General features: G+C 39.2%; 61 protein-coding genes and 2 pseudogenes (2 of these 63 only partly in view). 46 read left to right on the top strand and 17 right to left on the bottom strand.

The features are described from left to right. A protein-coding gene (locus J9537_RS16070; protein WP_218257656.1) for an iron-containing alcohol dehydrogenase crosses the window boundary here: on the bottom strand, window positions 1-762 show its 5' portion. Its footprint begins 417 nt before the window's first position; 762 of the gene's 1,179 nt are visible here — the first part of the coding sequence; its start codon is at window positions 760-762; its stop codon lies off the left edge, out of view. 140 nt (window positions 763-902) lie between these two features. Then, a complete protein-coding gene (locus tag J9537_RS16065; RefSeq protein ID WP_083284991.1) occupies window positions 903-1,322 on the bottom strand; it encodes a hypothetical protein in 420 nt (139 codons plus the stop codon). Between the two features lie 259 nt (window positions 1,323-1,581). On the opposite strand from J9537_RS16065, the gene J9537_RS16060 reads away from it, so the two are divergent. Next, the gene (locus J9537_RS16060) at window positions 1,582-2,457 is read left to right on the top strand and encodes a MurR/RpiR family transcriptional regulator (protein ID WP_070509907.1); all 876 of its coding nucleotides are present in this window, start codon (window positions 1,582-1,584) and stop codon (window positions 2,455-2,457) included. A gap of 54 nt (window positions 2,458-2,511) precedes the next feature. Here the strand turns inward: J9537_RS16060 and J9537_RS16055 are convergent, their stop codons facing one another. Next, window positions 2,512-3,288, bottom strand: coding sequence for a glycyl-radical enzyme activating protein (locus J9537_RS16055; protein WP_070509904.1), 777 nt, complete (start codon window positions 3,286-3,288; stop codon window positions 2,512-2,514). A gap of 158 nt (window positions 3,289-3,446) precedes the next feature. Here J9537_RS16055 and J9537_RS16050 point away from each other — a divergent pair, with 158 nt between their 5' ends. From J9537_RS16050 to J9537_RS16035, 4 genes are all read left to right on the top strand, one after another. Continuing rightward, window positions 3,447-4,190 (top strand): DeoR/GlpR family DNA-binding transcription regulator, encoded by a 744-nt coding sequence (locus J9537_RS16050; RefSeq protein WP_070509901.1) that lies wholly within the window; start codon window positions 3,447-3,449, stop codon window positions 4,188-4,190. Window positions 4,191-4,276: 86 nt separating this feature from the next. Then, window positions 4,277-4,696 carry a GNAT family N-acetyltransferase gene (locus tag J9537_RS16045; protein WP_070509898.1) on the top strand — a complete coding sequence of 140 codons (420 nt, stop codon included), beginning with the start codon at window positions 4,277-4,279 and terminating at the stop codon, window positions 4,694-4,696. A gap of 11 nt (window positions 4,697-4,707) precedes the next feature. After that, complete coding sequence (locus J9537_RS16040) at window positions 4,708-5,175, top strand: VOC family protein (RefSeq protein ID WP_070509895.1); 468 nt, start codon at window positions 4,708-4,710, stop codon at window positions 5,173-5,175. A 160-nt stretch (window positions 5,176-5,335) separates the two neighbouring features. Beyond that, window positions 5,336-7,753, top strand: coding sequence for a glycyl radical protein (locus J9537_RS16035; RefSeq protein WP_070510134.1), 2,418 nt, complete (start codon window positions 5,336-5,338; stop codon window positions 7,751-7,753). Between the two features lie 30 nt (window positions 7,754-7,783). Here J9537_RS16035 and J9537_RS16030 read toward each other — a convergent pair whose 3' ends face one another. The 3 genes from J9537_RS16030 to J9537_RS16020 all read right to left on the bottom strand — a co-directional run bounded on the left by J9537_RS16030 (window position 7,784) and on the right by J9537_RS16020 (window position 10,512). After that, on the bottom strand, window positions 7,784-8,647 hold the full coding sequence (locus J9537_RS16030; protein ID WP_070509892.1) for a hypothetical protein: 864 nt from the start codon (window positions 8,645-8,647) through the stop codon (window positions 7,784-7,786). Window positions 8,648-8,782: 135 nt separating this feature from the next. Further along, on the bottom strand, window positions 8,783-9,754 hold the full coding sequence (locus J9537_RS16025) for a 1-phosphofructokinase family hexose kinase (protein ID WP_070509889.1): 972 nt from the start codon (window positions 9,752-9,754) through the stop codon (window positions 8,783-8,785). After that, entirely contained in the window at window positions 9,751-10,512 is a 762-nt protein-coding gene (locus tag J9537_RS16020; RefSeq protein ID WP_070509886.1) for a DeoR/GlpR family DNA-binding transcription regulator, read from the bottom strand. Before J9537_RS16020 ends, J9537_RS16025 begins: the two co-directional genes overlap by 4 nt. 290 nt (window positions 10,513-10,802) lie before the next feature. On the opposite strand from J9537_RS16020, the gene J9537_RS16015 reads away from it, so the two are divergent. From J9537_RS16015 to J9537_RS15995, 5 genes are read left to right on the top strand one after another with little or no spacing between them, the layout of a single operon-like run. After that, window positions 10,803-11,261, top strand: a complete 459-nt coding sequence (locus J9537_RS16015; protein ID WP_070509884.1) for a PTS sugar transporter subunit IIA — start codon at window positions 10,803-10,805, stop codon at window positions 11,259-11,261. Between the two features lie 40 nt (window positions 11,262-11,301). Then, on the top strand, window positions 11,302-11,601 hold the full coding sequence (locus tag J9537_RS16010; RefSeq protein ID WP_070509881.1) for a PTS sugar transporter subunit IIB: 300 nt from the start codon (window positions 11,302-11,304) through the stop codon (window positions 11,599-11,601). 32 nt (window positions 11,602-11,633) lie between these two features. Further along, entirely contained in the window at window positions 11,634-13,025 is a 1,392-nt protein-coding gene (locus J9537_RS16005; protein ID WP_176746275.1) for a PTS galactitol transporter subunit IIC, read from the top strand. Window positions 13,026-13,053: 28 nt separating this feature from the next. Continuing rightward, complete coding sequence (locus tag J9537_RS16000; RefSeq protein WP_010743363.1) at window positions 13,054-13,320, top strand: hypothetical protein; 267 nt, start codon at window positions 13,054-13,056, stop codon at window positions 13,318-13,320. Between the two features lie 18 nt (window positions 13,321-13,338). Then, the gene (locus J9537_RS15995) at window positions 13,339-14,091 is read left to right on the top strand and encodes a class II aldolase/adducin family protein (protein ID WP_070509875.1); all 753 of its coding nucleotides are present in this window, start codon (window positions 13,339-13,341) and stop codon (window positions 14,089-14,091) included. 82 nt (window positions 14,092-14,173) lie between these two features. Here the strand turns inward: J9537_RS15995 and J9537_RS15990 are convergent, their stop codons facing one another. Both J9537_RS15990 and deoC read right to left on the bottom strand, forming a co-directional pair. Then, complete coding sequence (locus J9537_RS15990; RefSeq protein WP_070509871.1) at window positions 14,174-15,043, bottom strand: SDR family oxidoreductase; 870 nt, start codon at window positions 15,041-15,043, stop codon at window positions 14,174-14,176. 11 nt (window positions 15,044-15,054) lie between these two features. Further along, window positions 15,055-15,756: a deoxyribose-phosphate aldolase gene (gene deoC / locus J9537_RS15985; RefSeq protein ID WP_070509868.1), complete on the bottom strand. Its 702-nt coding sequence runs from the start codon at window positions 15,754-15,756 to the stop codon at window positions 15,055-15,057. Window positions 15,757-15,910: 154 nt separating this feature from the next. On the opposite strand from deoC, the gene J9537_RS15980 reads away from it, so the two are divergent. The 15 genes and pseudogenes from J9537_RS15980 to J9537_RS20885 form a co-directional block, all read left to right on the top strand. Further along, on the top strand, window positions 15,911-16,324 hold the full coding sequence (locus J9537_RS15980; RefSeq protein ID WP_070509864.1) for a PTS sugar transporter subunit IIA: 414 nt from the start codon (window positions 15,911-15,913) through the stop codon (window positions 16,322-16,324). Between the two features lie 53 nt (window positions 16,325-16,377). After that, a complete protein-coding gene (locus J9537_RS15975) occupies window positions 16,378-16,878 on the top strand; it encodes a PTS sugar transporter subunit IIB (protein ID WP_070509861.1) in 501 nt (166 codons plus the stop codon). A 19-nt stretch (window positions 16,879-16,897) separates the two neighbouring features. Further along, entirely contained in the window at window positions 16,898-17,743 is an 846-nt protein-coding gene (locus J9537_RS15970; RefSeq protein ID WP_070509858.1) for a PTS mannose/fructose/sorbose/N-acetylgalactosamine transporter subunit IIC, read from the top strand. 12 nt (window positions 17,744-17,755) lie between these two features. Next, window positions 17,756-18,565, top strand: coding sequence for a PTS system mannose/fructose/sorbose family transporter subunit IID (locus J9537_RS15965; protein ID WP_070509855.1), 810 nt, complete (start codon window positions 17,756-17,758; stop codon window positions 18,563-18,565). A 69-nt stretch (window positions 18,566-18,634) separates the two neighbouring features. Continuing rightward, entirely contained in the window at window positions 18,635-19,534 is a 900-nt protein-coding gene (locus J9537_RS15960) for a class I mannose-6-phosphate isomerase (protein ID WP_070509852.1), read from the top strand. Between the two features lie 44 nt (window positions 19,535-19,578). Further along, window positions 19,579-20,289 carry a GntR family transcriptional regulator gene (locus J9537_RS15955; RefSeq protein WP_070509849.1) on the top strand — a complete coding sequence of 237 codons (711 nt, stop codon included), beginning with the start codon at window positions 19,579-19,581 and terminating at the stop codon, window positions 20,287-20,289. A 228-nt stretch (window positions 20,290-20,517) separates the two neighbouring features. After that, the gene (locus tag J9537_RS15950) at window positions 20,518-21,288 is read left to right on the top strand and encodes a TraX family protein (RefSeq protein ID WP_083284990.1); all 771 of its coding nucleotides are present in this window, start codon (window positions 20,518-20,520) and stop codon (window positions 21,286-21,288) included. Between the two features lie 27 nt (window positions 21,289-21,315). Beyond that, window positions 21,316-22,488, top strand: a complete 1,173-nt coding sequence (locus J9537_RS15945) for a M15 family metallopeptidase (protein WP_083284994.1) — start codon at window positions 21,316-21,318, stop codon at window positions 22,486-22,488. A 107-nt stretch (window positions 22,489-22,595) separates the two neighbouring features. Next, the gene (locus tag J9537_RS15940; RefSeq protein WP_070509843.1) at window positions 22,596-23,348 is read left to right on the top strand and encodes a DeoR/GlpR family DNA-binding transcription regulator; all 753 of its coding nucleotides are present in this window, start codon (window positions 22,596-22,598) and stop codon (window positions 23,346-23,348) included. A gap of 217 nt (window positions 23,349-23,565) precedes the next feature. Continuing rightward, window positions 23,566-24,627 carry a glycosyltransferase family 1 protein gene (locus J9537_RS15935; RefSeq protein ID WP_218257655.1) on the top strand — a complete coding sequence of 354 codons (1,062 nt, stop codon included), beginning with the start codon at window positions 23,566-23,568 and terminating at the stop codon, window positions 24,625-24,627. Between the two features lie 452 nt (window positions 24,628-25,079). Further along, window positions 25,080-25,916: a PRD domain-containing protein gene (locus J9537_RS15930; RefSeq protein WP_070537638.1), complete on the top strand. Its 837-nt coding sequence runs from the start codon at window positions 25,080-25,082 to the stop codon at window positions 25,914-25,916. A gap of 15 nt (window positions 25,917-25,931) precedes the next feature. Beyond that, complete coding sequence (gene lacG, locus J9537_RS15925) at window positions 25,932-27,332, top strand: 6-phospho-beta-galactosidase (protein ID WP_070509241.1); 1,401 nt, start codon at window positions 25,932-25,934, stop codon at window positions 27,330-27,332. Between the two features lie 89 nt (window positions 27,333-27,421). Further along, entirely contained in the window at window positions 27,422-27,739 is a 318-nt protein-coding gene (locus J9537_RS15920) for a PTS sugar transporter subunit IIA (RefSeq protein WP_070509244.1), read from the top strand. A gap of 21 nt (window positions 27,740-27,760) precedes the next feature. Next, a pseudogene (locus tag J9537_RS15915) lies at window positions 27,761-29,021 on the top strand (PTS transporter subunit EIIC); the annotation flags it as partial. 104 nt (window positions 29,022-29,125) lie between these two features. After that, window positions 29,126-29,428, top strand: a pseudogene (locus J9537_RS20885) (lactose/cellobiose PTS transporter subunit IIB); the annotation flags it as partial. 91 nt (window positions 29,429-29,519) lie between these two features. Here J9537_RS20885 and J9537_RS15910 read toward each other — a convergent pair. Further along, window positions 29,520-30,278, bottom strand: a complete 759-nt coding sequence (locus J9537_RS15910; protein ID WP_070509248.1) for a DeoR/GlpR family DNA-binding transcription regulator — start codon at window positions 30,276-30,278, stop codon at window positions 29,520-29,522. A gap of 211 nt (window positions 30,279-30,489) precedes the next feature. Between J9537_RS15910 and J9537_RS15905 the strand changes: the two genes are divergently transcribed. The 7 genes from J9537_RS15905 (at window position 30,490) to lacD (ending at window position 36,879) form a co-directional block, all read left to right on the top strand. Further along, the gene (locus J9537_RS15905; protein ID WP_070509250.1) at window positions 30,490-30,801 is read left to right on the top strand and encodes a PTS lactose/cellobiose transporter subunit IIA; all 312 of its coding nucleotides are present in this window, start codon (window positions 30,490-30,492) and stop codon (window positions 30,799-30,801) included. 14 nt (window positions 30,802-30,815) lie between these two features. After that, entirely contained in the window at window positions 30,816-32,477 is a 1,662-nt protein-coding gene (locus J9537_RS15900; RefSeq protein ID WP_070509252.1) for a lactose-specific PTS transporter subunit EIIC, read from the top strand. A 12-nt stretch (window positions 32,478-32,489) separates the two neighbouring features. After that, a complete protein-coding gene (lacG, locus tag J9537_RS15895; protein ID WP_070509254.1) occupies window positions 32,490-33,893 on the top strand; it encodes a 6-phospho-beta-galactosidase in 1,404 nt (467 codons plus the stop codon). 80 nt (window positions 33,894-33,973) lie between these two features. After that, window positions 33,974-34,402 (top strand): galactose-6-phosphate isomerase subunit LacA, encoded by a 429-nt coding sequence (lacA, locus tag J9537_RS15890; RefSeq protein WP_070509266.1) that lies wholly within the window; start codon window positions 33,974-33,976, stop codon window positions 34,400-34,402. Window positions 34,403-34,425: 23 nt separating this feature from the next. Beyond that, window positions 34,426-34,941: a galactose-6-phosphate isomerase subunit LacB gene (lacB, locus tag J9537_RS15885; RefSeq protein ID WP_070509256.1), complete on the top strand. Its 516-nt coding sequence runs from the start codon at window positions 34,426-34,428 to the stop codon at window positions 34,939-34,941. Window positions 34,942-34,953: 12 nt separating this feature from the next. Next, the gene (gene lacC, locus J9537_RS15880; RefSeq protein WP_070509258.1) at window positions 34,954-35,880 is read left to right on the top strand and encodes a tagatose-6-phosphate kinase; all 927 of its coding nucleotides are present in this window, start codon (window positions 34,954-34,956) and stop codon (window positions 35,878-35,880) included. A 12-nt stretch (window positions 35,881-35,892) separates the two neighbouring features. Continuing rightward, window positions 35,893-36,879 carry a tagatose-bisphosphate aldolase gene (gene lacD, locus J9537_RS15875; protein WP_070509260.1) on the top strand — a complete coding sequence of 329 codons (987 nt, stop codon included), beginning with the start codon at window positions 35,893-35,895 and terminating at the stop codon, window positions 36,877-36,879. Between the two features lie 326 nt (window positions 36,880-37,205). On the opposite strand, the gene J9537_RS15870 is transcribed toward lacD, so the two are convergent. The 4 genes from J9537_RS15870 to J9537_RS15855 form a co-directional block, all read right to left on the bottom strand. Beyond that, window positions 37,206-38,057: a GRP family sugar transporter gene (locus J9537_RS15870; RefSeq protein WP_070509262.1), complete on the bottom strand. Its 852-nt coding sequence runs from the start codon at window positions 38,055-38,057 to the stop codon at window positions 37,206-37,208. 21 nt (window positions 38,058-38,078) lie between these two features. Beyond that, window positions 38,079-38,864, bottom strand: a complete 786-nt coding sequence (locus tag J9537_RS15865; RefSeq protein ID WP_070509264.1) for a glucose-1-dehydrogenase — start codon at window positions 38,862-38,864, stop codon at window positions 38,079-38,081. 426 nt (window positions 38,865-39,290) lie between these two features. Further along, window positions 39,291-40,711 (bottom strand): IS3 family transposase gene (locus J9537_RS15860; RefSeq protein WP_376713219.1). Its coding sequence is split into 2 segments (ribosomal slippage): window positions 39,291-40,234 and window positions 40,234-40,711, totalling 1,422 coding nucleotides; the frame shifts between segments, so codons are not numbered across the junction. A 91-nt stretch (window positions 40,712-40,802) separates the two neighbouring features. Continuing rightward, a complete protein-coding gene (locus J9537_RS15855) occupies window positions 40,803-41,360 on the bottom strand; it encodes a hypothetical protein (protein WP_070509486.1) in 558 nt (185 codons plus the stop codon). 308 nt (window positions 41,361-41,668) lie between these two features. Between J9537_RS15855 and J9537_RS15850 the strand changes: the two genes are divergently transcribed. From J9537_RS15850 to J9537_RS15795, 12 genes are all read left to right on the top strand, one after another. Next, entirely contained in the window at window positions 41,669-42,337 is a 669-nt protein-coding gene (locus tag J9537_RS15850) for a response regulator transcription factor (RefSeq protein WP_070509485.1), read from the top strand. After that, entirely contained in the window at window positions 42,328-43,425 is a 1,098-nt protein-coding gene (locus tag J9537_RS15845) for a sensor histidine kinase (protein ID WP_070509484.1), read from the top strand. The genes J9537_RS15850 and J9537_RS15845 overlap by 10 nt, the downstream gene beginning before the upstream one ends. A gap of 54 nt (window positions 43,426-43,479) precedes the next feature. Beyond that, on the top strand, window positions 43,480-44,754 hold the full coding sequence (locus tag J9537_RS15840) for an ABC transporter permease family protein (RefSeq protein WP_176746300.1): 1,275 nt from the start codon (window positions 43,480-43,482) through the stop codon (window positions 44,752-44,754). Continuing rightward, window positions 44,747-45,421, top strand: a complete 675-nt coding sequence (locus J9537_RS15835) for an ATP-binding cassette domain-containing protein (RefSeq protein WP_070509483.1) — start codon at window positions 44,747-44,749, stop codon at window positions 45,419-45,421. The genes J9537_RS15840 and J9537_RS15835 overlap by 8 nt, the downstream gene beginning before the upstream one ends. 48 nt (window positions 45,422-45,469) lie before the next feature. Further along, entirely contained in the window at window positions 45,470-46,942 is a 1,473-nt protein-coding gene (locus tag J9537_RS15830; protein WP_070509482.1) for an FtsX-like permease family protein, read from the top strand. 12 nt (window positions 46,943-46,954) lie between these two features. Beyond that, window positions 46,955-47,629, top strand: a complete 675-nt coding sequence (locus J9537_RS15825; protein ID WP_070509481.1) for an ABC transporter ATP-binding protein — start codon at window positions 46,955-46,957, stop codon at window positions 47,627-47,629. Beyond that, on the top strand, window positions 47,622-49,064 hold the full coding sequence (locus tag J9537_RS15820; RefSeq protein WP_070509480.1) for a PASTA domain-containing protein: 1,443 nt from the start codon (window positions 47,622-47,624) through the stop codon (window positions 49,062-49,064). Before J9537_RS15825 ends, J9537_RS15820 begins: the two co-directional genes overlap by 8 nt. 215 nt (window positions 49,065-49,279) lie before the next feature. Further along, window positions 49,280-49,660, top strand: coding sequence for a hypothetical protein (locus J9537_RS15815; RefSeq protein WP_070509479.1), 381 nt, complete (start codon window positions 49,280-49,282; stop codon window positions 49,658-49,660). Between the two features lie 655 nt (window positions 49,661-50,315). Then, complete coding sequence (locus tag J9537_RS15810; protein WP_070509478.1) at window positions 50,316-52,598, top strand: hypothetical protein; 2,283 nt, start codon at window positions 50,316-50,318, stop codon at window positions 52,596-52,598. Further along, on the top strand, window positions 52,598-53,116 hold the full coding sequence (locus J9537_RS15805) for a hypothetical protein (RefSeq protein WP_070509477.1): 519 nt from the start codon (window positions 52,598-52,600) through the stop codon (window positions 53,114-53,116). The genes J9537_RS15810 and J9537_RS15805 overlap by 1 nt, the downstream gene beginning before the upstream one ends. A 19-nt stretch (window positions 53,117-53,135) precedes the next feature. Beyond that, window positions 53,136-53,741 carry a hypothetical protein gene (locus J9537_RS15800; RefSeq protein ID WP_070509476.1) on the top strand — a complete coding sequence of 202 codons (606 nt, stop codon included), beginning with the start codon at window positions 53,136-53,138 and terminating at the stop codon, window positions 53,739-53,741. A gap of 33 nt (window positions 53,742-53,774) precedes the next feature. Continuing rightward, complete coding sequence (locus J9537_RS15795) at window positions 53,775-54,041, top strand: LPXTG cell wall anchor domain-containing protein (protein ID WP_070509475.1); 267 nt, start codon at window positions 53,775-53,777, stop codon at window positions 54,039-54,041. A 72-nt stretch (window positions 54,042-54,113) separates the two neighbouring features. Here J9537_RS15795 and J9537_RS15790 read toward each other — a convergent pair whose 3' ends face one another. Both J9537_RS15790 and J9537_RS15785 read right to left on the bottom strand, forming a co-directional pair. After that, on the bottom strand, window positions 54,114-54,731 hold the full coding sequence (locus J9537_RS15790) for a hydrolase (RefSeq protein WP_070509474.1): 618 nt from the start codon (window positions 54,729-54,731) through the stop codon (window positions 54,114-54,116). A 68-nt stretch (window positions 54,732-54,799) separates the two neighbouring features. Beyond that, a complete protein-coding gene (locus tag J9537_RS15785) occupies window positions 54,800-55,669 on the bottom strand; it encodes a LysR family transcriptional regulator (RefSeq protein WP_070509473.1) in 870 nt (289 codons plus the stop codon). A 109-nt stretch (window positions 55,670-55,778) separates the two neighbouring features. Between J9537_RS15785 and J9537_RS15780 the strand changes: the two genes are divergently transcribed. Beyond that, complete coding sequence (locus J9537_RS15780; RefSeq protein ID WP_070509472.1) at window positions 55,779-56,345, top strand: DapH/DapD/GlmU-related protein; 567 nt, start codon at window positions 55,779-55,781, stop codon at window positions 56,343-56,345. A gap of 60 nt (window positions 56,346-56,405) precedes the next feature. Next, window positions 56,406-56,876 (top strand): cyclophilin-like fold protein, encoded by a 471-nt coding sequence (locus tag J9537_RS15775; RefSeq protein ID WP_070509471.1) that lies wholly within the window; start codon window positions 56,406-56,408, stop codon window positions 56,874-56,876. A 68-nt stretch (window positions 56,877-56,944) separates the two neighbouring features. Here the strand turns inward: J9537_RS15775 and J9537_RS15770 are convergent, their stop codons facing one another. Both J9537_RS15770 and J9537_RS15765 read right to left on the bottom strand, forming a co-directional pair. Continuing rightward, window positions 56,945-57,538: a histidine phosphatase family protein gene (locus J9537_RS15770; RefSeq protein WP_070509470.1), complete on the bottom strand. Its 594-nt coding sequence runs from the start codon at window positions 57,536-57,538 to the stop codon at window positions 56,945-56,947. A gap of 84 nt (window positions 57,539-57,622) precedes the next feature. Continuing rightward, a protein-coding gene (locus J9537_RS15765) for a hypothetical protein (protein WP_070509469.1) crosses the window boundary here: on the bottom strand, window positions 57,623-57,671 show its 3' end. It continues 137 nt past the right edge of the window; 49 of the gene's 186 nt are visible here — the last part of the coding sequence; the start codon falls outside the window, past its right edge; its stop codon occupies window positions 57,623-57,625.

Raw genomic sequence — 57,671 nt, 5'->3', positions numbered from 1 at the left:
ATTATGTGAGAGACTGCTTGCCCACATGACTTCACTTCGAGCAGTTAAATTTTGCGGATCTTTCGTTAGAATCAAGGCATTTTTCATAACTACACGCAATAAACTTTCACTGATCCGATCCGTGATCTCCATGTTCTCACCATGATTAAAATAGCGCTCCATCGTATGCATCATAATGTCTACACAACCAGCCGCGGTCTGATAATCTGATAAGGTCAGAGTCAATTTTGGATCCATGATGCTAAAAAGTGGTCGACTCAAATCAGTATCACAGCTACGCTTTAAATTTCCCATTTCGTTCGTTATCACGGACCCGTTGCTCATCTCACTGCCCGCAGCGGCAATTGTTAAGATCGTTCCAATAGGAAGACAGGCTTCGGGTTTAGCGGTGGAGCTGTAAAAGTCCCAAACATCTTGGTCATTTGCCACGCCATAGCCGATTGCTTTTGCTGAATCGATTACGCTACCGCCTCCAACAGCAAGAATGAAATCAACCTTTTCCGCTTTAGCTAAAGCAATCCCTTCATAAACGAGGGATAAGACAGGGTTGGGAACAACACCACCCAATTCTACAAATGGAATGGCATGTTTGATTAGCGAGTGTTTGATTTGATGGATTAATCCTGAACGTAAGGCACTTTGTCCTCCGTAATGGATCAAGACCTTTTTGAAACCATAGTTAGCAATCACTTCACCAACCTGTTGTTCTGTATCTTCGCCAAAAATTACTTTGGTAGGGGCATAAAATTCCGTTTGATTCATCTGAACCACTCCTTTGTTTTCCTTGTACAAATTTAGCTTAGTACTTCGACTACACTCTAAGTCAACAGGAAAACTAAAAATGATTCGAAAAAACCTTATGTTTCCCGTTAATCGGCAAACATAAGGTTTTTACAGGTTCATTAACTTGCTGCTTGTTCTTTTTTCATTTGAGTGGTGGCAAGATAATAATCGGTGTAGGTCCAGCTGTTTCGTGGATGAAATTTTCCTATCTCTTCGGTTTTGAACTGTTCGATCAACTGAAGTTGTTTTAACAGTCTTTTCTCGTCAATTAGGGCATAGGCATAGGGATCAATGAAGGAGACAAAATAGAATCTACTTTTTAATCGATTCAAATAATGCAGTTCATTCATTAAGGGAAGACTTAATAGCAGAATATCACCAGTTAGTTCTTGATTAGCTTTTTCATCAAAAGGAACAACCGTTACTTGGACCGAAAGTTTTTCTTTTTCAGCAAGCTCTTTAAAACGATCTACTAGGGTATCGACAATTCTATTACTCTGAGTTTCTCTGATAATGGTCAGTTTTTTCATTTTTGGCATCGTTCTCTTCCTTTCTACATACAGGAGAATCACTAGAAATAGCACAAAGTTACCATAATACCTCTACTACGCTCGAAGTCAATCAAAAAGAATTGAGGGGTAAAAGAAAAGCGTCGGGCTGCTTCTTGAAATCATCATAGCAACTGATACAATGGTTTTAAATCCCTTTAAAATAAACAGAAACAGCGTTCCAAAAACAATGGAAAAATAATCAATTTTTTTGAACAACCGTTTCATTAACGTTTAGGAGGAACTAAGGATGCTTTTACAAGAAAGGTTAGAGACTCAACCCTTCACTACTAGTGAAAAGCAGGTAGTGGATTATTTACTTGAGCAGCAACGAAATATCCAAAATAAAACAACGGCAGAAATCGCCGCAGCTACCTTTTCATCGAAATCTACGTTAGTCCGTATTGCTAAGAAGTTGAATTATAGCGGCTGGACGGCTTTAAAGGCAGACTTCCTCAATGAACTGGATTATTTAGAGAAGAGTGTTTCTTGCATCGACGCAAATTATCCCTTTACAAAAAGAGATTCACTCATGACGATCGCCAACAAAATTGCTCGTTTGGAAATAGAATCCATTGAAGATACCCTTTCACTGATTACCCATGACGATTTGCGCAGAGTTGTGGATATGATTGCTAGGTCCTCTGAAATCAATATTTTTGCAGCAAGTAATAATTTGCTAGTTGCTCAGGAATTTTCACATCAAATGAGTCGAATCAAAAAGGAAGTGAAAATCCATTCTATTCAAGGAGAAATATTTTTTAATGCGTATTTAGCTAAACAGGATTCCTGTGGACTGATTATCACTTATTCCGGTGAAACTGGCAGTCTTAATCAGGTCGCCAAATTATTAGTTGAACAGAATATTCCAGTGATTACTATTACTAGTATGGGGGAAAATACGACCGCTCGTTACGCGGATGCAATCCTTCGACTGTGTACACGTGAAAAACTATATTCTAAGATTTCTACCTATTCCACGGATGCGGCAATCAATTATTTATTAAATGTCATATATTCCTGTGTATTCGCATTAGACTATGATGCCAATGTGGCATTAAAAATTGCTTCATCGAAAAAAATTGAAAATGATCGCTTTTCTGATTCCGAGATTCTTAGGGAGTAGAACTTCATGATTAGATAAAAAGACCGAACTGCTCAGTAAGAACAGTTCGGTCTTTTAGTGTACTTTACACGTTATTTGATGATTCTCTAAAATGGCTTTGAAATATTCCAAGTCCTCGGTATGCAATTGAGGAATATCTTGCATTTGATACGTGCGGTCCAAGGACGCATATTTTTTTTCGCCAAATTGGTGGAAGGGGAGGAGTTCGACTGTCGAGAGTCCCATTTGATTGAATAAGCTAGCGAATGCTTCAGCATTTTCTGGTCCATCGTTGTAACCAGGAATAACAGGGATTCGCACGACAAGATTCTGTTGCTGCTTCAAAGCCAAGGAAAGATTTTTTAAAATCGGCTTCAATGAAACACCAGTACCGACCTTGTGCTGCTCTTCATCATGATGTTTAATATCGAAATACAGCAAGTTTACCTGTTCAATAAACGGAAGAAATACCTCAGGCTTGGCATAGCCAGTCGTTTCACTAGCAGTGTGGATATTCTTCGCTTTTAACTGGCGCAGCAGTTCCGTAGCAAACGCTGCTTGATACAAGACCTCCCCGCCGGAAAGGGTGACTCCGCCTTCGGATTCTTCATAGAAAGCTTCATCCTTCATAACTTCAGTAATGATCTCATCCATTGTTTTGTATTCGCCCACTGTTGTATGGGTATTTTTTTGCGTATCCCACATTTGCTCAGGTTTGCCATTTTGAGATTCGGGGTTTGAGCACCAGTAACAACGCAAGGGGCATCCTTTGAAGAATACAACCGTACGAATGCCGGGACCATCATGGATACTAAATTTTTGGATATTGAAAATACATGCTTGATCAGTCATCGAAAACCCTCCTCTAAGTCCCCTTGAGTGTAGCACATAAAATTGTCAACGTAAACAATAAATATTACGTACGAAACTAAAAATACTTAAAAAGTTGTTCGTTTACGAAAACTATGATAGTCTGATAAAAAGAATACAGGATAAATGGAGAAGAATAGATGTCTAGAGAAGAAGAGATTCTTGCGATTGTCAGCAAGAAGAAAAAAATCGAGGTCAATCAGCTTTCGGAATTATTAAATGTTTCGAAAGTAACGATTCGAAAGGATTTAGATAAATTAGAAGCTCGTGGGCTGCTTCACCGCCAGCATGGCTATGCACTACTGAATAATATGGACGATATCAACTATCGGCTGGCTCAAAACTATGATCTGAAACGCAAGATTGCACTGGAGGCCAGTAAAATCGTTCATGACGGAGAAGTGATCATGATCGAATCAGGATCAACCTGTGCGTTATTAGCAGAAGAGCTTGCCTTTAATCGAAACGATATTACGATCATTACTAACTCTTGTTTTATTGCTTCCTATGTTCGTAAGGCGGAGTCGGTAAAGGTGATCTTAATTGGCGGCGAGTATCAAAAAGAATCCCAAGTCAATGTGGGGCCATTAGTTAAACAGGTGATCAATGAGTTTTACGTCGATAAATTATTTGTTGGAATTGACGGCTTTGATAAGCGCAGAGGCTTTACCGGAAGTGATATCACTCGCTGCGATACGACCCGTATGTTGGCAACAGCGGCGAACCAAACGATCGTTTTGACTGATTCTAGTAAATTTTCACAAAACGGGGTTGTTTCTGAGTTTGCCTTTAGTGAGATCAGCAAGGTCTATACAGATGGAATGATTGAAGATGAGGCACGGAAATTTTTGCAGAAAGAAAATATTGAGGTATTTACGGTATAGTCATGGAAAATCAGTCAGAGTTTAATCTGGCTGATTTTTTCTTTTAGTAAAATGCTATACTATTAGAAAACTGGTGGTGACGAATTGTGAGAAACATTCGTTATGTACAAGATTCAGATCGCGCATTTTGGTATTCATTGGATCATGCGTTACCCAGAGAACAATTTGATCAAAAGGTTCGTAACAAGATGGGGTGTGTCTTGCTCGTTGAAGGAATATCTGTGGGCTTGCTGCGATACAATCTTTTCTGGGACGAGCATCCATTTTGCACGATGCTGCATGTAAAGAACGAGTATCAAAGAAAGGGCTACGGTAGAGCGTTAATGGATTTTTGGGAGAATGATATGCGAGATTCGGGTTACAAACTACTTTTGACCTCTACTCAAGTGGATGAACAGGCGCAGCATTTTTATCGTAAGCTAGGCTATCAAGAAGCAGGCAGTTTACTGATTACGGTTCCTGAATTTCAGCAGCCGATGGAAATGTTTTTTATTAAAAATATTTAGGAGGAAAACAAATGAACTATCAAGGAACACTGATCGCTGTGGAGAATATTGATAAGGCCAAAGAATTTTATCATTCTCTTTTAGGCTTGGAAGTAATAGTGGATGCGGGTGTACATGTTCAAATGACGGGCGGCTTATCCTTACAGACTGTCGATACTTGGGCGGACTTCATCAATAAGAAGGAAACGGATGTCGTGCTTGAGAACAATGCCATTGAGTTATACTTTGAAACCGACGACATGGACGGTTTTGTTGCTATGTTAGAAGCGCGAGAGGATATCGTCTATCTGCATCCGTTAATAGAGCATGAATGGGGGCAAAGAGCGATCCGCTTCTATGATTTGGATAAGCACATTATTGAGGTGGCCGAGAGTATTGCGATGGTGGTCAAAGGCTTCATTAATTCTGGGCTTACGATTGGAGAAACCGCTGAGCGAACGGGTGTGGACGTTCAATACATCGAAAATATTTTGGACTAACTTAAGAAAAGAGATATTGCACGAATGTGCAATATCTCTTTTTGAATTGAAATCGTTTGAAGTTCTATTGACTGTGCGTCTATTCACATGCTATGATAATTACGAAAGAAGATTAATTTAGTTTCGAATGAAAACGGAGGGTGTAATCATGACTATTCAAATGAAAGAACAAAACGCACCGTATTTTGGAAAATTATCAAGTCGCATGAATCATTTTCGCGAATCGGTATTGACAAAAAAGCCCTATATTGATGCAGAGCGAGCTTTGCTTGCGACAGAAGCGTATAAGGAACATCAAAATCAGCCCAGTACAGTGAAACGCGCATTGATGCTGCAAAATATTTTGGAAAAAATGTCGATTTATATTGAAGAAGACACATTAATCGTCGGAAACCAAGCCTCCTCCAACCGAGATGCGCCGATTTTTCCTGAATATACAATGGAATTTGTATTGAACGAATTGGATCTGTTTGAAAAACGAGATGGCGATGTTTTCTATATTACAGAGAAGACTAAAGAAGATTTACGCTCGATCGCACCGTTTTGGGAAAATAATAATCTGCGTGCGAAGGGCTGGGCGTTACTACCGGATGAAGTGAGTGTCTTCATGGAAACTGGTTTCTTCGGAATGGAGGGCAAGCTGAATTCTGGTGATGCTCATTTAGCGGTGGATTATGGGCAAATGTTGAAGGTAGGTCTAAAGGGGTACAAGGAACGAACGTTGAAGGAAAAAGCAGCCCTTGATCTGACGATTCCGGAAAGTCTCGATAAGTATCAATTTTATAAAGCCGTTCTGATCGTAATCGATGCGGTGAAAACATTTGCGGAGCGCTTCTCAGCTTTGGCTAAGGAAAAAGCCGAGACAGCTGATCCTAAACGTCGCGCTGAATTACTAGAGATCAGCCGAATTTGCGGCAAGGTTCCTTATGAACCAGCGGAGACTTTCCAAGAAGCGATTCAGGCCACTTGGTTTATTCAATTGATTTTACAAATTGAATCAAACGGGCATTCATTATCCTACGGTCGTTTTGATCAATATATGTATCCTTATTTGAAGGCTGACTTAGACAAAGGGACCATCACTGAAGACCAAGCAGTGGAACTATTGACCAATCTTTGGATCAAAACACTAACGGTCAATAAAGTCCGCAGCCAATCCCATACACTCAGCAGTGCAGGTAGTCCCCTCTATCAAAATGTTACTATTGGCGGTCAAACTCGGGACAAAAAAGATGCTGTAAACGAATTGTCTTATTTAGTTTTACGGAGTGTCGCTCAAACAAAATTGCCGCAGCCGAATTTGACGGTTCGCTACCATTCAGGGCTTGATAATCGTTTCATGAATGAATGCATAGAAGTGATGAAGCTGGGCTTTGGAATGCCAGCCTTTAATAATGATGAGATTATTATTCAATCATTCATGAAGGTTGGAGTAACAGAAGAAGATGCTTACGATTATAGCGCGATCGGTTGTGTAGAAACGGCTGTGCCGGGGAAATGGGGTTATCGTTGTACCGGGATGAGCTACATGAACTTCCCGAAAATCTTGATGATTGCTATGAACGATGGGATCGATCCAGTTTCTGGCAAGCGTTTTGTTAAGGGCTATGGGCATTTTAAAGACATGAAATCTTACGAGGATTTACAGGAAGCGTGGGATAAAACAGTACGAGAATTAACGCGAATGAGTGTGATCGTGGAAAATGCCATCGATCTTGGCTTGGAACGAGAGGTGCCGGATATTTTATGTTCAGCATTGACGGAAGATTGTATTGGTCGCGGGAAAACCTTGAAAGAGGGCGGCGCGGTGTATGATTTTATTTCTGGACTGCAAGTCGGCATCGCCAACATGGCGGATTCATTGGCGGCGATCAAGCAACTGGTTTTTGAAGAAGAAAAAGTGGCGCCGGATGAATTATGGGAGGCCTTGATAACTGATTACGGTAGTGAACGCAGTCAGGAAATCCAACAAATGATTCTGAATGATGTACCAAAATACGGGAATGACGATGATTCGGTCGATCAACTGATTACCGAAGCCTACGACAGCTACATTGATGAAATCGCAAAATATCCAAATACTCGTTATGGTCGCGGACCAATCGGCGGGATTCGCTATTCAGGAACGTCTTCGATTTCAGCGAATGTTGGCCAAGGTCGAGCAACGATGGCCACACCAGATGGGCGAAATGCGTGGGTACCGTTGGCAGAAGGATGTTCACCATCGCATAATATGGATAAAAATGGACCAACGGCTGTCTTGAAATCCGTTTCGAAGTTAAGTACAGAGGACATTCTTGGCGGGGTGCTTTTGAATCAGAAGGTCAATCCGCAAACGTTAGCCAAAGAAGAAGACAAACAAAAATTGATTATGTTGTTACGGGCTTTCTTCAATAAACTGCACGGATACCACATTCAATACAATGTGGTGTCAAGAGACACCTTGATCGATGCGCAAAAGCATCCAGAAAAACACCGCGATTTGATCGTGCGGGTGGCTGGCTACTCAGCATTCTTCAATGTATTATCAAAAGCAACACAAGATGACATTATCGAACGGACAGAGCATGTGATTTAACAAAGTAAGACTTGATGAATAGCGAATTCATCAAGTCTTTTCGATTTTATGATATAAATAATCTAGCCACTCTGAATCTCGTCGACGATTATCAAAAGGAACATAACCACTATATTTATAGATGTAGTCGATTTTCCAGCCCCCGTTTCGAGTCTTTTTCTCATAAATCAGCTGCTGTAAATCTTTTACTCGCGAGTCATGAGCGCACTTCCCTTTTTCAACAATATACGCGAGGTCTGTCAGCGAAAGATGGTAGCTTTGCGGAACCATGTTTTCAGTGATATGAGCACTGATCGGTTGGCCATTCGATCGTCGGCGGAACAGATTGTGCTGCAACATATACTCAAGTCCTAAATGAATCATTTCGTTGACCTTTTCATCATTGGGATCAACTAGGTCCTGATAGGTTAATAAGGCCCGCACTGTTTTTCCGATACCAATAAAACAAGGCACCTTTTTCATACAGCCGCCAAACTTACAGATTCCTTTGTGAGGCCAACTAGTTTTCTGGTTACGATCAAAAACCTGATACTGCTTGATCCAGCTAAGAGCACTCTGCGCTTCTTTTGAATGTCCTAATCCAAGGCGGCAATAAGCTTCAAAGAGCAGAGCGTTGTAACAGGGGACGATTTCTTCTGATTTTCCAGTATATGAAAAGCCATCCGGGGTTGCCAAATGTTGATTTACAAATGTGATCAATTCTTGAGTGAATGGCAACTGCTCTGTGTATGGAATTTCTGATAGACCAATCAAGGCAAAAATTTTTCCTAATGGTTTTAGGTCTTTTAGCCTAGTATACTTTTGTATAATGTCTGACTGTTCGAGATGTAGTAGAGGATCTTTGACTAATTCTCCATGATCAGTTGCAATACGTATCATCAGAGCTTTATCCATTTCTTTCACAGCCTTTCGTAGTTATTATCTCAAAGTTTGAATGAAGTAGAACTGTTTAAAAAATTGTGAAAGTGAGACGAATAAATCGTGTAAAACGCACACTGTTCAAGTTATTCCTTGGTAGCGTGTGTTTTTCTATCCTTTGATACTTAGCTCATTAATTTCTGTTAATTTAACTACTTCAGTGAATTTTTCTACTTGTTTTGGATCAATCGTACCGTTTGTCTCAAACAATGAATTGGAAATGCCGCAGGCCATCGCATATTTGATCGCATCCTCCATCGCATAACCACGACTGATCGCAAAGGCCATTCCTCCAACTGTTGAATCTCCACAACCTGTAGTATTCACAATCTCAACTTGCGGAATTTGTACATCATAGATTGTTGAATGATGCTTGACAATGGCGCCGTCGCCTCCTTGGGAAATCATGATTGTTTCAATATTGTCAAATAGCGGTTCCTTTAAAATAGTAATCAGTTCCTCAGCGGAAAGAATCTCCTTTCCTACTAATTCTTCTAACTCATGGGTATTAGGCTTAATAAAGCTAGGACGAACAGCTTGCTGTGTTAAAACATTCTCCAGCTGTTTGCCAGAAATATCCATTAAAATCGGAAATTCTGTACCTACAATTGATCGAATAAAGCTTAATAAGTGTAGATGAAAGTTTGAGTCATCAGAATTAACCGATCCGGAAATACAAATCGTATCAATTGCGTATTTTTTTAAAAGAGTTGCTACATGCTGGAAAAAGAGCTGCTCATTTTCCTTCGATAAGTAGAGTCCTTTTTCTACGAGTTCAGTATGTGTATTGCCGTCGTGCATAATGGTGATGGCGTTTCTTGAGTTGCCTTCTACAGGGAGAAACTCTAGCTGATAGCGTCCTTCTGCAATCAAGGTATCTAGAATCATTTTCCCAACTGGACCACCCAAAATACCTGTCAAAACTACGCCTTCGCCAGATTGTGCGATGACTCTGCCAGCATTGATACCTTTTCCGCCAATGGAAGTGTGAGGATTTTCGACACGATTGACTTGATCGAGTGTCAGTGAAGAAACAAGGTAATTGTAGTCCATTGATGGATTAAGTGTAATCGTTAATATCATTCCTGCTCCTCCTTGATGATCGTCGTAAATGAGCTGTAGTATTCAAATGTCGTGTCTGAAAGCTGATCATCGGTGACTAAATAGTCCACATCTGATAAGGAATAGAAGGTGTACACATCTGAACGGTTAAATTTAGAGCTGTCAGCAACCACGCATTTTTTGCGAGAATGGGCAAAAGCCACTCGTTGAATCGAACCTTCGATAGAATTTGCGGTTGTGACGTTATTATCGAAGACCCCGTTTGTTGCCGCAAAAGCAATATCAATATTCAAATTGTCAAAGCTCTTTTCAGCAATTTCCCCGTAAAATTCTTCAGTGGTACGAGAAAATTCACCACCAGTTAACAGGACGCGATAATCGGTGTTATAGATTAAATAATTAAAAGCCAGCAAACTATTTGTGATGACAAATAAGTTTGCTTTTTTTATTTCTGGCAAAGCATGAAGCATCGTAGTTCCTGCACCGATGTAAATCGTGTCATTATCGGAAATAATACTGTTCATCACTTTTCCAATGAATTTTTTCTCCGACACATTGGTATCAATTTTTTCTTGAGTGGATAATTCCTGTTCGATTTTTTCTAACTTTTGTGCACCGCCATAAATTTTCACTAATAAAGATTTTTCCGCTAATTCGTTGATATCTCTCCGAATCGTCATATCGGAGACCTTCAAATTTGAAGATATTTCTGGAATGGATAGGTAGTCATTTGCATGTAACAAATCCAAAATTTTTTCCTGACGTTCTTTTTTTAACATGAAATCACCTCATATAAGTAAGCTCTTACAATAGACCATCAATCAAGTGGCCATGTCTATACATTAATTAATAGCATTTAAAGGAGAAAAAAGCAAGGATAAAATGTTCATTGTTGTTAAAGTTTGTTAATATTTTCTGGATCAATTTAATGAAGCGATTTTTTTAAAAATAAAAAAGAAAAAGAAAGCGTTGACAAACGGTTTTTGCCGTTGTATATTTACATTGTAAAACAAATGTTAACAAAGATTAACAAATTATTTCAACGCGAGTTGGGGAGGAGCGAACGTACGTGAACTACAAGGACATGTTTGATAAACAGCTGATCAGTCTCGAAGTAGAAGGAGAAAGCGAAGAAAAAGTTTTTGAAACGGTGGCTGCGCATTTAAAAGCACTGGGCTTTGTCAATGATGGGTACTTAAAAGGCATTACCGCAAGAGAAAAACAATTTCCCACTGGATTGATTACGCAGCATCTGAATATTGCTCTGCCGCATTCTGATCCGGAATATATTGAAAAGCCGTTTGTTTATATTGCGCGATTAAAAAATGAGGTAAAGGTCAAGCAAATGGGCGATAGCCAAGAGATGGGAGTTAAGAACTTATTCTTCCTTGGCATTAAAGATCCCAAAGGGCAAGTGGGTTTACTTCAAGCGTTTATGGAATTATTTATGAAAGAAGACTTTGTAAGAACCTTTATGGCAGAACAGGATAAAACAAATATTTATCAATTGTTTACACAAAATATTTAATCAAAAATATATTAACTTATAGAAGTTGGAGGAATTTGAGATGAAAAGAAGATTGATTGTTGCATGTGGAAGTGGCGTGGCGACGAGCCAAACGATTGCTAGTAAGATTGCTGGATTGTTAGAGGATGATGGGATTGATTTTCCGGTTGAGGCGGTTGATTACAAATCCATTCAAAACGAGTTGCCGTCCACAGGAATCTATGTGTATGTTGCGCAACCAGATGATGAGGTGTTAGAAAAAGCAGATGAATTAGGAGTAAAGGTTTTTCCGGGGATTCCTTTTCTGACAGGAATGGGAGCGGATCAAATTTATGAAGATATCAAGGCGTTGGTTGACTAACGAATAAAAAAATAGAGAAAGAAGTGAGAAGTGTGCAAATATTTCAGGACATCATCAATTATATCTTAGGGTTAGGTTCAGCTATTTTTGTTCCATTGATTATTTTGATTTTAGGACTTGTCGTAGGAATGAAGTTCAAAAAGGCATTTATGTCAGCGATTACCTTAGGGATTGCCTTTACCGGGATGTCAATGGTTATTGGGTTTATGTCTAATGCTGTGAGCCCAGCTTCAGAAGCGTTAGCTAAAAATACCGGGATTAACTTGCCGGCTTTAGACTTGGGCTGGACAGGTGCAGCAAGTATCACTTGGTCTTGGTCGTATGCGTTTGTTTTCTTCGCAGTCGTGTTAGGCGTGAATTTTGTCATGTTAATTTTGAACTGGACGAAAACGTTGAACGTTGACATGTGGAACGTTTGGGGAAAAGCATTAACTGCTTATTTAGTCTATTTTATCAGTGGCAGTTTGATAGCTGGTTTTGCGACAGCGATTGCTCAGGTAATTCTGGAATTAAAAATGGGCGACATGTTCCAGCGGCATATTGAAGATTTGACTGGGATTCCGTTGGTAACCGTTACGCATTTAATGAATATTTCCGCAGTGTTGTTATTGCCGATTAATGTCATCATGGATAAAATTCCTTTCTTTAACAAGCGTTCCGACACAAAGGCATTGAAGAAAAAAATCGGCGTCTTCTCCGAAAATTCTGTGATGGGCTTTATTATCGGTTTGGGGCTAGGATTAGCTGCAGCTTATGGTGTCTCTGGATCATTAAATTTAGCGATTCAAATTGCGACAGCGATGGCTTTATTCCCAATGATTTCAAAAATGTTCATGCAATCACTGTCACCATTAGCAGATGCCATGTCTGAAATGATGAAGAAACGCTTTAAAGATCGCGAAGTTTATATCGGATTAGACTGGCCAGTACTGGCAGGTCGTTCTGAAATTTGGGTGACGGCGATTCTATTAGTGCCTGTATTTATTGGCTATGCGATTATTTTACCTGGCAATGCTGTCTTACCGTTAGCGGGTATTATCAACTATTCGATTGCTGTAGGCGGCTTGCTGTTAACGGGTGGTAATCTTGTTAGAATGCTGATTATGGGCGTGATTTCTATGCCGATTTACTTATATGCTGCAACGTATTTAACACCGATTTTAACAGGTCTGGCAGATAAAACTGGGGCTGTTGAAGGGATCAAAAAAGGCCAACAGATTACTTGGTCATCGATTGAAGGACCAGAATTCCGTATTCTATTTGCAGAGGCCTTTAAAGGCAATATTTTAGGAATTGTTGGAGCGGTTATTTTTATCGCGATGTTTGTTTGGTTGTACAAATATATGAACAAAGCTAAAGTTCCGAGTCAAAGATATGAAGAACTGGCAGAGAAAAAAGTTAAGGGCGTAAAAGTCGCTAGCTAAACCAATCATGGAAGGGCAGGGAAAGTGGATGGAAAAGAAAAGAGAGAACAAAGAAAAAACGAAATGGTTCGCTGTGTTGTTTCTTGCAATACTCAGCTTTATCCTAGCCTTCTTGACACAGCAAATTCTTTTTAATCTTATTGCAATCGGTTTGGCTATCATCGTTTATAAGTATGGAAATCCAGTTTTGTTTAAAGAGTATGACGAACGCAGAAGGAAAAAATACGAAGACGCGATGCGGGTTCGACAGGCCGCGCAAACAGCTATTACCAGTAAGAAACTATTCAAAAAATAGAAAAAGGTGGTCTCGACTATGTCAGATGGACGAATGATTTTTGAAAGAGAACGTGAAGATCTAGCACGGATTGTGAAATTGATTTTCGCAAGAAAGAATACAAATGTCGCAGGAGGCAACTTTTCATTTAAAACGACAGATCAACATGGAAAAGAATACATTATTATGACCCCAACCATGATGTCTGAAGCCTACTTAGGTGAGGTATCCTCAGCACAAATTTTAGTTGTCGAGCCTCATACCAGAAAAGTTATCGATGGTGTTGGAAAATTGACACGTGAAATCAACCTGCATGAGGCAGTCTATGATACGAACCCTGAAATCAAAGCGGTGCTGCACGCACATGCGCCTAATGCAATGTTTTGGGCAACGGCAGGGTTAGATATGCCGAATTTAACGGAGGCGACACAAAAAGTCGGTTATGTTCCGGTACTTGATTTTGAGCCGAATTGTTCCCCTGAACTAGCGGAATTAGTCTCAAACTATATGAAAAAAGAGAATCTGGAGCTGCCAAATATGCTGCTGCTAAACAGTCATGGCGTGCTTATTAGTGCACCAGGAGAAACAGGAATTGAAGCAATCCATAAGGCTTTGCAGATTCTTGATACTACTGAATGGAATGCAGAGATCGCCTATAAGCAGACGATTTTCCAATCGTTAGGTTTATTAGATGGTTACTATTCAAAAGGAAAACAGGTTGGAACGCTTGCGGATTTGAAGGGACATACGCCAATCTATAACCGTGAGGAAATATTTGCGGGAGGAGATTAACTGTTAATAAGTATTTTAGTTGATTACCACGTAAAGAAAAAAGTTGTTTCGCGATCGTGCGAAACAACTTTTTTTCTTTACTTCACTTCAGCCAACCGAAATCAGTCAAGCAAGTATGAACATCATTTTCGAATGTAGAAGAGCGAATGCCGTGTGATTCAATTTTGTTTGTTGACAGGCGCAAATCTCGAAACCGATCTGCAAATCGTTGATGATCTGGCAAGATATATTGATTGATAAGTGAGTCATTATATCCAAGAGCTTTCCCAATAAGCCTTGCTGCCTCATACGTGGACAAATCATTTTGACTGGAAAAATGATAGATGCCTCTTGGTAAATGAATGATTTTTTCAAATTGTTCAGCCAAATTTTTTCCATAGGTCATTCCGCGAGTTTCGTTGACTGAAAAGTGAGTCTTTTTTTTATAAAAGAGCGCATTCACTACGTTTTCAATGATGTTTGGACTGCTTCTAACACCAGGGAAAGAAAGACCCATCATCCAAGAAAGGCGTAAAATCACTGCATCATTATTATGATCACTTAAATATTTTTCGACTTCCATTTTTTGCTGACCATAAACAGAGGTGCTGTCAACTTGGCTTTCTTCAGTATAGGGAGCGCCCTCGCTCCGATTATTAAACACTTGTTCTGTACTCAAAAAAACAAATCGAGCATTCTTCTCATGACAAACCTTTGCAATATTGATGGCACTCTCGGTATTTACCTTATAAGTGTCTCTCGGATTTTGCTCACAATCTGCTGTTTGTGGACGAGCAGCAGTATGAAAGACGAGATCGTATTCTAACGCTTGAAACAACTTTGTAACGGCCTGAGTATTTGTTAAATCGACGTCTTTTCGTGTGATCGGTATAAAGTTAAAACGAGCGTTGTTGCTTGCTTGGATGAGAGATGCTAGGTACCCATTGGCCCCTGTAATAGCTATTTTAAACATTTTGGACGCTCCTAAATCGTAATCTTCCCATCAACAGCTTCCTTCCTTAACGAGTCAATGATAGAGATGCCTGAGCTTGTGCCGATACGTTCCGCACCGCAGACGATCATTTTTTTAAACGTTTCTGCATCACGAATACCTCCAGCAGCTTTTACTTTTACATCTGTGCCGACATGTTTCTTCATTAGTTGAACATCTTCAAACGTTGCCCCTGAAGGTGCGAAGCCTGTAGATGTTTTAATGAAATCTGGTTTTACGGATTTAGCGATTTTACATAGAGCAATTTTTTCCTCTTCATCAAGATAAGCATTCTCGAAGATAACCTTTGAAATCACCTGATTTTCATTGCAGATGGTAACGATTTTTTCCATTTCAGTTTGTAAGTAAGCCCAATTTTTTGCTTTAACTTCGGTGAGATTAATAACGTAATCTATTTCTGTCGCCCCTTTTTTTATTGCATCCTTTGTTTCGGCAATTTTTGCGTCAATAGATGTTTGGCCTAATGGAAAACTAATGGCTGCACCAACATTGATGTCAGTATTTTCTAGCAACTGGCTGCATAATTCAGACTGGACTTGATTAATTGCGACCATTTTGAAGTGATAATCTTTGGCTTCATCACATAAAATTCGCATTTCTTCTTTAGTAGCTGTTGGTTTTAGATTGGTGTGGTCGATAAAACGAGATAGTTCGTCAATAGTGTAAGTCCTCATAAAATTCCCTCCTAATATGTAATTACATAAAATATAATAAAGCATAAAATCGGATGTGTCAATAAGTAAAAAAGTAGTTGACAACGCTTTCCTAAGGAATTATAGTTATGACATAAAATAAAATGTAATTACATATAAAGAGAGGGATGAATGAATGAAACTATTTTTGATAAGCCATGGAAAGTTTTGTGAAGGTCTATTAGATAGTTATCAAATGATTGCTGGTGAAAGCCAAGATATTTTTACGCTTAGTTTAACAGATGCTGGGATTCAAGATTTTTCTGACGGGTTAGCGATGATGCTAGCGAAACGAGAAAAGGAAGATGTGTTGATATTGACGGACATCAAAGGAGGGACGCCTTATAACGAAGCCTACAAACAATACCTTTTGGATCAGGAGCACATTGGTGTGGTTGCTGGAATGAATCTGCCGATGGTAATAGAAGTAGGATTGAACTTATCAAATAAAAGCTTGATTGAATTGGTTGAAATGGCGATTGAAATTGGAAGAGGAGGAATTCAAGGCGTCACAGAAGAGTCGTCAATGGAGAATGATCTGGAATTTTAAAAAAGATTTTATTGGTCTATGAGTAAAAAAAGTTCATATAGGAGGAAGCGAAGATGACGATAACACTAGCAAGAATTGATGATCGTGTGATTCACGGTCAAACAACAACAAGATGGACAAAAGCACGATCGGTACAAGGAATTTTAGTAGTAGGAGACGATATTGCAAAAGATGATCTGCGAAAAAAAGTATTAAAAGCTGCTGCCGGGAATTTAAAGTTGGGAATCTATACCACTGAACAAGCAATTGAGAGCGTTCCTAAAGGCAAAGACTCATCAAAAGATTTTTTTCTGATTAGCAATTCACCTCAAACTTTTGCTGAGTTGGTACGATTGGGGATTGATTTCGGTGGAAAACTAAATGTCGGTCCTATGAATACGAGAGAAGGGGCGAAGGTTTTAGGAAGAACGGTGGCGATTGATGAAATGGATTATCAAGCCTTTGAGTATATGGATCAACAAGGAATCGATATCGGTTTTCAGCTTTTACCGGATGACGAGCCTAAACCTTGGAAAACTATGAAAGCGAAATATGATTCGCTAACTAGGGAGTAACTTTAAAGGAGGAAAAAAGATGGATGGGAGTTTATTTTTACCAGCGTTACTGACAGGGATTTTTTGTTACTTGGGTGCGATCGAAAGTCCCTGGTTATTTGGTATGAGTGGTGGTTTTTATGTCGTGGGACGTCCTTTAGTAGCTGGTTTTTTGGTAGGGATTGCTTTTGGAGATGTGCAAGCCGGTGTTCTATGTGGCTTAGCGGTACAGGCGGTCTTTATCGCCAATCTATCTACGGGTGGTGCAACCAATAGCGAGATTACTTATGCAGCTTATGGCGGCATTGGACTGGCATTAGCAACAACTAGAGAACCAGCGGTGGCAGTAACCTTAGCGATTCTAATTGGTCAGACTTTTGGACTTATTTTTTACAATACTCGTATGGCGTTGTATTCATTTTGGAATACTCGGGCACAAAAGGCTGCAGAGGAAAACGATGATCGTGGGATTATGTTAAATCATATTGCTTATCCCCAGTTAACGACCTTCTTACTTCGGGCAATTCCTATTTTTGCAGCAATTTTCTTCGGTCGTGGGTTAGTCGATTGGCTTTTGACAAATGTTCCTCAAGTTGTTACAGATACGATCTCAGTATTAGGCGGTGTTTTACCAGCCTTGGGGATTGCGATGTTGATGGGGATTGTTGTTAAGGAAAAGGTTCATCTAGTCTTCTTTTTCGCGGGATTTGTACTGATGGCATTCGCCAAATTAAACATGATCGCATTAGTGTTTTTAGCAGCTATGGTAGCCTATATTGTTTACTTAAGTACCGGAAAAGGCAGTAGTGATAGTAAATTTGCGGCTGTATCGGATGCGACGATTGAACAAACCGAAGCTGCTTATGAAGATGACGATCTGTTTTAAGGAGGAAATGAAATGGAAGAGCGATTAACGAAAAAAGAGTTACGTCAGATTTGGAAACGTTGGGGATTTACACATTTATCATCAATGAGTTACGAAAAACTACAAGCACATGCATGGGCGTATTCCTATTTGCCATTTGCTGAGAAGTATTACAAAAATGATCCGGAGGCAAAACGCAGATTATTATTAAGGCACTCCATGTTTTATAATACTGAACCACAAACAGGTCAGCTGATCAACGGTATCGTTGCTTCATTAGAAGAAGAGATCGCTATTGGTGGAGATGTTCCTGAGGAAATGCCTGTAAATATCAAGACGACATTAATGGGCCCTTTGGCGGGAATTGGCGATTCGATCATTCAAGGCATTATTGTACCAATATTACTGTCCATTGCGATGGGGTTAGCGGCAGGTGGAAACGCGTTAGGTCCTATTTTTTATATTGTTAGTTATGGAATTATCGGTCCTTTGATTTCTTACCTTTGTTTCATGAATGGTTATCGATTAGGTGTAAGTGCGATAGACGTTATCATTGGGGAGAATGCGAAACGAATTACTGACGCCTTCAATATTTTAGGAATTATGGTTGTGGGTGGCTTAGCGGCTTCAAATATCGCCTTGACAACAAAGATTAAAATTCCAATGGGGGATGACGTTCAAAAGCTGCAAGATGTTTTGGATGGAATTTTTCCTAACGTCCTTCCTTTGGTAATGGTTCTTTTAGCATGGTATTTATTGACAAATAAGCAAATGACCGCAACGAAGGTGATTCTTGTTTTGACGGTTATTTCAGCAATTGGTGTTGTTATTGGAGTGTTCTAGCATTGGAGGCGTGTTTCTAATGAAACGCGTCTTCTTTCGTTGAGAGTAAAATATATTTAGGAGGATATTATGTATATACTAAAACCAGAATCACGAGAACGTATTTGGGGAACACCAAGACTGCATGGCTATAGCGGTGATCAACAAGTGGAGAAAATCGGGTCAGTATATTCAGCTAGTGGAATAGCCGATATTGATTGTTCAGTGGTCAATGAAGAGAAGACTTTTAGTGAATTGATTACAGAGAAACCAGAAAAATTTGGATTAGAAGCGGGGGAAGTTTATCCATTAATAATTTCCTTTACAGCCTGTGATGAAAATCTCAGCATTCAAGTTCATCCGACAGATGAATATGCTCAGAAAGTGGAGAAAATGCCTTATGGGAAAAGTGAGGCATGGTATTTTCTGACACCGCCAGAAGCAGGATGGATTTATGCAGAGCAACAGGTACCTAAGAAATCAGTAATTTTAGCAGCAGCAGAAAAGAATGAGTATACAGAGATATTACGAGAGTATCCTGTGAAAAAGCACGAGTTAATCTATATTCCATCTGGTACGATTCATGCTTTAACGAAAGGATCTCTTGTTTACGAAATTCAGCAAGCCACAGATATTACGTATCGTTTTTATGATTACGATCGACTAGATACAAATGGAAAGAAGCGCACTCTACACGTTGTTAAGGCAATTGAAACCTTGCGACCAGAGCAGCAAGTAGAACGGCGAACGTTTGCGCCGAACGATGTATTTGATCAAAGTGCATTTACAATACAGCATCTAGTGGGTAGACAGATTATAGAAAATAAGTCTGAATTAGCGAGTATTCTCACGATTCTTTCAGGTGAAATGGTTATTGCAGATACTGTTTGTAAAGCAGGTCAAAGTTTGGTTTTATTGAAAGAAGAGATGGTTGAGTTGCCGGAGTCAGTCGAAGCGGTATTAGCTACACCGAAAAAATATTGGAAATAGTAATATGTTATAATGGAGACAATTAATTGAGGAGTAGGTAGCTTATGAATATCCCTTTACATAAAAAAATTCGAATGGATTTATTGGAGAAGATTCAAAATGGAGAATACGCGGAGAACCAACTTATCCCAACTGAAATGGAATTAGCTGAACAATACAGTGTTAGTCGACCTACAGTGCGTCAGGCAGTGCAGGCGTTAGTGGATGAAGGCTATTTAGAAAAGCGTAAAAAAAGAGGAACAATTGTCAAAAAAAATAAAATCCAGCAAGAATTTACTCATGTAATTGAGAGTTTTGATTCAGAAATGAGCCGTAAGGGAATCATTCCTAAAACAAAAGTCTTAAATTTCAAAAAGGTGGTAGCGAACGAAGAAGTTGCTGAAAATCTAGAGGTGAATCAAGGGGACTCGGTTTATAAACTAACGCGGCTGCGTTACGCGGAGCTGAAGCCTGTAGTTTTAGTTACTAGTTATATACCTTTCGAGTTGTTTCCAAAATTTCAAGAGGTTGATTTTACTAAAGAAAAAATGTATCAGGTTTTTGAAGAGATGGGGTATCCAATCAGAACAGTCACACGGAAATTAGAGGTCATTAAAGCAGATGAAACGATTAGTGATTTGTTAGATGTTGAAGAAGGTGACCCGATGTTCTATTTTCATACGCAGGGTTTTTCTGAAAATCGTGTTCCTGTCGAGTATTCGATTTCGAAGTATCGTGGTGATATTAACTATTTCGTTTTTGAGTTAACACAATAATATTCAATCATATAGCGAAGTAAATGTAATCTAGGAGGTCAAAAGCTGATAAATCAGGCTTTCGTTTTCCTAGATTTTTTGTACTGGTTTGCAGGGAAAACGTAATAATCTATATGCCAATAGTGAATATATCTAATAATACAGAGATGCAAATGTCTTAATTAAAAATAAAAATAATGATTTTAGGATTTATTTATTATATATGGTACAATTTGGAATATAAAGAATATGTTCTTCTTAGGTATATTATATATTTTTAAAACATATTATTATTTTCCGATAGGGGTGTTGACAACGTCTATTGTACACAAAATAGATATTTCTGGAAATCTATTAAAATATATAGCTATTCTTGCAATGTTTTTTGATCATTTTGTCTCGGTGTTCGTCTGTCAACCAGATATCATCGGAAGTTTGCTTCGTGTGCCTGGGAGGCTGACCGCGCCTATTATGTGTTACTTGATTGCGGAAGGGTTTTATTATACTTCTAATTTGAGGCGGTATACGAAACGTTTATTCCTGTTTGCATTGATTTCGCATTTTCCTTATGTATGGTATTTCAATTTACCTTGGTGGGGTGCTACCAGCGTGATGTGGAGCCTGACTTTAGGATTGTTAGCGTTATCAATTATAAAAAGGGGCAGCGGACCACTTTGGTCGAAACCGATTTGTGTGGGTGTTTGTTGTTTGCTGGCTTACACCGCTGACTGGAATTTTATTGCTGTTTTATGGATATTATTTTTCGGCCTCTACCGTGGGGATTTTAAAAAGCAGATGCTCAGCTTCAGCGTTATTGGACTTTTCTTATATATTTTTCCGACAATACTGCGTTCAGGGATTTTGTCCGCCTATGCATTTGGTATCTTTTTGGTTATTCCACTCTTATTTTTTTATCACGGAAGACAAGGGAGAAAAAGTAAATTTCTTAAATGGGGATTTTACATCTTTTATCCCGTTCATTTATTGTTGCTCTATTTTTTCCGACTCTGGCTTTTATAAAAGGAGGATACGAATCACTTGAAAAAAGTGCATCGATTATTATTAATAGTAAGTCTGCTGCTGTGTGCTTGTTCATCTGACAAAAATGAGACAGATTCCACAGAGAAAAAAAGCATCTCAGAAAATTCAATAGTTGCAAAAAGCGAGACTAAAGCTGCTACATCTCAAAAGAATTCAGAACCGGTGTCTTCCTCAACGAACGAAGAACCAAAAGCGCCGATCTATCAAGGAGACTATGAGCTGCCTTTAGCTGGTGCCACTGGCTATGCTTCGGTTTCTTTAGCGGTAAAAAAGGAACCAGAAGCAGCAGCCGAAGTTTTAACGCCGATCAGTCCTGGAACTGCCTACACTATTTTGGGAGAGGAAAACGGTTGGTTGAATATCAAGCTGGATGATACAGTTGGTTGGATTCAAAATCAGTATAGCTTAGTTAATTTGCCGGATATCATTCCTTCAATTATTTACAAGAATACAAATGTGGAGGCGTCAGTTTTTTATTCTTCTGGTCAAACGATTCCAGGGATAACCCACCAATCATTATACAAAAGTAAAGGTTTTAACGAACGTTTGAAAAAAGAGCAGTTTATTATGCCGGTTCTTTTTCCAATGGCGAAAAAGCTGATGGCTATGCAGAAAATGGCTTTAAGTGAAAACAATACCCTAGTGTTGTATGAAGCATTTCGTCCGCTCAGTGTGCAGCTGCAGGTTGCAGAGGCAGTAAAGAATTTAGCTTCAGAAAATCCACAAGTCCTGCAGGGGATCACCCAGCCGCCATGGAGTATCAATTGGTTTATTTCAACTCAGGTTTCTAATCATCAGGTAGGCTATGCGATTGACGTAAGTTTGGCAAAAGTGACGGTATTCTCTGAAGAAAAATATGGAAAACATAGGGTTCGCACGGTGTCGCGTTACGAAGAATATGCGATGCACACCAATATTCACGAATTAAGTGTCCGTTCTGCAATCTTTACTGCGCCTGTCACTGTGCTTTCACCTACTGCTTGGCAGCAAGGAGTCCTTACTCCAGAGGTGAATCAGTTTGAACTGCTGCTGCAAAAATATGCGACGAGTAGCGGATTGACACCGTTAGCATCGGAATGGTGGCATTTTAATGATTTAGACGCCTCGAATCTGCTGGCAGGAAATACTGGTAATGGGGACTATGTATTGACCGAAACGAAAAGTATTTGGATAGAATGATTGGAAGACGCCTTTGATTAGGTGTCTTCTTTTTTAGCGGGAAAAGGAAATCACTCTAGTACATTTCTTAAAAATTTGGTACGCTAATAGGGAAAAGAGGCGAGGAAATGTTAAAAACGGATCGATTTCAAGCGATCATGTCATTATTGGAAGTTAATGGAACGGTGCGCGTCAGTGACATTATGGATAAATTATCAGTTTCTGATATGACAGTACGACGTGATTTGGATGAATTGGAAAAACAAGGCTTATTAGAGCGAGTACACGGCGGAGCGAAATTGAAAGATTTTTATCGTCACGTCGAGCTTTCACATACCGAAAAACAGATTATGCTGCAGACGGAGAAGCAGCGTATCGTAGAAAAAGCCAATGAGCTGATTAACGACGGGGATACGCTTTTTCTTGGACCTGGAACGACGATCGAGCTTCTATCAAAAATTATCCGAGCAGACTCGTTGCGGATTGTGACGAATTGCTTACCTGTTTTTGAAGAGTTAAACAAGCATAAAGGGAATCGGAAAATTTACTTATTAGGCGGTGAATTGCGAGAAACAACGCAATGCTTTGTTGGAGAGATTACCAATAAATCACTGAATGATATGAATTTCCATAAAGCATTCTTCAGCTGCAATGCTCTAAACGAGCAGAAAATTATGACGTCTACATTTGAAGAAGGACAAACCCAGCAAATTGCTTTGAATAATTCTATTGAACGGTTTTTACTAATTGATCATTCTAAGATTGGCAAGCGCGATTTTTCTGTTTACTACAATCTGAATGATGTCACGGCAGTGATTTCAGATGAAGATGAACAGAAGCACTATGAAAAAATTGAAAAAGAAGAAAAATATATTGTTTAAAAATGATTAGCTAAAACACTCTTTAAAGCTCTGAGTAGAGCTTCAAAGAGTGCTTTTTTTGAATTGGTTATACGCAAAAAATCTCCTTTTTCTTTACCCAATTATAATTTTTATAAAATTAATTTTGGTTATTTTTAGCCATGTTTTAGGTGTATCATAGAAGAGAAGTGAATAAAAAAATTGACCAATAATCTTAGCCCAAAAAGAGAGGACACGTATGCCAACGAAACCATTGAGCCAAATCGCACTTTTTAAAATGCACAGGGAGAACCTTCAGAAGAGAATAGTGAAATTTTATGAAGAATCACAGGACGCGGATGCTGTTATCCAATACCTTATTGCCGTGCTGATTCGCCAATGCTTGTGCATCAGTGATTTCTCAGATTTTTGCAGTGAATTAGTCCGAGAAATCTTTCTTTCGGCAGAACCGTCTGATGTGCTGCGAAAGGCTTGTCCCTTGTTCCGTGACTATTTCAGCAGCGTCAAGGAGTGGGAACAGGTCACTCGCCGTTTATATAAAAATAAAAACGAATACCATCGCTACAACAACCGACTGAGCGATTGCAAGAAATATATCTTTAGTAAAACAACCCCGATAGAAGAAACCGATGGGCAGCAATATAAAATTATCTCCACCTTTGAAGACGCTGTTGACAAGCTGCACACCTGGAGTCTGCAAGATGCCGATAAACATTCCTCTTCCATCAAGATCGATGCGGTCTTGGAACTAATGTCTACGTTAACGATCTTTGAAAAGGACGGGATTCGCCGGTTTGTAAAGTTGGAAAACTCCGATATCATGAACTGCACCCGTTATCCTAAGATCAGAAAAGGCGAAGTGGTGGAGGAAATAGAAGCAGAGACTCAGCCAAAAGCAGAAATGACAGCGCTGACAAAAGCTGATGTTAATACGATGTCAGAAAAGGAAAAACTTGAATTCGTGAAGCAGCTTTTACCAGAAGGCATCGTCTTAACCGACACACGAATGGCACAGTTAGAGCAGGAAAAAGAAGAGAATAGTGCACCAGATACGGAAAGTTCTGGAGTCTCGACCAACGAACAAGCCAACGGAGCAAGCCAAGCAGCAGTGAAGGAACCACCAGCCAAGAAGAAATCCTCGATGCCAAGGCCGATGGCTCTCTCAGCTGAAAAATCCCCTTCTATGAACTATAAGAAACCAAAAAGCGCGAAGCAAAAGAAACGAGAAAAGGATGATGAATTGATGAAGCGGACAAAAGTGGGGAAGAGGAATTCGAGGAAACGAAAGAAGCGGAAATAATAAGCATAAATAGGCATAGTGGGATCTGAAGATTGTAGGAGGAGTACGTTAAAAAGTTTGTTTGAATCTAACGTATTTAATCCAGCGACCCTAGTTTTCGTTTAGAGCTTGCATCTTTGTTAGTGCTGTTTATTTTTGTTTGTTTACATTTTGAAGAAAAGTCAGATTTGTTCTATCTAGTTAATTTCATTTTTGGGTGGAGCAGAGGTTTATTTGCTGTGGTATTTTTTCTTTTTCAATAATAGTAAAGCTGTGGTTGGTCGAAGGATAGACAAAAAAATTAAACATTTTTTGTCTGAAAGTGTTTACAAATGTATTTTAAGGTGCTATTCTATAAATGAAATTAGAATATCAGTGGATTGTTACTATTGAATTAGGCAAAAACCGCAAGTAATTGATTGAGGTATCAGTCGATTGTTTGCGGTTTTTTTTGCGGAAATGAGGTGAAAAAAATGTATAGGGTAGTACAAGTATTGAATAACAATATTGCAATTGTCAAAAAGGACCACGAACAGGCTATCGCGATGGGAAAAGGATTGGTATTTCAAAAGAAAAAAGGCGACATGCTGAAGGAGGAGTCGATTCAAAATCTTTTTGTACTAAAAAGTGAAGAATCAAAACAGAATTTTTCTTTCTTATTGAAGGATGTGCCGCTGGATTTCATTACTACTGCTTATGAAATTATAGAAAACGCGATTAAGAATTATCAGTATTCTGTTCAAGAATATATTTACATCACTTTGACCGATCACATTTATTGGAATTATAAGCGTTTGATGAAGGGAGAATACCAGAATAGTTTATTGCCTGACATCAGTGAGCAATATCCGACCGAGTATCAAATTGCTAGAGATGGCCTTCAGATTATTAAAGAACGCTTGGATATTACTTTTCCAGAAGATGAGTTGAAAAATATTAGCATTCATTTTATTAACGCTCAGGGGAAAACACCAGAACCTGTCACACCACCTGCAGATGCTTATAACGAGCAGCAGCGTGTGCTGGAGATCATCGAAGATTCTCTGCGGAAGAGAAACATCGTTCGAACAGAAAAAACGCAAAATTTTTACGATCGTCTAATGATTCATTTGCGCTATATGTTAGAGCGCACGGAAGAAGCTGAAGTGGATGCCTTTGCCGAGAAAATGGAAGCGGATTTAAAAAAGGAGTACCCGGAAGCCTATAGTGTGGCAGAAGAAATGTACCGAATCATCAATGAGAATACAGGATTAAAATTGAATGCGAGTGAAAAGGTTTATTTTACAATTCATATTCAGCGATTACTTTAAATGGAGGAAAAAATCATGAAAAAATTACCAGAGGATTTTATTTTTGGCGGAGCAACGGCTGCATATCAGTGTGAAGGGGCAACGAAGGAGGGCGGAAAAGGAGCTGTCGCTTGGGATGCATTTTTAAAAGAGCAGGGACGATTTAGCCCAGATCCAGCCAGTGATTTCTATCATCAATATCCAATAGACATTGAGCTGTGTGAAAAATTTGGTGTGAACGGATTGCGCTTATCTATTGCGTGGAGTCGGATTTTTCCAGCAGGAACAGGGGAGCCTAACCAAGAAGGCATCGACTATTACCATAATATTTTTAAGGAATGTAAAAAGCATGGGGTGATCCCCTTTGTCACCTTGCATCACTTTGATACGCCCAAAGCTCTATTCGATCAAAATGATTTTTTAAACCGCGAGAACATTGAGGCGTTTGTAGCTTATGCAAAGTTCTGTTTTGAAGAATTTACGGAAGTTGAATACTGGAGCACCTTTAATGAAATTTATCCAGTCGCAACAAACCAATACCTACTAGGGGTCTTTCCTCCAGGGATCAAATTTGATTTCACGAAAATCATCATGTGTCTTCATCATATGATGTTAGCTCACGCGAAGGCAGTCAACATTTTTAAAGACAATGGGTATCCTGGAGAGATTGGCGTAGTACATTCCCTAGAAACAAAGTATGCGAACTCAGATTCTGAAGAAGATCAGCACGCCGCCTTTTTAGAAGATGCCTTATCGATCCGGTTCTTATTGGAAGCCACTTATTTGGGCCGTTACAGCGAAGAGCTGCTAGAGGCCTTGGATGAAATTTGCGCGGCGCAAGATGCTTCTTATGAATTCTTGGAAGAGGATTATCTTGAAATGGAAAAAGCTTCCTTTCGCAATGATTTCCTAGGCATCAACCATTATCAATGTCATTTCTGCAAGGCTTACCAAGGTCCAAATGAAATTTATCATAATGGAACAGGGGACAAAGGGACCTCGGTTTATCGAGTGAATGGCATCGCCGAGCGGGTCTATAAAGAGGGTATCCCCAGAACAGATTGGGATTGGTTGATTTACCCGCAAGGATTGTATGACTTATTGCTGCGGATTAAGCAAGATTATCCTCACTATAAAAAAATCTATATTACTGAAAACGGAATGGGATACAAGGATGATTTTGTGGACGGTGTCATCATGGATACGCCGCGAATCGATTATTTACGACAATATTTAGGGGCATTGAGTGATGCTATTCAAGATGGGGTAAATGTTAAAGGCTACTTCTTATGGTCATTAATGGATATGTTTTCCTGGACCAATGGCTACAATAAGCGTTACGGCTTGTTCTATGTCAATTTTGAAACACAAAAGCGCTATCCGAAAGAATCGGCCTATTGGTATAAATTCGTAAGTGGAACGAAAACGATTATTTAAATGTTTAAGGTGGAGGAAATCGTCTGGAGATTTCTTCCTTCCCCAATCAACAACATGCAAAGGGATATATTTCGTTAGGAGGGAAAAGGATGAATAAAGAGGAATTGCAAATGCTGGGCTTTGAAATCGTGGCTTATTCAGGTGATGCCAGAAGTACCTTAATGACTCTATTAAGTGAAGTACGCCATGGAAACTTCGAGCATGTGGAAGAGGCCTTGAAGGATGCGGATGAAAACCTAAAATTAGCCCACAATTCTCAAACCAAAATATTAGCGGATGAAGCAGCGGGAAGCAACTTGGATATTGGCTTTATTTTCATTCATGGACAAGATCACTTGATGACCACGCTATTATTAAGAGATTTAGTGCAAGATTTTATTGAGCTTTATAAAGAGAAATATCAATAAGGAAAAAGGAGTGGGAGTAAGATGAACGTCATTATTAAACAAATTGAAAAGGGAAAGCCCTTTTTCGAAAAAATCTCGCGAAATATTTATCTAGGAGCTATTCGGGATGGCTTCTTAACGGCAATGCCGGCCATTCTATTTTCTAGTATTTTCATCATGATCGCCGCAATTCCAGAAGTTTTCGGTGTTACTTTACCTGAAGCCGTCTCAACCTGGCTTTGGAAGGTATATGGGTACTCGATGGGAATTGTGGGATTGCTGGTGGCTGCGACAACAGCTCGCTGCTTAGCGGGTTCGATGAATCGCCGATTAGAAGATGGAAAAAGCATCAACGAAGTGTCTGTTATGTTAGCATCAATCGCCGGATTCTTTATGCTGAGTGTCGAGCAGATAGATGGCGGTTTTGCCAGTGATTTTATGGGAACGAAAGGGCTGCTTGCCTCATTTGTTGCGGCATTTCTTACAGTAAATGTCTATAAAATCTGCGTGAAGCGTGATATTACGATTCGCATGCCTAAAGAGGTGCCAGGAACCATTTCGCAAATGTTTCGCGATGTCATTCCTTTCTCTTTCGCGGTTTTTGGTGCCGTCTTAATTGATTTATTGTTTAGAAATGTCTTTCAAAGTTCTTTTGCCCATACGGCGATTACTGCTTTACAGCCGCTTTTTACTGCAGCCGATGGGTATTTAGGGATCGCGATTATTTGGGGAGCGATGGCGTTATTCTGGTTCGTAGGTGTCCATGGTCCATCGATCGTGGAACCGGCAATTGCCGCAATTATTTACGCGAATGTTGAAACCAATCTAATGCTGTTCCAAAATGGAGAACAGGCTTCTAAAGTGTTGACAGTTGGTATGGGGAATTTTGTCGGAACAATGGGTGGAACCGGCGCGACTTTAGTTGTTCCCTTCTTGTTCATGCTCTTTGCCCGTTCGAAGCAGTTGAAGGCAGTCGGAAAAGCGTCCTTTGTGCCAGTAATTTTCGCGGTAAATGAACCGCTATTGTTTGCGGCACCGATGATCTTAAATCCTTATTTCTTCATTCCATTCTTATTAGCACCAATCGTGAATGTTTGGATCTTCAAATTTTTTGTCGATGTATTAAATATGAATAGTTTTATGTATGTCTTGCCATGGGCGACACCGGCACCGATTGGTTTAGTACTAGGAATGGGAGTTGGTGTGCTAGCAATTGTTCTTGCTCTGCTATTAATTGTTGTTGATTCGATTATTTATCTGCCATTTATTAAAGCGTATGACGCCGTCTTAATCGAAGAAGAAAATAAGAATGCACAATTAGAAGAAACGGAAGCCGCAGAAGTTACGACAATAGAAGAAAACAGTGCGGCTGTTGTTGAAGGAATAGATAAGCTGGGTGACGGTAAGCGGGTGCTGGTGCTATGTGCTGGAGCAGGAACTAGCGCCATGTTAGCCAATGCCTTGGAAGAGGGCGCAAAAGAAACAGGAGCTAACCTACAGGCGCAGGCAGGAGCCTATGGGTCACATTATGATATTATGAAAAATTTCGATTTGATCGTTTTGGCTCCGCAAGTAAATTCCTATCTGTCTGATATCACGAAAGATGCGGAAAAAGTTGGCGTTAAAGTGGTTGCGACAAAAGGGGCAGAGTATATCAAATTAACGCGAGATCCCAAAGGAGCGGTTGATTTTGTTTTAGGAGCAATCTAAAGGTTTATAATGATAGATAAAGTATCAAAAAGTGCGCTTCCGATTATCGGAAGCGCACTTTTTGATGCGAATATGGAAGTACAGAATATTCTTAATTTAAAATTAAAATGAATTTCTCAAATTCCTTTATTTTTTCATCAGGGATCATCGAATCAGTAATGAGGTAATCTGTCTCGCTGATGGGATAAAAACCATAAAAATCTTTTTTGCCTAGCTTGTGATGATCTGCAATAATGTATTTCTGTCCGGCACTATTTAAGGCGTATTTTTGCGTCAATCCCTCGTCTTCATTAGAAGTGTAGATCATTGATTGGTCAAGGCCGTTCACTCCAATAAAACTTTTTTGTACATGAATACTAGAAACAAAATCATTGGCAATGGTTCCAACAAATGCCCCGGTTTTACTACGATAAGAGCCGCCTATCAAAATAAGCTCAAATCTTGTATCGTGCTTAAATCTGTTAAAAACATGAATAGAATTTGTAATAATTTTTGCATGCTTTATCTTTAAGAAGTCATACACTAATTCAATAGTCGTTCCAGGGCCTAGAAATATAGTTTCTCCTTCTAATATATTTTCTGCGATAACTTTTGCAACCTCGAGCTTTTCATCTAAATGAATCTCCTTTTTTTCTCTATGACTTAATTCTGTTTGCAATTCGCTGCTGTTTTCGATTATTTTCGCTCCTCCATGAACACGAATAATCAATCCTTTATTTTCCAATTCCTGTAGGTCTCTACGAACTGTCATATCAGCAACTTGTAAATCTTGAATGACATCATTCACTTTTACAATTCTATTTTTATTTAGCAAATCCAGCAAATATTTTTGTCTTTCTTCTTTTATCATGATCGGACTCCTCAACTCGATAAAATAGTGTTGTTTGTATATGTTTGAAATAAACATAAAACATTTGGAGAGAATTGTCAACAAAATCAAAAACAGGTGAATTATCCTATTGACAAGCAATCAAATACCTTATATGATGTGTTTAACAAGAACAAAAACAAACATATTTAAACAAAAAGTTCTTGCTACTTATACGTTTGGAGGGAAAAAAATGAACAAAGAAGAAGTTGCTATGATTGGTTTCGAAGTAGTCGCATTTGCTGGGGAAGCAAGATCTAAATTAATGGAAGCCCTTTCTGAAGCAGAAAGACAAAACTTTCTGCGGGCAGATGAGTTAGTTGAAGAAGCAAACACAAGTTTAATGGCGGCACACAAATCACAGACGCAAATGCTCGCTGCTGAAGCAAGTGGGGAAAGTATTGAGGTAGGTTTTATTATGGTACACGCACAAGATCACTTGATGACAACCATGCTATTAAAGGACACGATGAAGCATTTATTCAATATTTATAAGAAAGCATAAAGGAGTTATTAATTATGAAAACATTAATTAGTCGAATCGAAAAAATGAAACCCGTTTTCGAAAAAATTTCTAACAACCCGTATTTACGAGCAATTAGAGATGGTTTTATTAGTCTCATTCCTGTAATTCTTTTTTCAAGTTTTTTCTTATTAGTAGCTTATGTTCCTAATGCATTTGGTTTTCATTGGGATACCTCAATCGAAACAATTTTGATGAAGGCGTACAACGGATCCATGGGGATTTTAGGTGTGCTGATGGCTGCGACTGTTACTAAAAGTCTAACGGAGAATTTTAATAGTAAGCTTCCTAAGACAAATCAAATTAACAGTACATCAACGATGATTGCCGCGTTTATCGGATTCGTGATTGTTGGCGTAGATCCAATTGAAGGCGGATTTTCTTCCGCGTTTATGGGGACGAAGGGATTGTTAACAGCTTTCATTATTGGCTTTATTGTTCCAAACGTCTATCGCTTCTGTGTGAAAAATAATATTACAGTCAAAATGCCTGAAGAAGTACCAGGAAATATATCACAAACATTTAAAGATCTTATTCCTATTACTTTATCAACCGTCTTTTTCTGGCTGTTTGATTTAGGGTTTCGAGCATTGGCCAATGTCGGCTTTTCAGAAAAAATTATTGAACTATTCCAGCCGATCTTTAGTGCTGCTGATGGGTATTTAGGTTTGGCACTGATTTTTGGAGCGATGGCCTTTTTCTGGTTCGTTGGTATACATGGCCCTTCAATTGTTGAACCAGCAGTTGCAGCAATATACATTACTAACGTAGAAATGAACTTCCACTTATATCAAAGCGGGGAACATGCACCAAAAATTTTATCTCAAGGGATCCAATATTTTGTCGCAACTCTAGGTGGAACAGGCGCGACGTTAATCATTACATTAATGTTCGCATTTCTTGCAAAATCAAAGCAGATGAAAACAATTGGTCGAGCATCTGCAATTCCGGTACTGTTTGGTGTAAATGAACCAATTTTATTTGGAGCACCAATCGTATTAAATCCGATATTTTTCATTCCATTTATTGCTGCGCCGATTGTTAACGTATGGATTTTCAAATTCTTTGTTGATGTTTTAGGTATGAATGGTTTTATTTATAACTTGCCTTGGACCACTCCGGGACCTGTGGGTTTGATTTTAGGGACAGGATTTGCGGGTCTATCGATTGTTTTAATGGCTATTTTGTTAGTGGTAGACTTTCTGATTTATTTCCCATTCTTCAAAGCTTACGATAATGAACTGGTCGCTAAAGAGAATGCAGAAGGAACACTAGCTCAAACCATCGTTGCAGAAGAAAGTGTTGTGGCGGATGAAGTTGCTACTTTGATCAAAACAGAAGGTAGTCAGAAAAATGTTTTAGTTCTCTGTGCAAATGGTGCTACGAGTTCCATGTTGGCGAACGCAATCAAGAAAGGTGCCAAAGAAATGGACGTGGAGATAGATTCCACGGCGATGGCTTATGGTCAGCATAAGGACATAATTAATGAATTTGATTTGATTATTCTAGCTCCTCAAATGGCTTCAATGTTAGGAGAATTGCAAGAAAGTGCCAAAAATTATGACACTAAAACAGTATCTACAACAGGCGCTGAATATGTTGCGTTAGCAAAAGCTCCCGATCAAGCTGTGAATTTTGTCTTTGAGAGCTTAGCATAAAAGGAGGATCTTATGAATAAGTTTCCAGAAAACTTTATTTTTGGTGCAGCCACTGCGGCATATCAAGCAGAAGGAGCCCTTTCTGAAGGGAATAGGGGTAAAAATTATTGGGATGAATATTTGAGTGAACAAGGAATTTTCGATCCGAGTCAAGCGAGTGATTTTTATCATAAATATCCAGAAGACCTAACTCTATGTAATGCATTTGGAATAAATGGCATTCGGATTTCAATTGCATGGTCGCGAATTTTCCCAGATGGAAGCGGAGAGGTTGATCCTGTAGGGGTTACTTTTTATCATCGGTTGATTGATGAGTGCATAGCTAAGGGAGTAGAACCTTTTGTAACATTGCATCACTTTGATACACCGCTGCCTTTATTTAAGAAAGGTGATTGGCTTTCAGCTGAGATGATGTCTGCTTATGTTAATTTTGCAGAGTTTTGCTTCAAAGAGTATGGAGGAAAGGTCAACTACTGGATAACGATAAATGAACCATGGTCAGTGGTAGCGGGGCAATACATCATTGGACACTTTCCGCCGAACTATCGCTACGATATACCAAAAGCCGTTCAGTCCATGCACAATATGATGGTTGCTCATGCTCGAGTAGTTAAGAAGTACAAAGAAGCAAATTATTCAGGTGAGATTGGAATCGTCCATATTCTAGAATCAAAATATCCTATTACAGAGACTGATACAGATAAGCAAGCAGCTTTGAAAGAGCACATCCTAGCAAATCAATTTTTACTGGATGCAACATTCAATGGCAACTATTCAGAGGATACTTTAACGATTCTTACGAATATTCTTAATGAAAACAACGGACAACTAATCACATCTAAAGATGATTTCGAAGAGTTAGTCTTCGCAGCTAAGCATCTAGATTTTTTGGGAATCAATTATTATGCAAGTCATTTTCTTAAGCAATATGACGGAGAATCAAAAATCCATCACAATGGAACTGGTAAAAAAGGGAGTAGTATTTTCGCATTGAAGGGTGTTGGAGAGCGGGTAAATAATCCTGAAATTCCGACAACTGATTGGGACTGGCCAATTTATCCTCAAGGCTTAGAGGATATGCTGTTGCAAATCAAGAACCGTTACCCAAATTATAATAAACTCTATGTTACTGAAAATGGGATGGGCGACAAGGATATTCTTTGCGATGGAAGTGTTGAGGATGACGCTCGAATTGACTATATCAAAGTTCATTTAAACGCTATATTGAACGCTATTGACAAGGGTGTTCGAGTTGAAGGCTATTTCTTATGGTCATTAATGGATGTTTTTTCTTGGACGAATGGGTATACAAAGCGTTACGGACTATTCTACGTTGATTTTGAAACACAAAATCGATACGCCAAGAAAAGTGCATACTGGTATAAAGAAATCAGTGAGCAACGAGTACTTGATTAAGGATGAAAGTTTAAAAGAACAAGTAAAGCAGTATACTTGTTCTTTTTTTAGAGGTTATTTACGAAAGGATGGAAACAAAAATGCGTGTAGTAATTGGTTCAGACAGTGATGGCATGAGACTTAAGGAAGTAATCAAGAAAGTCCTGATCGATAGAGGATTTACAGTAGTAGACAAAAGTGAAATCGCTTCGGAGGATTTTGTCGAATCAACGTTGGCAATCGCCAATGATTTGAATGAAAACGAAGGCAGCTTAGGCGTGGCGATTGATGGCTACGGTGCTGGCAGTTTTATAACCGCAGTGAAGGTAAAGGGCATGGTAGCCGCGGAAGTTTCTGACGAACGCAGTGCCTATATGACAAGAGAACACAACAATTCTCGCATGATAACGTTAGGAGCAAAGATCGTCGGCGATGAATTGGCACTAAACATAGTTAGAGAATTTTTACAAGCGAACTACGACGGCGGACGTCATCAAGTGCGTGTCGATATGTTAAATAAAATGGCGTAGAAAAATAAGAAGGGATGAATAAAATGAAAATCGCAATCGGCTGTGACCACATCGTCACAGATACAAAAATGGCTGTATCAGATTTCTTAAAATCAAAAGGACATGACGTGTTGGATATGGGGACCTATGATTTTACTCGTACTCATTATCCGATTTATGGAAAAAAAGTAGGTGAAGCGGTAACGAACGGTGAAGCGGATCTAGGGGTTTGCTTATGCGGAACTGGCGTCGGGATAAATAATGCGGTCAATAAAGTTCCAGGTATCCGCAGCGCATTGGTGCGGGATATGACCACCGCGATTTACGCGAAGGAACAGCTGAACGCAAATGTCATTGGCTTTGGTGCACGAATCACAGGAGAATTTTTGATTTGCGATATTTTAGAGGCGTTCATTCAGGCGGAATATCAAGAAACGGAAGAAAATAAGAAGCTGATCGCGAAAATCGATCATGTTGAAAAAGCCAGCGCTGACCAGTCAGATCCGCATTTCTTCGATGAATTCATCGAAAAATGGGATCGCGGCGAATACCACGATTAAGCAGGTGGCGCAATGATTCTTACAATTACAATGAATCCTTCGATTGATATTTCTTATCCTTTGGAAGATTTCAAGCTAGATACTATCAACCGGGTGAAGAACGTTCGTAAAACGGCGGGCGGCAAGGGATTGAATGTTACCCGCATCTTGAAACAACTGGATGCGGAGGTAGTAGCTAGCGGCTTAATCGGTGGATTTTTAGGCGAAGAGATAAAAAAAGATTTAAAGAACAATCAAATTGCTCATGATTTTCTGCCGATCAGTGGAGAAACGAGAAACTGTATCGCTGTTTTACACGACGGTCAGCAAACGGAAATCTTAGAAAGCGGTCCAGTCATTTCAAAAGAAGAAGCACAGGTATTCTTGAAGCATTTTGGACGATTAGCGACCAAGGCAGATATTCTATCTTTTTCCGGTAGTTTACCCGAAGGCTTGCCAATCGATTTTTACAGTCAGATGCTGCAGATTTGTCAAGAAAAACCAGTTGTTTTGGACTGCTCTGGGGAAGCTCTAACAGAGGTCCTTAAAGGGGAAGTTAAGCCGCGTTTAATCAAACCAAACACCGAGGAATTAGCCGGATTATTGGGGCGCAGGATTTCAACAGACATTGAAGAACTAAAAGCCGCTTTGACAGACCCAATATTTACAGGGATCGAGTGGATCGTCGTTTCTATGGGTGGAGACGGGGCGTTTGCTAAACACCACAAGAAGTTTTATCGCGTAACGATTCCAAAAATAGCTGTCGTCAATCCTGTTGGTTCTGGCGATGCGACGGTTGCCGGCTTGACTGCCGCGATTGAAAAAGGTTCTTCAGATGAGGATGTCCTGAAACAAGGAAATGCCTTAGGGATGTTAAACGCACAAGAAGCAACAACGGGACATATTGAGTTAGCCAATTATCAAGCATTATTCGATCAGATTCTAGTCACGGAAATATAGGAGGATATACAGATGAACGAAGAAAAACGTCAATTTATCAAACAGTTATGCAACGAAGAGGGTGTGATCGGGGCTCTAGCCATCGACCAACGGGGGGCCTTGAAGAAGATGATCACGAAATTCAAGGGAAGCGATGCTGAAGAATCAGAAATCATCGAATTCAAAGAAATCGTTTCTTCTCAATTAACGAGATACGCGTCATCGATTCTTTTAGATCCAGAATATGGTTTACCAGCGGCTGATGCTCGAGCAGAAAATGCCGGCTTATTATTAGCCTATGAAAAAACCGGCTATGATGCTTCTACTCCCGGACGTTTACCAGATTTATTGTCAATTTGGTCAGTGAAGCGATTGAAAAAGGCTGGCGCGGATGCTTGCAAGTTCTTATTATATTATGATGTCGATGAATCTGAAGAGATCAACAATCAAAAACATGCCTTCATCGAACGGATCGGCTCAGAATGTCAGGCAGAAAATCTGCCCTTTTTCTTAGAATTAGTTTCCTATGATGCAACTATTTCTGATGCTGCTTCAAGAGAGTATGCAGTGGAGAAACCTCATAAAGTCATCGAAATGATGAAGGAATTCTCCGACCCTCGCTATGGCGTCGATGTATTGAAGGTAGAAGTTCCCGTTAATATGAATTATGTGGAAGGGTATGCTGCTGGAGAAGTCGTTCATACGAAAGCAGAAGCTGCGAACTTCTTCAAAGAACAAGCCGAAGCGACGAGCTTACCATTTATCTTCTTAAGTGCCGGTGTAAAAGCAGCGCTGTTCCAAGAGACGCTGCGCTTTGCGAAGCAGTCTGGATCAACTTTCAATGGGGTACTTTGTGGTCGCGCGACATGGGCTGATGGCGTAGAAAGCTACATTACCAATGGCAAAGAAGCCGCCATCGGATGGATGAACACTCAAGGACGTAAAAATATTGAAGAATTAAATGCTGTATTGAAGGAAACAGCAACTCCTGTGAAGCAATTGGCTGGAACATTAGCATAATAAAAAAACTCCTGGATTGAACACTAGATCGATCACCAATGGTTTGACCAAAAAGTGAACTTTTGATGGTCACTACATACTGGTGTCTTGTCTGGGATTTTTTTATTTGATGGACGCGAATGATCTGCCTTCAGCTTCTTTTCACTTTATAATGGGAGAGCTGAAAGGTCCTGTGTCATGAACGAATTGATGGCTCTAATATTTTGCATTAAAAAATAGAACGTCTCAAGCTGTATGAGGCGCTCTATTTGATTTGAAACGATTCTTCAAAAAAAGTTTGTCGTAATACTTAAAAAACAAACGATAAACATTTTATCTTCTTTAGTCTATAGGAAAGTCGTGATGATACTTCCAACAACGATCAACGTCAAGCCAATCAGTGTATAGCGTGTTTCTTTTGGTGATTTCTTTTCCTTCAAGATGTACATGCCGCCTAAAGTCGAAATAACGACATTCAACTGCGTGATGACATAAGCAGTTGCCACACCGTTTCCTTTAGCAGAGAAAATATAAGCAAAGGCGGAGATGCTGAAGATTACCCCAACGATTATCGCTTTCCAGCTCTTATCATTTCCAAAAGCTTTTGGCTGTTTCAGAATCACATAGACGGTCGCCGCTAAAAACACTCCCAGCATTTGCGGGAAGAAAATAGCTTCTCCGGAAGCGTCTACCAGATTTGGCAACGCGCTGTATACCCAATATCCTACACTTGTAGTTACTAAAATCAACAAGCCCTTGGTTTTGCCGCTGCCCTGATCCGGTCCATCGGTGACTGCAGTCAGAGCAGCGCCGACAATCAAGATACCAATAGCCACAAAGCCGATGATCCGTGCGGTCGTTCCTGGCCATTCACCAAATAGGAAAACCCCGATTAGCGAGGTTCCGATCAGTTGCAAGCCTGTCGAGATCGGCATTGTTCGGGAAACTCCTAGCAAGTTAAAGGCGGTGTATTGTCCGGTTTGGCCAATCACCCAAAAGGCCCCTGACATTAAGGCAATCAAAAAAGTGCTAATAGATAGCGATTGATCGGAAAAGAAAAAGTAAACAAACAATCCGACGATCAGGGTACCGATCCCTGTTCCCAAAATCTCATTGGTGGGACGTCCGCCGATTTTTTTCAAAATCAGCGGCTGAATCCCCCAGCCAATCGCGGGGATCAATGCAATCAAAATATTCATGTGTTTCACTCCGTTCTATTTTTAGCCTCGTCCGCCCTGAAAGGCAGGGTACAAGGTCATTCCGCCATCAACAAATAGGGTGATTCCGGTCACATAGCTTGATTCTTCTGATGCCAGCCACGCAGCGGCAGCGGCTACTTCGCTAGGGTCCCCGATACGCTGCATTGGCACCATGCTAGTAGTGGTTTCCAACTGTTCTTTGTCTTCAAATTTCTTAGCATTGATGGGTGTATTAATCGCACCTGGTCCGATGCAGTTCACGCGAATGCCTTGCTGAGCATACTCCATCGCAATCGATTCAGAGAACAATTTCACACCGCCTTTTGAAGCTGCATAGTGAGCAAAAGTTGGCCACGGAACCTTTTCGTGAACGGAGGACATATTGATGATATTGCCAGGCTTGTCTTCTTTTAGAAAATAATTAATCACCGCTTTGCTTCCTAGAAAGACGCCAGTCAGGTTAACATCAAGCACCTTTTGCCAGTCTTCCAAGGACAGTTCATGAGTCTTATGGTGATTCTCCATGCCGGCATTGTTGATCCACAGATCCAGTCCGCCAAATTCCTTTAGCGCCGCATTTAACAGTTCTTCCACACCTTTCTCGGTTCCGACATCCGCCTGGACGGCCAGCGCTTTACTACCTTGTGCTTTGATTTCTTCGACAACTTCCTGCGCGCCTTCTTCATCTGAATGGTAATTAACCACCACATTCATTTGTTCTTTTCCAAGTCGCTCAGCGATCGCTGTTCCGATTCCTTTTGATCCGCCGGTGATTACAACTGTCTTATTCTTTAAATCTGTGTACATAATAGCGTTCCTCTTTCAAAATTATTTTTTTGTTCCTTTTTACTTTACCGACTTTTTCTTGATGCTGCTAAAAATTTGCTCAAGCGGCACCTCCTTGAGAGAAAAGCGACTCATTAAAGCGCCCCGTTCAATGGATAGTAAAAATAATTAAAGAAGTCATAAAAAAGTTTGATTAAAAGGCGGAAACGTAGAAATGGATTTTGATAAGAAGAGGAGATATATGTATTTGCCTATATGAAAGAGGAAATCTTGTCGGTATTATGGATGCGGCGATTTAAATGAAAAAGAACAAGGAATACAAATTTTCTTACTAAAAGACTGATATAAAAAATACTGAGACGAATAGACAGCTGAAGTGACCCCAAAAAGTTAGACTTATTTCGGAGTAGAGAAATCTACTCCGTTTTTTGTTTGTTAACATGGCAATTACGCCGCTTTCTGTGCAGCTTTTCGAAATTGAACAGGGCTTTTCCAATTCAATTTCTGTTTCATCCGGTGATTGTTGTAGTAATAGATATAGTCATCAATCGCCGTTTTTAGTTCATCAAAACTGTGATAGGTTTCCCCATGAAAGATTTCTTGTTTTAGAAGACTGAAGAAGTTCTCCATGATTGAATTATCTAAACAATTTCCTTTGCGAGACATACTTTGAAAGATTTTCTGTTTCTTTAGTTTTTGCCGATAGGACTTCATTTGATAAGCCCAACCTTGATCCGAATGGAAGGTGCGACGATAGGGGCAATCAGCCGTGATCGCGATCGCTTCTTCTAAACCTTCCATAATTGCCAAGGCATTCGGCTTTTCTGAAATGCGGTACGAAAGAATCTCGCTATTATACATGTCCATGAACGGGTCTAGGTATAACTTTCTTTGTCGGATCACGCCTTTGGTATCTATTTCAAAATACTTGAATTCTGTTGTATCTGTCGTAATTTTTTGATGACAAATACTCGTATAAAAATGACGACGAATCCGGTTTTTCGCCACTTTTCCAATCTTTCCTCGATAAGAATTATAGCGACGTGATTTACGTGTGTAGGAACGGACTTCGATCCCTAGCTTTCGAATCAAACGTTGAACTTTCTTTTTATTGACATGAAATCCGCGATTTTTTAGTTCATTCGTCATTCGTAAACAGCCATAATTTTTATGTTCTTTACGAATACGAAGCATTTCGGCTTCGATTCCTTGATCGGGATTGTCTCTGTCAAATCGTTTTTGCCAGTACATAAACGTCGCTTTAGGAAAGTTTAACGTCTCAAGAAGCTCAACTAATTTGAATGATCCTCGGAGGCTGTTGATGATTCGTGCGATTGATTCGTTCGTCTTTGTTGGGCTTCCTGTTTTCGCAGCTTCCTCAGCTCTTTTAAAAAGGCATTCTCAATCTGAAGGGAACGCACTTGTTTTTCTAATTCTTTAATACGGTCTCGTTCTTCCGGTGTTGACTCAATTGAACGCTTCTTTTTCTGTTCTTTTTTCTCAGCCAAGGTAGATGGACGTCCTTTCGTTTTTGTGAGTCCATCGATACCATCATCCCGAAATTTTCTCATCCAACTGGCAATGAGAGACGGATTATTCATTTTAAGTACATTGGCAATTTCACGATAAGACAGCTCACTAGTTTGATATAACTCTATCGCATCCAACTTAAATTGAACAGAATAATTCGCATTTTTACGTTTTCTGAGAAGACCTTCTTCGCCAAATTCCCGGTAGGAATTCACCCAATCTAGTATTTGTTTCCTATCCTTAACCGAATGTATCTTTGCTAAATAGCTATAACCTCCTTTCCCATCTAAGTATTCTTGAACGACTTTCAATTTGAATTCAAAACTATATTTAGCCATAAAAAGTACCGACCTCCAAGAGTTAGATTTTGGTCTAACTTTTGGGGGTCGGCTCAAGCCCCAGCATTTTTTTACATTTTTCTATCAATTTTTATTGTACTGTAGAATAGGCGTTAAATCCGATTCCTTCATCTTTCCAGCCAACTTTGATTAAATGATCTCGCTCGCTTTTTAATAACGTGAAATGATGTGCGCCAGCTTTGGCATTCGGATTATACAGACGATAAACGGGTTCTCCGAGCGTTGCAGGCATAACAAGACTGATATTATCATCATGCCAGCCAACTTTAATTAAATGCTCTTTCTCGTCCTGAAAAGCGGTGTAATGATGATCGCCGGCGTTTGGATTATATACGCGATAAACATAGGCTACTTTAATCGTTGTGGTATACCCCTGACCATAAAAACCGATCCCTTCATCGTTCCAACCAAAGTTCACTAATGTTGCTCTTTCATAATTACTAGGGGTAAAAAGATGTTCGCCAGAATTCGGATTATAGAGTCGGTAGATGGCGTGTCGTGGCGATGCTTCGACAGAAGTCTCAGCAGGTGTCTCAGCAGATGCTTTTGAACCGAAGCCGCCAACTCCTAACAAACAGACCCCAACCAACAGTATCATCATAAGTAGCGAGCGATTTTTTTTCTTCATTTATAACTCCTCCAGACATTTCTTTAAATAAATGGCAGTTCAACTAACTGCAATTTCCCAGCTTATCGAATTTGTTCAATCACCAATGAAAACACTTTATATAATTATATTACAATAATTTTTATGAATAAAACACAAATAACAAATAAAGTTTATTTACCTTCGTAAATACACATTTTAGAATATTTGATCAGACGATAATTTTTAATGTTGATAAAAATCAAAGAAAATTCACAAAAAGAAAATAGATTTGGTGAACGGACTGTACTATTCTAAAAGGAATAAGAAAGCCAAGGAGTGAAGTTAAAATGCGTGTATTAGTGGTTGAAGACAATCGTGAATTGGCCTTGTCGATAAAAAAAGGTTTGGAGCAGGAAAATATTTCAGTGGATCTGGCCTACGACGGAGAAGCAGGGGAAGAGAAGGCCTTTGTGAATGCTTATGACGGGATTTTATTGGACTTAAATTTACCTAGAAAAGACGGTTTGGCTGTTTTACAAAGCTTAAGAGCATCTGCAGTAGAGAGTCCCGTTATCATTATCACGGCTCGTGACGAGATTGAAGAACGGGCGAAGGGGCTAGATTTTGGTGCGGATGACTATTTAGTGAAGCCTTTCGAATTATTAGAATTAAATGCGCGGCTACGTGCAGTCGTTCGACGGTATCATGGACGTTCGTTACCGCAAGTTAAAGTAGGGGCGCTGACTGTAGATCCTGTGTGCCGAAGAGTGGATTACCAACAAAAGGAAATCTTGTTAAAACCGAAGGAGTTCGATATTTTACTCTGTATCGCGCAGCGCTATCCAGCCGTCGTTTCATCAGAGGAAATCTCTGAACACGTTTACGATGAGAACTATGACCCCTTTTCGTCAGTGTTAAGGGTTCATTTGGCACGTTTGAAGAAGAAATTGTCTGAAGGAGCGGAGAAAGAAATTCTGAAAACCATTCGAGCAAAGGGGTATCAATTATGCGAGTAAACCTAAAAATGACAGTCACAATGCTACTGTTTTCCTTACTTGTCACAGGAGCAATTCTAGCCAGTTTTTTCCTACTGCGAAACAATATTCAAGGCGTTAGTATCTCTTCCTCATTCTCAGAAGACATGTTTTTAATGGAGTCGGAATCAACATCTCCGATAGAAACGAAAGGAGATGCTTCCGAAGCCGAAAATGCGCAGGTCGTGAATGTCTCCATGCTGGATAAAGCTTATCAAAATGAACTGTTCAAGTATTTACCGACGATTGCTTTAGTGATTTGCTCTGCAGTTTTACTACTGACTTTTTTATTATGGGTTATCTTACGCAAGATTTATAACAACCATATCTTAGCAATTACTCATGAATTAACTTTTATTGACCAATTGCCGAAAAATACGATAAAGGACAAGGTGCTTAGTGAAGCCTTCAACAAGCTGAAGGACAGATTTGATCGTCATTTAGAAGATTATCGACGGTTGAACAGTTACTTGACTCATGAACAAAAAAATGCCATCGCTATTTTACGGACTAATTTGGAAATTGAGCGTAAGCAAAAGGAAAACCAACAGAATTTAGCACTATTAGACCGCTTGACCGATAGCATTGACGACATTCTAACACTCTCTAATAATACGAATGATTTAGAGGATGAAATGGTGGATGTTTCCTTAGTCTGTGCAGAAGTTTGCGACAGCTATAAAAAGAATTATCCTGATCTAATTTTTGAGTTCAATGAGCAGGATACTACTCTCATCCATGGACGGGACCGATGGATTTATCGCGCAGTTTCAAACTTAGTGGACAATGCCATAAAATACGGGAATGGAAAAGTAGTAACAGTATCTATTTCGAATACGAAGGGCATTGTAGTGATTCGAGTGAAGGACAATGGTATGGGGATTCCGCAAGAAAAGCAGTCCGCAATTTTTTCTCATCGCTATCGTATCAACGGATTGAAACAAGACGGCTACGGAATCGGTCTTTCTGTAGTTTCACATGTCTGTGATTTGTGTCGCGGATTTGTCTATTTGGAAAGTGAAGAAAAACGAGGCTCTACATTCTATCTGAGTTTTCCTAGTGTGGGTTAACATTCAGTTAACAATGTATTTGCTACTATACACTCATAGGAGGAGACGAAAGCGATGATCATCATCCGACATGCTTGGCTAAATCTTAAGCGAAACCGAAACAGTCACCTGAAAACAGGTTGCTTTATGTTAGTAATTTTACTGGTGATATATTCACTTGTTCAATGCTATCAACTAGCTACTGCATATTATGCGGATTATCAGGAGCAAGCTGCAACGGTGGTTAAAGGCGTGCAAGATTTAAATCAAACGGGACAAGCAAAAGAGTTCAATTTAACCGATTATGAGAATTTGAAGAATCAAGATTATGTGAAGCAGGCACAATTTGTGGGAGAAGGGGTCGTAGCCACATCTCTCCTTCAGCCAAAAGAGAGTAACCAAGAGGAGACAGCCTTCTCAAGTTTTTCAACTGGGGAAAACAAGGCTACTTTTTTTCCAATTGTTTTGCTGGATAAAGGATCTTTAAAAAAACTTTTAACGAGGAATGAAAAAGACCTTCAAGGGACTATTCCAGATGAAAAGAACACCTGTGTTATCAGTGATATTTTAGCAAAAGCGAATCATTTGAAGGTGAACGATATCTTGACAGTTGGTACAAAAGGACAGAAGCAAAAAATAAAGATTGCAGGAGTAGCCAAATTTTCAACAGGTGAATGGCTTTCTCCAAATAATGGGCTTCTTATTAGCTGGGAAACGGGCCAATCACTTAAAAAAAGCATAGTGCAAACGATCTCAACGGTAACCTTTCAATTAACGAGTAAAAAAGAAATCGTGCGTTTTAAAAATGATTTAAAAAAAATGGAGTCCTTTAAAAACTATGTTCTGATCAGTCAGAGTTGGGCGCAAGGAATGCTCCAGTCATTTAAAGATACGTTAGAGCTACTATTTAACGGATTAATTGTTACTTGGATTGTTGGGATAGTACTGGTAACCGTTGTTTGGCAACAAACGCTCAGACACCGTCAAGATTTTTACAGCTTGCATTTAATGGGAATGCCGCGGCAAACTTTAGTGTCAAGCAGCTTATTGGAGCATATAGTTCTTATGCTTGGTGTTGGAGCTATTGCAGGTTTTGCTGCACAGCATTTAAGTAGATGGATGACTAATGAATGGCTACTAAAAATTCAAAAAGACCTAATAAAGCAAGAACCTTTAATGGATTGGCTTTTTCCTCAAATTGGCTACGGAAGTGTTTCAACGAATAGCTGGGTACATTATTTGCCGAAAGTGTTTTTAGGCATTTATTTGCTGATTCTACTGGTAACAATTAATCTCCGGGTAGCAAAGGTTATCCAAGTTCCGTACAGGAGGAAATACGCCAATGAGTAATTGGGTTTTAGAGAATCTTGATTATCAGTATAAACAATCGGAGATCACTACCTTCACGGGGATTCAAGGAAGCTTTCAAACAGGAAAAAGCTATCAGATTCTTGGTGCTTCTGGCAGTGGGAAGAGCACACTTTTAGCGTTACTCGCAGGGTTAACTGTTTGCAGTAGAGGGTCGCTGACTTTTGATGGACAGGAACTAGCCTTGCTTAATCGTGATGCTTATCGAGGAAGTGAGGTTGCTTGCTTGTTTCAAGAAAGCTGCTTATTAAAGGATTCTCCGTTAGGAAATTTAGAGCTGGAAGTTTTTCTTTCAGGTGCTCATTCAAACAAAGAAGTTTTAAAGCAAACATTGTTTTCCGTAGGATTGATGGAGAAACAATTAAAGCTCCCAGTCGAAAAGCTGGCAAAAAAAGATCGCCAACTCGTCGCTTTAGCGAAATTGCTGGTGAAGCCGCAGGCGAAGCTGATTCTTGTTGATGAACCGGAAAAGCTCTTTAGTGAATGCGGCGTGTCTTTTGCTCTAAAAAAACTCAGAAGCTATTGCATGCAACAAAAGAAATGTCTGATTTTTACAACACAGACGCTGCAATCGGTTAAATTTGCGGATGAATTATGGGGGCTTAACGGAGGGAAACTTCTCTTTATTAAGGGCGATACTCCTAAATAAGATCTCGCTTTCCAACCATCTAAGTTCTTGGATAGAAAGGATCATACGATGAATTATTGGAAACGAGCGAAAAATAGTATTTTTAGAACTAAAGCAAAATCATTGATCTTGTTCGCAGTTATTTTTGTTTTAGGAAACGTCATTGCTGGTGCGATCGCGATTCAACAATCAACGGCAAATGTAGAAAAGAAGATGAAACAACAGCTTGGAGCGACGGTTGCGCCAGAACTAGATTTAAATAAACTACTTGAACAACAAGAAAACGGGAATGTTCAGGCGGTAAGTAAACCAGAGACATTGAACGAAGAGACAATAAAAAAAATGGGAAGTTCCCCCTACGTGAAGGATTATGATTATAGTTACATGTCCTATTTACCTGTGAAGAACTTTAAGACTTATGAAATGAAGCAGGAGGGAGACGTACAGTTTTCAACGGGATTCAAATCGATGAACTTAAAAGGCGGAAACAGTACCGAGCCAATGGATTTCAAAAATAAGAAGGTCAAATTGGTTGATGGTCGGATGCTAACCAAAGAAGAACTCGCTGGAAAGAAGCCTGTAGCTTTGATCTCGAAAAAGGTTGCAGATGAAAATGGCTTATCTGTTGGCGATCAAATGGTGTTAGATACTGTGACTGTTTCTCAAAAAGAGGACGGCACGATGGACACACAGGATTCAACACAGCATGCCATCAAAGTCGTCGGGCTTTTTGAGCCAATCAAACTAGAAAAAAAGAAAAGCGATGGACAAAACGGTCAAGAAGCAATGAACCAGCAAATGACAGAGATGGAGTTGTACAATACGGCTTTCTTATCAAATGGACTAGTGCGTGAAATCAATAAAATTGAAGCGGAGAATCAATCTTCTGACTCTCAAGAAGAGGTATTAGAGCAAGTAGCGCCAGTCTTCACATTAAAATCACCTGACGATGTGGATGCCTTCAAAGCAGAAATCCAACCTTTGCTTCCAGAAGGTTATAAAGCAATGGCTTCTACCGATGAATTTGATAAGGTCGGTAGTAGTGTGAAACGTCTATCGAAAATTTCAGGGTATGTGGTACTATTAGCCGTTTTGGCTTCACTATTGATTATATCATTGGTTGTGGTGCTATTTATGAAGGATCGCCGTCATGAATGGGGGATCTATTTATCGCTAGGAGAACATCGGAAAAACATTATGAAGCAAGTGATCGCTGAACTGTTTGTAATTAGTCTTGCCGCCTTATTGTTCTCTCTTTTGTCAGGAAACATTTTAGGAAAAATGGTTTCCGAGTCATTGTTGGCGGGAGACACGATCGACCAAGCAGCACAAACTATGGGCAATCAAGTAATCTCGATGAGTGGCGTTTCTGTCTTAGGCTCATCACTCACAAATCAAGATGTGCTAAGCAACTATGAAGTGCGTTTTTCAATCTCGTATATCGTGACTTTTCTTACCGCAGGTCTTGGAACGATCTTATTGGCTGCTATCTTGCCGCTGACGTATGTCATGCGTCTGAATCCAAAGAAAATAATGATGTAGGGGGAACTAGTCATGACTATTTTAGAAACAAAAGAATTGGGCTATTTTTATCAGGATGGCAGTAAACGTCGTATGATTCTACAGGATACGTCGGTAAAATTTGAAAAAGGCCGTTTTTATACGATTTTAGGGGAATCAGGCTCAGGAAAAACAACCTTTTTATCCTTAATCAGTGCCTTGGATGAACCAACATTTGGCGAGGTTCTCTATAATGGGGAAGACATTAAGAAAATTGGCTATGATCAATTTCGTCGAGACAATGTTAGTATTATTTTTCAAAATTACAATCTAGTTCCCTATCTAACAGGGTTAGAAAATGTTTTAGTTGCGATGGCGATCACTGACAATGAAATGCCGAAGGAAACGGAGGAAATTGCCTATAATTTGTTAGACTACATTGGAATCACTAAAGTCAAAGCAGACCGCCTAGTCAATCAGCTTTCTGGTGGCGAACAGCAGAGAATCGCGATTGCTCGAGCCTTAGCCACAAATGTAGACATTATATTAGCGGATGAACCTACAGGAAACCTTGATGTCAGCATGGAGGAGGAGATCGTAACGATTTTTAAGGATTTGGCGTCCATTCACAATAAATGTGTCATCGTAGTTACCCATTCGCGTGAAATTGCGGAACAGTCAGATGAGATATATTATCTAAGTCAAGGTGAGCTGCTGCCGTATGAGTGATTTTCTATCAAATTTCAACGGAGACAACTATCAACGTCGTAAGGAAGAAAAATCTCCGCGAAAACACGACTCACAGAGGGCAATTAATGATGAGCAGGAAAAGGAGCCAAAAGACAGAGGGCAAGTAGTTGTTCCTAAAACAGAGAAGCAACCTTCTGATCCAAAGCCGAAACGGAGAAATAAAATTCAACAAGAGAATGAAGCATTTGAACTTTCTTATAAGAAGCAAAAGCAACGTAAACGACGCTGGCTTCTCATTGGTATTGCTTTAGTTGGCCTCCTTGTTAGCTTTCTTTATTATCAACTGACTTACGTGAAAGTTCCGAATTTTGTTGGAAAAAATCTGACAGATGTCCAAGTGTGGGCAACAGAAAATAAACTGAAAACTAAAATCAAGCAAACCTACGCTCGAAGCAAGGAAGCCAACACGATTCTTTCTCAAAAACAAAAACCCGGCTCTCGAATAAAAAAGAGCAAGACGTTGACTGTCACGAACAGTTTAGGTGCTGATCCAAAAGAAAAGCTTCCATTGCCGGATTTTATGAAAATGAATAAGCAGCAGGCTGAAAGATGGATCAAAGAAAACCAGGCTGAAAATCTTTCACTGATAGAAGAGTACAGTGACACAATTGAAAAAGGAAAACCCATTCGTAGTGAAATCAAAAACGCCGAAGTGACACCTGAAACCTATCAACGAAAAGATCCAGCAAAGGTTTATTTCTCAAAAGGCAAACAAACCTATCAAAAAGATATCAAGGTACCGGATTTTCAACGAAAACCACGCAGTGAAGTGGAAACATGGGCAAAAAACAATGAGATTGATATGAACTATGAAGAAACGACTTCTAATGAGATTCAAGCGGATAGTATTGTCGCGCAAAGTATTGCTAAGGACGAAAAAATTGCGAAAAAGGATAAAATGACTGTGAAAGTATCACTAGGGAAAGGCTTTATAGTGCCTAATTTTTCCGACTATAGTCTGGAGGATGCAAGTACAGCCTTAGAAGGCGTACAGATTCAAGCTAAAGGGATCTATACAGAAAATTTACCCTATGGTCAACTCGTTTCACAAAGTGTAGAGGCAGGGAAGGTTTTAAGTGCTAAAGATGATTTAACCATTAAGGTACTCTATTCATTAGGTCGCCCTTATATGAAGGATCTACGCGGAACCATGGTGGAAGGTGGACTACAAAAATACTTTCACGATGAGTTTCAATCAAAAGGGGCGAATGTTCATTATGTCATCCGACAGGTCGATTCAGATCAGCCAAAGGGAACGGTCGTTGGGATGAGCCACTTCAGTGAATATATCCCATTGAACTTGACTGTTTCAATTGATATCAGCTTGGGTAACTTAGGTTCGGCGCCGACGAGCTTCCCTAACAACACTGGTGGGGCAGATAATGGTGAGAATCAGGAAAGCCCGAGTGAATAAATGAATAAAGCTGTAAAAAATAGCCTATTTCTAAGCTTGATATGTTCGTTTTTATCGAGTAAATAAATATAAAGAATAAACTCATTCAGTATTGCTACGAATGAGTTTATTTATGTGTGATAAAATATAATTATTTGTGTTATAATATAAATATATTTGATGACTATGCAATGAAAAAAGTCATTTATTCTATTTTTTGAACGGAGGGATTGAGAATGGACGGCACAACTAGCGAACAAGACAAGATTCGTCGCCTGACATTGTTGATTTCAGTGATGCTGCTAATGATCAGTGGAGGTGCGTATTTCCTTTATGAATACACGTATCAGACAAAAATTCAGGTGAATGTAACGAGTAAGAGAGTATTGCCAAATACGGGGGCTAAGAAAAAGTCTATTGATCATTCTGCTCAAAATGTGGAGAAACCTCAGAGCATCGAAGAGACTGATCGCGGTAATGATGTACCAATAACTTTAGAACAAGTTTCCTTGAATCAGCCACCAGCTGCTAACGAGAATCTTTTGAAAACAAACCATTCAATGAATTCTCGTCCAAGAATCTTCAGATTGAGTGATGAAATCGAGGTTTTGCCGTAAAATTTTCTTATTTTCAATAGTTAGGAATAAGAGGATTTTTAAAACTATTCGGATCATGTCTTTTTAGTCCTGTATCACAAACGATATATTCTCTAAACCAATTTTACTAATCTAAGAGAGAGTTTATTGGGAAGAATATTCAACCTTATCTTTTGTGGAAATTTTAAAAAGTTAAATCATATCAAGATTAAAATCATAGTATATTTTATATCAAATAAAATTATATTCCTTCACTGAGAAATTTAGTGAGGGATTTTTTTGTGAAGAGGCTACAGCGGATAAGTTATCTAAATTAAAATTTTCTTGTGATTTTGACTGTTATTTTCGTGTGGATCATTAATTAGATAATTTTTATCAAAAAAAAGTTAAATAACAAGGGGTATAAAACTTTAAATGTCATTTGCCCAAAAAAATATTTCGTTATTTTTATGTGATGAAAGTAAGTTGAAATTTGAAGTTAAACAAATATAGATGTTTTTTTAGTGTGATTTTAGTGTTAAAGGTAAGTATATTTTTTGACATATGTCGGATTGAAAGTATATGATTTTATTATAAATTGCTAATGACTATTATCTAGTAAAGACAATAAGTTTGATTAATAATTATTTAATGCAATTTTTAAACCAGTAATAAATAAAAAAGTGAGGAATAAATAATGTATAAAAAGTTACGTTACGCTTTTTATTCTTGTCTAATTTGTCTGGTTCTATTTCCTTCTTTCATATGGTCCAATCAGTCAAGAGCGACTGAAATCAGTACATCCGAAGAACAAAAGGAAATCTCAGACACTTTGAAAGAGCTCTCTAGCGAATCATCAATACCCGAACCTACGCAAAGTAGTTCTGTGCAGAATGAGAATATCGATGAAACGGAAGTATCTCAAGCACCTTCAATTGGTAGTTCGATAGAAGAGCAAAAAGAATCTGAAACATTAAACACTTTAGAACCGACTACTTCTGAAGAGGAGACGATAAGAAGCCGCCAAACAAGATCCGACGGAATAACGTGGACAGTCGTAAATGATTCTCAAGAGTTGAAAGCAGAACTTGCGAAAACTGATCCACCTACACATATCAAACTTGGTGGTAATGGCGTTTTTACATTGAGTACCGCGGTTCCTGTAAAGTCTAATGTTGTCATTGATGGTGACGGAAGAACGGTCTCCTATCCAGATGATGGGATTTCAAAAGGAATATATGCGGATAATACGAACATCGAAGTAACCTTTCAAAATATGACTTTCGGCAGTCCTGATTACTCGGTCCCTATGAAAAATCTTTATGGTATTTTTCCTGCTAATGACAGCGAAGTAGTGAAATTGAATGTTCATAACGTTAATTATTATTCAAACAATGGTGCACAAGCTTTCTACATTAATGAAACAGGATCTGAAATTCATTTTTCAGGAGAAAATGAATTTATTCTGGAAGGATCTGGACAGGAGTTTGCAGAGGCAAGTGCTTTTTACTTTGAACAAGGAAGTAAAACAACGGTTCGGCATCAAACGGGGTATAATGATGGATTTATTTGGGCAAGACGATCAAATAACTCAAATGTTATCAATTTGGCTGAGGATGCAGTATTCGACGTCGAAAGCAATCATGCTTTTATATATAACAGTATCAACGATGGTGATATCAACGTTGGTAAAAATGCAAAACTATTGGTTAAATCTGTTAATGCTAGAAGTACTATTTCTAAATATCCGATTTATTTTAATGGAAAATGGAATATTTCAGTTAGTGAAAATGGTTTATTAGATATTAGCTATCCTAAAAACGTTAAATTGTCTAATTCTAGTAGCGTTTACATCGGTAAAGGCGCGGATGCTCGATTTGAAACGACAGAAGATAAGAGTGTATTTGGTGGGGCAGTAGGAGCCAATTCTACCTTTGTCATTGATAATGCCAATTTAGTGGAATTTACAGCGGCGTCAGATAATGACACTAATCCAATTGGTTTTGTAGGCGGGAACAATAATTTTTCCTTTGCTCCATTCGCTGCTGCAGAAGGTGATCAACAAGGAACAGAAGGATATGCCATTCGTACTACACCGAGCTTTGCGATTAACTCACAAAAAGCTGCGGGTACTTGGAACATTTCAACTGGGGATATCACAAGAGAAGTTGTGACGGATACAAATGATTTTACTGCTGAAGAAAAGAATGCCATGAAGACAGCAACCACTATCCAATTAGTAAAAATTCCAGAACCTCGATCACAGATAGCTACATTGAAGAAAACATCAAATTACCTTGATTTTAACGTTCGATTATCTAATTATGAATTATTTAATAACACATTTAAACAAGTAAGGTATCGATTATATTCCAAAGAAGTTGATGATCCTACAGAGGATTCTGTCGATTTTGTCGCAGAAAAAACGACCACTACAATCGATGGTGAAGTTACCTTTGACGGCTTGGAGCAAGACACTAAATATTGGTTATATGCTCAAATTGAATGTGATCCGAGCGGACAGTCAAGTTATTGGTTCGAGGACACGGTTAAAACGAAGGCGATGATTAATGTGGAAGTTCCAACGTATATCGCATTTCGAACAGATATGGATGCCAATATTGTGCAGGATAGAGAGTATGCCATCAAAAATAATGGGACCTCTCCAGTAGATATTAAAGTCGATAGTTTCCAAGTGAAAAGTAATCCTAACAACATTCCATTGCTATCAGAAACGGATTTAAATAGCTCAGCAGAAGGATTATTCTTAAAACTGGTTAGTGAAGATCCTCAAGGAATCGAATTGGTGAATTTAGAAAATCCTGTCACAAAGCCACTGTTCGGAACGATTGATGGCGGTAATTCAAAAAAAATTGGTTTAGGTGGGAAATATCAAGGAACAATCGAAGAAGTAATGCAATTAGATTCTCAATTGACGCTGTTGATTGAAGATGGCAGTACAGAGGAGGGAACCCCTTAATGAAAGAATTCTACAATAAACACAAAAAAAAGATTTTAGTCCTGCTTTTATTACTCCTCCTTATTGGTGGAGCGGCAGGCTACTTCTTAACAAGACAAGAACCGCAAGCTGTATCTGTAATCAGCGGAGAATTTTTACCAGAAGGAAAAGATGCTTCGAAGATTTCAGAGAAAGAATTAAAGCAATTAGCACAAAAAGAAGTAGATAAGAGTAAGTTCAACATGATGATTGTTCCTGAAGCGACAATTGATCAACAGACATTAAAAGGCAATATCACGATACGCAATCCAAAGGAAAATGCCTATCCAGTAAATGTCGAAATCAGAGATAAAGAAACAAATGAAATTGTTTATACCTCCGGTGCGATCAAGCCCGGGTATGAAATAAAAGAAGGAACTTTAGAAAAACGATTAGAGAAAGGGGACCATAAAGCAACCGCATTATTCAGTATTTATGATCCTGAAACAAAAGAAAAACAGGGTCAAGTGGCAGCTGGTATTACACTAAAAATCCAATAAAAAAAGAGGAGAAACGACAATGAAAAAAATTATGGCAGGTTTATTAGTAGCAGGAGCATGTTTTGGAATGGCTTTACCATCAGTAGTTAACGCAGCAGATGTAAATGGTGAAGGATCAGCAGATGTAACAGTAAACGGTACGATTGGAATGGATAATACAGATCCAACATCACCGATCGAAGAAGGAAACGATTCGTGGGTTAATGTTACTTTGGATACAGCGACAGTTTTTTATAATGTTAATGGACAAACGTCAATTGAATCACCAACCTATAGTATTAAAAATAATTCTGGACGTCCGGTAGCAGTATCTGTAGAAAAATTTGAGCATAAAAGCGCTTCTGATGCATATACACCGATCAGCAGCTTGAACCTAAAAATTGGCGATGGAACAACGAGTGAGAAATTGATTGATAGTAGCACTTTAAATACTACATTTGCTAGTAGCCCATTAGTTACATTAGCCAATAAAAATGGTAATTTCACAAGTACTGATATGGCAGATCCATCAAAAGCAGAAACAACTTTTAGCTATGACGGAGAGTTGACTGCAGCTTCTACAGCAAAAACAACGCCTGAATTTACGATGACCTTGAAATTGGATGTGCCTAATACTTGGAACTAAAGTGATAATAAAAAAGTGATTTGAGGGGTGACGATGGGAAATGAAATTGAGGTCAAAGGGTTCATCGGGCTAGACCCATCCACCGATCCTTTGGCGAAAGATCAAACGAATGTAGAAAGTTCTAAACCCAAAAGCATTCTGATGCATACGACTGTTTCCAAACAGTATCCACAAACCAATGATCAAATAAGCACACAATTTCAATTAGCAGGAATTTGGCTTATTCTGTTCGTGATCATCCTATGGCTCATCAGAAAAGAATGGTTGAAAAAAGAGCCTGCATATTCTTCTAAAGAGTGAAGACAGTATATAAAAAGTGAAGGCAGCGATATCAATTTTTGATATCGCTGCCTTCACTTTTACTTTTATTCATTATCTTAAATTAGAAAACGCTCCAAACTTCGTCAATAATTCATCAAACCCTGGAACAGTTTCTTCCCGGTTCCAATCTCGTTGCAACTCACAAGCGAGTTGAGCAATTGAAGTTAATTGCGCACCGGCTTGTTCGACACGGCGTAAAGCAGTTTCGTGAGCGATAGGCGATGTTCCTCCAACAGCGTCAACGATTGGATAGACCTCGTAGCCTTCTTTTAACGCATCTAGAGTCGGGAAGGTTAAGCAGGCTTCTGTCCATAAAGCAAGGATCAAGATTTTTTTCCGCCCGGTCGCTTTAATGGCTTCATTGTATTCTTTGTCTTCCCAAGCATTGATTGAGCTGCGGTCATAAGATGGGACATCTTCACCGACAGCTTTTTTCAAGACAGGGATCGTATCGGTATTCCAGCCTTTTTCTACATTTACAGTAGAAAGAACGATGGGAATATTGTAAAGCTTCGCCAGTTCAATGACGATCTCTGTATTACGAATCAATTCTGAACGGTTCATAGAATTGATAGAATTGATCTGTGTTGGCTGGTAATCAATCACAGTCAAAACAGTATTATCTGGCGAAAGCAATTCGTCTTCTGTTCGTTTATCATAGCTAGTCATTTTATCCACTCCCTAATTTTAATACGTTCATTGTAACGCGGAATAGAAAAAATCACGAAGATTTCGTTTTATCTGGATTCCTTCAGCATTTTGAGAAAAAGGGAGGACGCATTAGAAAAGACCTGCTTCTTTTTCCAAATCACACTGATGGTTGAGTGAAGAGCAGGTTCTAATGGAACAAAGACCAAATCGCTGTCTGTTGTATTGATGATCCCATCAATACAAAACGCAACTGCTGAACCTTCCTTAACCAAAAGTGAGGCATTATAAAGCAGGTTATAGCTGCCAACAATCTTGTAATTACTTAAATTTCCACCCAGCCATTCTGATAGTTGATTATTTACTAACGATTGGCTAGAAATGAGCAATGCCTGATCCTTTAAATCCTTTGGCGAAACAGCATTGCTTTGGGCTAACTCGTGCTGTTCGTTTACTAAAATCCCCCAATGATCAGAAACAGGCAGGGAAAGATATTCATATTTTTGCTTTTCTACTGGGTCAATAACCAAACCGAAATCAAGTAGGCCTTTATCGATTTTATCTTTTACATCATCTGCATTGCCACTATACATATGAACATTTACGTCTGGGTAATCAGTTATTAGTTTGTTCAAAATTTTGGAGAGGACTTGGAAGGCTTGTGTTTCTCCGCCGCCAATCGTGATTTCACCACCAATAATCTCGTTTTTTTGCAGATTTGTGGTAGTGGTATCGACTAAGGACAAGATTTCTTTGCCGCGATTTTGCAGATAAACACCATCTTCTGTCAGTGAGATTTCTCGATTTCCGCGAATAAATAATTGTACCCCTAATTCTTCTTCTAAATCCTTCAACTGCTTAGATAAAGTAGGCTGAGAGAGATGTAACACCTCAGCGGCTTTACTGATTGTTCTTTCTCTGGCGACGGTTAAAAAATAATTCAATACACGTAATTCCATGATGCCCCTCCTATAACCTAAAGCGATAGCTAGCTATTCATTATAAGTATTATTCATTGCAAGTATAGCGAAGTATACTTAAGTCAGCAAGTAAGGGAGGTCAAAAAGAATGAACAAACATGAGCTGTTAGCTAAAATCCAAGGAATAGAAATAGTACCTGGCGCCGCTGTTTACGATGAGATTCACGAGCTAAAGGCCGACAATGAGCAGCTTGTAATGGAAATGAACGAGAAGTATCATACTCCTGAAGAAGTCCGACGATATTTAGAGAGGATCACTGGAAAAGAAATAGCAGACTCTGTCGCAATTTCACTTCCATTTTACACTGATTATGGAAGACATATCTCATTTGGTAAAGACATTTTTATCAATCAAAACGTCATGTTCGTTGACTTAGGTGGAATTGTGATTGAGGATCATGTATTGATCGGACCGATGTGTCGAATTATCACGGTCAATCATTTAGTTGAACCGAAAAAAAGAAGAGGGATTTCCGTTTCTTCAGTCAAAATTGAAGAAAATGCTTGGTTAGGTGCAAATGTAACGGTACTTCCGGGTGTCACTGTTGGTAAAAATTCAATCGTAGCAGCGGATTCTACGGTGACAAAGGATGTCCCGGAGAATGTTATCGTAGCAGGAACTCCGGCTAAGATAGTCAAAGAAATCAAAGAATAGGAATACAAGTTTTTTTAAGGTTTATATAGAAGCTTTCCATTAGAAAAGGAGTAGATAGGGGTGAAGCTTTTGCGAAAACTTCTTTTTATAGGGCTATTTTGCAGCTGTTTTATATTTCTTTCCGGCTGTGGAACTGCTGATTCTTCTCGGGAAATAAATGCACCCAGTAAGATTAGTAAGGGGAGGGAAACGATCCGACTAAAAATGAATGGAAACGACTACCAGATCGAATTAGAGAGAAATTCAACGGCTGATGAGCTACATGAAATTCTACCAGAAGAATTTGCGATGAAGGATCTGCATCAAAATGAAAAATATTTCGAACTTCCAAAAGCACTTCCCGTTCAGGCAGAAAAGGTGGGAAAGATTGAAATAGGAGATGTCTTGCTCTATGGGGACCAAACATTGGTAATCTTTTATCAAAGTTTCGAAACAAGCTATTCCTACACAAGAATCGGTCGCATAAGACAACCGGAACTTCTAGCGGAGCAATTGGGAAGTGGGGATGTAGTTGTCGAAAGAATTCAGTAAGAAGAAAGAAAAGCATGAGAATGAAGAAGCACGCGCAACGATCATTTTTCCGATCATTGCGCGTGTTTTTACAGAATACTTTGCTTGATTGCTGGATCAATAATATCTTCTAGTTTGAATCGCTGGTTTTCATAGCTTAAGTCAAAGATTGCGCAGTTAGGAAATGCCCGAACCAATTCATTTTCATCGCCCTCCCAAATCGTCTGAAGAAAACTGACACAGGCGCCGTTATGTGAGACTGCTAAGACATTCTGATGATCTTCCTGCGCCATGATTCGATGCAAGCCAGTTGTCATTCGTTCTTGAACCTTTGACATGGATTCGCCACCAAATTGAAGATAAAAAGACTCGAAATATTCCTGCCCCATAGGCTGTAAAAACTGCTGTTCACCTTCATAAGAACCAAAGCCCATTTCCTTTAGTTCCTTCAGGCGTTGATAAGGCCTCCCGTCAGTAACTATTTCTAGCGTATCACTAGCCCGTTCCTGAGTAGAAGAGTAAAGATGATCAAAATGAATCGCTTGTTCATAAAAATAGTCTCGGGCTTGCTTAGCTTGTTGAATGCCTTTTTCAGTTAAAGGGGAATCACAGGCCCCTTGGATTTTTTTTAATTGGTTAAAAAGCGTTTCTCCGTGACGCATTAAAAATAGCTTCTTTTTCATAGCTGCCTCCCATTCATTCACTAATTTAATAGTATCAAAAGGAGAGTGTAAGCGCATCATTATTTTTCTTTCGACTTTCCCTTCTTATCCTTCGAATAAATAGTCGGCGTTAATTTTTCTATTCTCCCAACCA

The organism is Enterococcus raffinosus (assembly GCF_019175485.1).
Taxonomy (GTDB): Bacteria; Bacillota; Bacilli; order Lactobacillales; family Enterococcaceae; genus Enterococcus_A; species Enterococcus_A raffinosus.
This window is presented reverse-complemented; position numbering and strand designations above follow the sequence as displayed.

Bases quoted from the DNA above. Each gene is read 5' to 3' on its own strand.
- J9537_RS16065 (WP_083284991.1), bottom strand. From the start codon at position 1,322: ATGCCAAAAATGAAAAAACTGACCATTATCAGAGAAACTCAGAGTAAT.
- J9537_RS16060 (WP_070509907.1), top strand. From the start codon at position 1,582: ATGCTTTTACAAGAAAGGTTAGAGACTCAACCCTTCACTACTAGTGAA.
- J9537_RS16055 (WP_070509904.1), bottom strand. From the start codon at position 3,288: ATGACTGATCAAGCATGTATTTTCAATATCCAAAAATTTAGTATCCAT.
- J9537_RS16050 (WP_070509901.1), top strand. From the start codon at position 3,447: ATGTCTAGAGAAGAAGAGATTCTTGCGATTGTCAGCAAGAAGAAAAAA.
- J9537_RS16040 (WP_070509895.1), top strand. From the start codon at position 4,708: ATGAACTATCAAGGAACACTGATCGCTGTGGAGAATATTGATAAGGCC.
- J9537_RS16035 (WP_070510134.1), top strand. From the start codon at position 5,336: ATGAAAGAACAAAACGCACCGTATTTTGGAAAATTATCAAGTCGCATG.
- J9537_RS16030 (WP_070509892.1), bottom strand. From the start codon at position 8,647: ATGGATAAAGCTCTGATGATACGTATTGCAACTGATCATGGAGAATTA.
- J9537_RS16025 (WP_070509889.1), bottom strand. From the start codon at position 9,754: ATGATATTAACGATTACACTTAATCCATCAATGGACTACAATTACCTT.
- J9537_RS16020 (WP_070509886.1), bottom strand. From the start codon at position 10,512: ATGTTAAAAAAAGAACGTCAGGAAAAAATTTTGGATTTGTTACATGCA.
- J9537_RS16010 (WP_070509881.1), top strand. From the start codon at position 11,302: ATGAAAAGAAGATTGATTGTTGCATGTGGAAGTGGCGTGGCGACGAGC.
- J9537_RS16000 (WP_010743363.1), top strand. From the start codon at position 13,054: ATGGAAAAGAAAAGAGAGAACAAAGAAAAAACGAAATGGTTCGCTGTG.
- J9537_RS15995 (WP_070509875.1), top strand. From the start codon at position 13,339: ATGTCAGATGGACGAATGATTTTTGAAAGAGAACGTGAAGATCTAGCA.
- J9537_RS15990 (WP_070509871.1), bottom strand. From the start codon at position 15,043: ATGTTTAAAATAGCTATTACAGGGGCCAATGGGTACCTAGCATCTCTC.
- deoC (WP_070509868.1), bottom strand. From the start codon at position 15,756: ATGAGGACTTACACTATTGACGAACTATCTCGTTTTATCGACCACACC.
- J9537_RS15980 (WP_070509864.1), top strand. From the start codon at position 15,911: ATGAAACTATTTTTGATAAGCCATGGAAAGTTTTGTGAAGGTCTATTA.
- J9537_RS15975 (WP_070509861.1), top strand. From the start codon at position 16,378: ATGACGATAACACTAGCAAGAATTGATGATCGTGTGATTCACGGTCAA.
- J9537_RS15970 (WP_070509858.1), top strand. From the start codon at position 16,898: ATGGATGGGAGTTTATTTTTACCAGCGTTACTGACAGGGATTTTTTGT.
- J9537_RS15965 (WP_070509855.1), top strand. From the start codon at position 17,756: ATGGAAGAGCGATTAACGAAAAAAGAGTTACGTCAGATTTGGAAACGT.
- J9537_RS15960 (WP_070509852.1), top strand. From the start codon at position 18,635: ATGTATATACTAAAACCAGAATCACGAGAACGTATTTGGGGAACACCA.
- J9537_RS15955 (WP_070509849.1), top strand. From the start codon at position 19,579: ATGAATATCCCTTTACATAAAAAAATTCGAATGGATTTATTGGAGAAG.
- J9537_RS15950 (WP_083284990.1), top strand. From the start codon at position 20,518: ATGTTCTTCTTAGGTATATTATATATTTTTAAAACATATTATTATTTT.
- J9537_RS15940 (WP_070509843.1), top strand. From the start codon at position 22,596: ATGTTAAAAACGGATCGATTTCAAGCGATCATGTCATTATTGGAAGTT.
- J9537_RS15935 (WP_218257655.1), top strand. From the start codon at position 23,566: ATGCCAACGAAACCATTGAGCCAAATCGCACTTTTTAAAATGCACAGG.
- J9537_RS15930 (WP_070537638.1), top strand. From the start codon at position 25,080: ATGTATAGGGTAGTACAAGTATTGAATAACAATATTGCAATTGTCAAA.
- lacG (WP_070509241.1), top strand. From the start codon at position 25,932: ATGAAAAAATTACCAGAGGATTTTATTTTTGGCGGAGCAACGGCTGCA.
- J9537_RS15920 (WP_070509244.1), top strand. From the start codon at position 27,422: ATGAATAAAGAGGAATTGCAAATGCTGGGCTTTGAAATCGTGGCTTAT.
- J9537_RS15910 (WP_070509248.1), bottom strand. From the start codon at position 30,278: ATGATAAAAGAAGAAAGACAAAAATATTTGCTGGATTTGCTAAATAAA.
- J9537_RS15905 (WP_070509250.1), top strand. From the start codon at position 30,490: ATGAACAAAGAAGAAGTTGCTATGATTGGTTTCGAAGTAGTCGCATTT.
- J9537_RS15900 (WP_070509252.1), top strand. From the start codon at position 30,816: ATGAAAACATTAATTAGTCGAATCGAAAAAATGAAACCCGTTTTCGAA.
- lacG (WP_070509254.1), top strand. From the start codon at position 32,490: ATGAATAAGTTTCCAGAAAACTTTATTTTTGGTGCAGCCACTGCGGCA.
- lacA (WP_070509266.1), top strand. From the start codon at position 33,974: ATGCGTGTAGTAATTGGTTCAGACAGTGATGGCATGAGACTTAAGGAA.
- lacB (WP_070509256.1), top strand. From the start codon at position 34,426: ATGAAAATCGCAATCGGCTGTGACCACATCGTCACAGATACAAAAATG.
- lacC (WP_070509258.1), top strand. From the start codon at position 34,954: ATGATTCTTACAATTACAATGAATCCTTCGATTGATATTTCTTATCCT.
- lacD (WP_070509260.1), top strand. From the start codon at position 35,893: ATGAACGAAGAAAAACGTCAATTTATCAAACAGTTATGCAACGAAGAG.
- J9537_RS15870 (WP_070509262.1), bottom strand. From the start codon at position 38,057: ATGAATATTTTGATTGCATTGATCCCCGCGATTGGCTGGGGGATTCAG.
- J9537_RS15865 (WP_070509264.1), bottom strand. From the start codon at position 38,864: ATGTACACAGATTTAAAGAATAAGACAGTTGTAATCACCGGCGGATCA.
- J9537_RS15855 (WP_070509486.1), bottom strand. From the start codon at position 41,360: ATGAAGAAAAAAAATCGCTCGCTACTTATGATGATACTGTTGGTTGGG.
- J9537_RS15850 (WP_070509485.1), top strand. From the start codon at position 41,669: ATGCGTGTATTAGTGGTTGAAGACAATCGTGAATTGGCCTTGTCGATA.
- J9537_RS15845 (WP_070509484.1), top strand. From the start codon at position 42,328: ATGCGAGTAAACCTAAAAATGACAGTCACAATGCTACTGTTTTCCTTA.
- J9537_RS15840 (WP_176746300.1), top strand. From the start codon at position 43,480: ATGATCATCATCCGACATGCTTGGCTAAATCTTAAGCGAAACCGAAAC.
- J9537_RS15835 (WP_070509483.1), top strand. From the start codon at position 44,747: ATGAGTAATTGGGTTTTAGAGAATCTTGATTATCAGTATAAACAATCG.
- J9537_RS15830 (WP_070509482.1), top strand. From the start codon at position 45,470: ATGAATTATTGGAAACGAGCGAAAAATAGTATTTTTAGAACTAAAGCA.
- J9537_RS15825 (WP_070509481.1), top strand. From the start codon at position 46,955: ATGACTATTTTAGAAACAAAAGAATTGGGCTATTTTTATCAGGATGGC.
- J9537_RS15820 (WP_070509480.1), top strand. From the start codon at position 47,622: ATGAGTGATTTTCTATCAAATTTCAACGGAGACAACTATCAACGTCGT.
- J9537_RS15815 (WP_070509479.1), top strand. From the start codon at position 49,280: ATGGACGGCACAACTAGCGAACAAGACAAGATTCGTCGCCTGACATTG.
- J9537_RS15810 (WP_070509478.1), top strand. From the start codon at position 50,316: ATGTATAAAAAGTTACGTTACGCTTTTTATTCTTGTCTAATTTGTCTG.
- J9537_RS15805 (WP_070509477.1), top strand. From the start codon at position 52,598: ATGAAAGAATTCTACAATAAACACAAAAAAAAGATTTTAGTCCTGCTT.
- J9537_RS15800 (WP_070509476.1), top strand. From the start codon at position 53,136: ATGAAAAAAATTATGGCAGGTTTATTAGTAGCAGGAGCATGTTTTGGA.
- J9537_RS15795 (WP_070509475.1), top strand. From the start codon at position 53,775: ATGGGAAATGAAATTGAGGTCAAAGGGTTCATCGGGCTAGACCCATCC.
- J9537_RS15790 (WP_070509474.1), bottom strand. From the start codon at position 54,731: ATGACTAGCTATGATAAACGAACAGAAGACGAATTGCTTTCGCCAGAT.
- J9537_RS15785 (WP_070509473.1), bottom strand. From the start codon at position 55,669: ATGGAATTACGTGTATTGAATTATTTTTTAACCGTCGCCAGAGAAAGA.
- J9537_RS15780 (WP_070509472.1), top strand. From the start codon at position 55,779: ATGAACAAACATGAGCTGTTAGCTAAAATCCAAGGAATAGAAATAGTA.
- J9537_RS15770 (WP_070509470.1), bottom strand. From the start codon at position 57,538: ATGAAAAAGAAGCTATTTTTAATGCGTCACGGAGAAACGCTTTTTAAC.